Source organism: Methanobacterium bryantii (assembly GCF_002287175.1).
In the GTDB taxonomy this organism is placed as follows: Archaea; Methanobacteriota; Methanobacteria; order Methanobacteriales; family Methanobacteriaceae; genus Methanobacterium_D; species Methanobacterium_D bryantii.
Window position 1 is genome coordinate 634,386 of sequence record NZ_LMVM01000001.1, and the last position, 57,671, is coordinate 692,056.

Consider the following 57,671-nt stretch of genomic DNA (forward strand, 5'->3'; position numbering starts at 1 on the left):
AAATAGTTTACAATTTAAAGGAGATGAGCTTATAAAACACATAAAAAAATTCAGTGTCTTGTTAATATCTACGATGGTTTTTGTTTTAGTTTTTTGTAGTGCTGCAGCGGCACATCCAGGACACGGTACAGTGTATCCTGAAGAAGTTACTTCTGATCAAACATCAGATCAGAGCACGAGTAGTGGAACAACAGGTACCAGTGGTACAAGTACAAACACTAAAAAGAGTACGGGAAGTGCAAGCAGTACAGGAAGTACATCAGGCGCGAGCAGTACAAATACTGGAAAGTCAGTACAATCTGGAACATCTTCAAGTAACGCTGATTCTGATGATTCTGGAGATCAGTCTGTGGATGATACATCTGAACCGAGTAAAGTTGATAATACAACTTCTGATTCCAACACGTCTGATACAAATACAACTTCCAAAAATTCAAACAACTCGCCGTGGAACACTGCTGCTATTGCAGTATTTATGGTAGTAGGATTGGGAGCTGTTGGGCTCTTTTTAAAGGGCAGTTTATTCAAATAGTGTTTACTTGCATACTAAACATTTAAATTTAAAAAAAGGAGGTTTTATTCTGCATTTACCTGATGGACTTATACCGTTATGGCAGGCTGCGATTTACTGGATTTTAACCATTATTATACTGGCAGTGTATATATTCAAACTTTCCAGAACGGAGGAAAAGGAAAAGAAAATTGTGGCAACGGCTATATTTGCAGCCGCTACATTTGTAGCATCATCATTATCGATACCATCACCATTTGGAGTACCTGTGCATTTTTTCCTGATACCTCTGGTGGTGATTTTGCTTGGTCCTCTAAGCGGTGTTGCAGTGGAATTTTTATGCCTTATTGTACAGTTTTTCTTTTTGGGAATGGGAGGCATAACTTCTTTAGGTGCTAATACTGTGACTATGGGAATAGTACTGAGCTTTTCAACGTATCTTTTCTATAAACTAACTTTAGATCTTGATAAGAGGTTAAGTGTTTTTGCAGGCACATTAATGGGAATAGCCATGGCTACAATAGCCCAGGCCTTGATGCTGGTCTCAGCAGGAGTTGCAACATTAGACATGTTAATGGCTACGTTGATTCCATTCTATTTGTTTGTAGCGGTTATTGAAGGGATTGCGAACGTATTCATCGTATCGGCACTATCAGGCGTTAAACCTGAACTTTTAACATTGAATAAGGGTGAGGAGATCTTAAAATGAAAATAAAAGTTATATGTCTATTGATTTTGATAATGGGGACCGTAGTATCTGTCAGTGCCCATGGGGTGGATGTTACACCTCAATCAACCATTGTAATTGCTGATAATTCAAGCGGGGTACTGGCCAAGAAAGTGGTGGATGAAATGGGAGTGAATGCCAGTGTCTACAGATTTACATCTGATGATGAAGTTGCCCATCAACTTGAACACGCACTATCTAATCCAAATAAAAGAATTCTGGCAGTGGCCTATCAGGGCACGGTTAGTGAATTTATAGCCAATAACTCCAATGTGTCAAATAGGGTATTTGTATGCTCCGCCGACGAGATGGATATTAAAAATGGTTTAACTCTGTTAACTTCAAATAACAGTAGTGGAGGATTTGCAACGCCGTTTGCAGCAGGTATTTTAATTGGTGTTATGGGGGGCCTTGCAGGGGGCGCTTTCTGGATGAAAAGGAAGATTTCATGAAAATTTAATTTATTCTTTTTATTTTTAAAGCTAAGGGTATTTTTAGGTGGTTTTATATGTTCTGAGTTTTTGGCAAATATTTTGAGGTTTTATTTCATCTTCTTCAAATTTTGCAGTGACATAAACTTAATTATATAACTTTTTCCATGTGCACGGTCCCTAATTCATTTTTCATGTCTCTGGTAATTCTATATCCCTTTGAGAGCCAGAAATCCAGTGAACCATCCACTATCTTTTGTGTATGGAGGTACAGGTTTTTATAACCTTTATCTTTGCAGAACTTTTCTGCGGTACTTACTAACTTGGAGCCAACACCGTTTCTTCTCCATCTTTTATCTATAAAAACTCTCCAAATGCTTGCAGTACTTTTTGAATTATAAATCCCATTAAATATATTATAATTTTTGTCATAAGCTCTTATTCCAAGAGTTCCTATTAAATTTCCTGTATTTTTATGGGTTGCAAGTAAAAATACGCTTTTATCAGGTTTAATGTAATAGTCTTCTATGTTTATGATATCATGGTGGTATTCTGGAACGTACCCGTAGCCAAATTCTTCATTTATTATTTTAAAAATGAAATTTTCTACACCGTAATGTTTTATGTCTTCTGTTTTCAGCTGTTTTATATTGAAATAAGTAATATGAACCTCTCCTTTGCTGCATGTTGCATTGTTTAATACTTTTTGAATGAAAAAGTCCAGTTAAGTAATACACATTACTATATCTATATTAACTGACAATATAATATACAACAAGGATATTTAAACCTATTGTCAACTGGAGAATATCTAATGGAAACACCAGTAATTGAAACAAAAAATCTAAATTATGATTACCCTTATGGAACACATGCAGTTAAGGATATCAACATTAAAATCAAAAAAGGGGAAAAAGTTGCTTTTATTGGTTCAAATGGTGCAGGTAAAGCTACTATCTTTTTACAATTTAACGGTATTTTAAAACCTGTATCCAGAAAGATTAATATTTCTGGAGAAAAAATGGAATATAAAAAGGAAGTTTTAACCAGAATAAGGCAGGAAGTAGGTATTGTTTTTCAAAATCATCATGATCAGCTTTTTGACTCTACTGTGGTAGAAGATGTCGCATTTGGACCTATGAATCTAGTTTTATCAAAAGAAGAAGTTAAAAAAAGAGTTGACGATGCCATATAATATATAGAAATGGAAGAATATAAAAAGAAAGCGCCACATCACCTGAGCGGAGGTCAAAAAAGAGAGTCGCAATTGCAGGTATCCTGGCCATGGAGCCAAAGATACTGGTACTATATGAGCCTACAACAGGATTGGGCCCTTATGGTGCTTCAAATATTAAAAACACTCAATAAACTAAACAAGGAACGAATGACAATTCTTTTAACCAGTCGCGATGTGGATTTATGAATGCATCATGGGGAGATAGCAGGGGAAGGTTCACCAGAGGAGATATTTTCCAGCCCAGAACTGGTAAAAAAGACATTTAAGACAGCCACAGGTTGCAGACTTCTTATATAATTTAAAAAAGGAAGGAATAGATATCAAAGTTAAATTAACCGTGAAGGAGGCCCGTGATGAGTTGTTACATTTACTGGGATAAGATTTTAAAAATTTCCCAAACTTTAAGTAAATTTAATGACTTTGAGTCAAAAAAGTTACCTTTAGATAAAATTTTACATTTGCTTGGGGAAATAGAAGAAATTGCTCACGATAAAAATATTGGATTTGATGATGCAAAGCACATATTAAGCGATAAAAAGATGGGTCCCGCCCTGGATGTAATTAGAGAATTCTACATTGATGTAGCGGAAAGGTTAGAAGTTGAAAAAGCACAGGACATACTTCAGTCCCATGACCCCTGGAAAACATTAGAATCGTTTTATTTCTTTGATCGCTATCAAAAACTAATTCAAAATGAACATGGACTTATTCCTTTTGTACCTGACGAAAAAATAGTGTTTATTGGGGGCGGACCACTTCCCCTAACTTTGATAATGCTCCACAAATTTTATGGGATACATGGTATAAGCATAGAAATTATTCCTGAAATTGCTGCACTTTCAAAGGAAATAATAAAAAAACTGCGTTTAGACCAGCATATAGATGTGGTAGTTGGAGACGAAACACAGCTCAACAATTTGGATTATGATGTGGTGATGGTGGCTGCACTGGCCGAACCCAAAGAGCGAGTTTTTGAGAATGTAAAAAAACAGATAGATCCATCTATTCCTGTTATCTACAGAACTTATATGGGTATGAGGGCTATTTTATATGCTCCAGTTACAGAAGATGTACTTAGGGGATTTAAAATAGAAAACATGGCTTTACCTACAGGTAAGGTGAATAACACATCGGTGCTCATTAAAAAAGAAGTTTAAAACGTCAAATCCTTAATACAACTTTTTTACAGACCTTAGATCCTATTCTATGAAACTCTAATTTTTTATTTTGAATTTTAGTCTGAAGAAGTTTCTATTAAATAAGTTAGGATACATTAAAACACGATTATTTCATAGAGTAATACTAGACTAATTATTGTAATACTTTTGCCCTGTTTTAAGCCGTTTTAGTAATATTCTTTATATTGCAGTTTGGATATATACTAAAGTGTGTATTAAAACAGGGATGCATTTGAATTTCTATGAAATAAAAAAAAGGCAATAACAATAAATTTAATTAAAATGATTTAAAAATATACGGTGTTTTAAAGGTATAACTTTAAAAAACAGTGAAATGAGAAATGTAAACTGGTTTTAGGAAAAAATAAATCGTGAAGGTGTTTAAATGAGCTGTTACAAATACTGGGGAAACATAGTGAATATATGCAAATCACTTGAAAAGTACGATGGCTGTAAAATAGGGGAATATCCTTTAGAAGAGGTTATACCTATCTTAGATGCTGTTGAAATCATTGCACATGATGAAAGTATTGATTTTGACTCAGCAAAACACATACTGGAAAATGAAAGGATGAACCAGGCCCTCAATACTATAAGGAAGTTCTATGTTGATGTTGGAACCAACCTGGAAATAGATAAGGCAAAAGAGATACTGGAAGCTGAAGATCCATGGGCCAAACTTTCATCGTTCCACTTCTATCGCAGGTATGAAAAGCTTGTAAACAACGAAGAAAACCTTGCAAAGTTCTCAAAAGGGGATAAACTCGTTTTTATAGGTGGTGGGCCTCTTCCTTTAACAATTATAATGTTCAATAAGTTTTTCGGCGTTAAAGGTACCAGTATTGAAGTAGTTCCGGAAATAGCGGATCTTTCAAGGAAAGTTCTTGAAAAACTTGGACTTAGCTCTCAGATAAATGTTGTTGATGGGAATGAAACTGTACTTTCCCACATGGACTATGATGGTGTTATGGTTGCGGCATTTGCAGAACCTAAAATGAGGGTTTTTGAACATGTTCACGAATCAGTTGAACCTGAAACCAAGATTCTTTACAGGACTTACAGTGGTATGAGGGCCATTCTTTACACGCCTATAAAACATGAGGATTTAGATGGTTTCACGGAGCTTGGAAGGGTTTTTCCAACAGGTAAAGTAAACAATACATCGGTACTTATTAAGAAGATAACATAAATTTATTTTTAAAGTTCTGTAAAAATTATCATATATTTATGAAATTATTTTTAAACTTCATGCAGTTACCTAAACATCACACTTGAACCATGAAATGTTATCTAATTTATTCAAACTTTTTACAAGGCTTTTTTAATTATCTTCTTAAGTGGTAAAATGGATTTGGAATACTTAAAAGATCTGAAAAAATGTGAATTGTGCAGCTGGAACTGTCAGGGTAAACAGGCTCGAAGGCGAGCGAGGAATATGCAGGGCCAGCATTCCTGAGGTAGCATATACAAGCCTCACTCCTATGCTGAAAAGTTATAGTTTAACACTACGGGGATGTTCTTTTAAATGTATGTACTGCAACGCTTACTGCATCTCGCAGTATCCTGATTCGGGATGGATGTACAGGGGTTATGTGCAACCAGAAAGTATGGTTCAAGAAGCCTTAAAATCTTTTAAAACTTCTTTTGCTCGAAGTAGGGACATAACTAAACTTAATTTTACTGGAGGAGAACTTTCTATTCACATACTCTATTTAGAAGCAGTAACGTCGAGAATGAAAGAAGAAATCCCTGAACTGAAAATTGGGATGGCTACAAATGGATTTTCCACACTTAAAACCATGAAACGACTGGTAAAAATATCGTCCAGTATCAATTTTGAAATAAAAGCATTTGACGATGAAATACACCATGCAATTACAGGTGCCACAGTGGGCCCAGTTTTAAAAAATGTTGAATGGTTAATGAGAAAGCATCCTGAAAAAATTAGAGTATTGAGAACTGTGGTTATACCCAGTATTAATGATTCTCAAGTCCTTAAAATAGCTCAATTTATTCAAGATATAAATCCCGATGTCCAGTATAGATTAGTTGGGTTTAGACCACATTTTATGTTTTACTATCATCGGGGCACCTCTAAAGAATTCATGCAGGAACTGGTTAAATCATGTAAGAAACTGGGAATGAAAAAAATAGATTACTCAGGTTATTATCCTTCTGAAAATGGTTTCAAGAAGCACGATAATAAAAAAGGAATAAAGCGAGCTTATAGCTATTTGAATGCTGCAGGATGCTACTAATGGCCTAGAAATTGTGGAATGTGCGTCGAAAAAAAACCATTGCCCGGCTGTAGTTAGGAACCTGGACCAATCTGCCTAAAGAATGAAATTTTAGAAACAGGCTGCAGAGCAGTATCTAGGCAATGTTACCATATCATGGTTTCGCCTGAAGATTATATTAAAATGATAAATGAAGGCTTTAATTATAAAGCATACAATAGCCTAAAAATAAATTGAACTTTGATAAAAATATAATACTTTTAAAAGTTGCTTAGGTTTAGGTTATTATTAATCAAGAATTTTTAGATGGAACTGGAGTGTTCCATATATATTCTTAATTTAAATTAGAAATAAGAAAAATGTTTAAAACTATCTCTTAACATTCTTTTTCTTATTTCCAGTAGATGTATTACAGGCCATTCTTGTACCTTTACCCTTTGCATATATTCCATATACTTTGTTTTTTTTGGTTGTATTTCTAGCAACTTGAGCTTTAGCACCTGTAGAATAAATTCCACTTCCTTTATTGCAAGAAGCTGTGTTATAGAATAAAGATGCGGATTTACCTGCAGAATAAATACCATTCTGGTAGTTGCTGTTTGCTGTATTTTTATAGATGTATGCTGAAGATCCTGTAGAATATATTCCACTACCCCTGTTAGAGTAAGCATTGTTTGAGAATATGGTAGAAGATGAACCCAAAGAACAGATTCCATGAATTTTATTGGAATAAATTTTATTGCCGTAAATAAAAACCTTTGATCCTTTAGAATGCACTCCATATTTATTGCTGTAGATAGTATTAGAATCTATCAAAGCGTTATAACCATAAGAATTGATGCCGCAGTTGGAATTGGATGAAAGTTTATTTTTAATGATTTTAACAGTGGATCCTGTTGAATATATTCCATTAATGGAGTTTTTAGTCATGTTGCAGCAGTAAATAGTCGTCTGGTAAGATGAAGACATGATACCATTTTGCTTGTTTGAATTAGATGTGGAATTTCTTATTAAAGCATTTGATCCTGTAGAATAAATTCCGTTTAAAAGGTTGTAGTTTGTTTTGGCATAAATTATATTGACTTTAGATCCAGATGAGAGGATTCCATTATTCTTATTGGAATTTGCTGTGATACTCACTAGATTAGCACCCGAACCTGTAGAATGAACTCCATTTTTTAAATTAGAAGATGCGATAACATCTGATATGATGGCATTGCTGCCTGCAGAATGTATGCCATTCCATGTATTGTTGCCTGCACTGACCACTGTGTAAAGGTACAGATTGCTGCATGTGGAATATATCCCGTTTTTAGTATTATTATTGGCAGTAACATACCATACACTGGCATTATTTCCAGCAAGATAAATACCATTCCATTTATTGGAGTTAGCACCTAAAACAAGACTCATTTGAAGGTTATTCCCTGTCGAGTAAATACCATTCTGGCTGTTGCTGGATGCATCATAAATAAAGTACAGTGTAGCGTTGTTTCCAGAGGTGCGTATTCCATTATTTTTATTGCCTGCGGCATAGCTGTAGCTTATTTGGGCATTATTTCCTGTAGAATAGATTCCATTTAGGGTATTGTAACTTAGTGTTGAGGAGGATACTGTGTTATTAGCACCCGATAGGTAGATACCATGTAATGTATTATATTTAGATTCAATGCAACTGAATTTGTTTCCGATGCCTGTGGAGTTAACACCTGAGTAACTATTTAACCATGCATAAGAATTGTTAACCATATTATTGTTTCCAGTTACATACATACCGTTCATATCATTGTAATGAGTATATGACTGGGATATGGTGGCATTATTTCCTTTAGAATAAATTCCATGTTCTTTATTGTAATTAGCATCGTTTAAAGTGAGATTTGCATGATATCCTCCTGAATAAATGCCTGATTTCTTGTTGTACTTGGACGAACTGTTGTAAATTGTAACATTATCTCCAGAAGAGCTAATTCCATGGGCATTATTCCATGTTACATTAGTGGCATTGAGATTAGCGTTATTTCCCTTGGAATTTATTCCATTTTTGCCGCAAAAAGAAATAACACTGCTTTTTATGGTGGCTTTATTCCCGGAAGAGATTATTCCGTCATTGCTGCTGGAGTAAATGCTATTGTTTTCCATATAAACATTATTTCCAGTTGAATTTATTCCATTTAATCCATAATAAATCTTATTGTTCGTTATGGCTGCATTACTTCCAGATGAACTTATCCCGTCTTTTCTGCTGGAATTAATGTAATTGTTTTCTATATGTGCATTATTTCCCGCAGAATTCACGGCAGAAAGCGTACTCCCGTTAATTGTATTATTGGAAACAGTAACATTGTCTCCTGAAATCTTAATGCCGTCTCTGGCAGAAGAGACAATGCTATTATTGTTTATAATTGCATTATTTCCATTTACTTTTAAAGAACCATTGATATTAAACCCAGAAACATGGGTACCATTAGCTGTACTTAAAATTTGGATAATATCACTGCTTCCATCACTAAAAAGGCTCACATTACCTCTGGCCAAAATAGATACTTGCTTATCAAGGATTATTGCTACATTTTTATATATGCCGTCCATAAATGTGAATGTATCCCCTTTTTTAAGCGTATAATCAACACCATTCAGGTTGAAGATGCTTGAAATCCCTGTAGAAGTAAATATACTAGTATAACTAGTATTATTCACATTATAATTTGCTGCAGAAACTGTACCTGTCATGCACAGGATGGCGAAAGCCATTATTGCAGTTAAAATTATTTTTTGTTTAAATAACATTGTTATCGCCCCTGATTTTATATAAATATCCGAAGTTCTCTTTAAAAAATTGATAAAAAGTCACGTTTTTATATTAAAATTATTAGTAGCTCTCAGTTATATTTAAATTTTTCTAAAATAGAGTAATACTCTAAATAATAATTTATTAGGATATTAAAACGAAAAATATTAATTAAATTAATATATTTAGTTATATAATGCTATTATCAAGTTATTTTATTTATTTATTTTATAATTGTTATCGAAAAATTTAACTGAATCAGATTCCTGAAAAAATGAATATTTATGCGCTTGATTTTAACATGAAATGCATTTAATTAAATATGCATATGGTGCTGGTTTTTTAATTTTAAAAAGTATGCTGCTTATGTTTTTAAATATTCATCAAAACATGGAATACACATAACACTGCCCTTTTTTATCCGCGCCCTGTGTACTGCAACGAGTTCTCCACATATATCACATTTAACAGACTGGAACATCTGGATCTTATCGGGGATTTCAATTTCTGTGGTTTTTATATTGAACAATTCATCATAGGGCATGTCCAGAATTTTTTGAGTTATTTCATTTTTTTGATTTTCAAATTCCATTTTATCTTTGCTGCTGGCTGATCCAGAAAATATTTTGTCCCGGAGCATGTCAAATTCAGGATACATTTCGTCTATATTTTTATTTAAAGATAAACGCACTGCATCTCCAGTATTTTTATTTATGAATGTGTATACATGTTTTCCGTGGTCTTTAAATATTAAATTACCTTTTCCAAAGGTACAGCCGGTAATAACCTGCACTGCATCTATGCTGCAGCTGTCATTTTCTACGATTGTCAAAAGCTTTTCATCGGTTATATTGAGTTGTTTAATGGCTATTTTTCCTGCCATGTATCCTATAGCTGTTCCTGGGCAAATATGGCCATGGAATTTGACAACATCTAAAAATTTTCTATTTTTAGTGTTCAGGAAAATTTCTGATTTTCCTTCAACATCTAAAAATTTTCTATTTTTAGGGCCTTTGAAAACTTTGTTTTCGGGGTGCAAATCGTAGATTTGCAGGTTTTTATTTTTGGGGAGATAAAATGTATTACTTAGTTTATCTTCCGAAAAATGACATATTTTCTTTGATTTTTCCATTTTATCACCTGTCCTCAATTTCACGTGATTTTTATTTCCAAATAGTTTTAAGAACATATGGGCTGCAATAAGTAATAGTTAAATTATTTTTAATTATTTATTGCTTTTAAAGACTTCCTGCTTATTGTTGCAATTGGTTCTCGATTTTTTCCTATTTTGGATTAATAATAATCTTAGAGAGTGTGCACTGCATGTATGAATTTCTTTAAGCCATTTATTGTATTTTATTTCATTTTCCATGTTTTATGCCTATTTAAACTTTATTTTGAATAATTACTGTTCAAATCGGTTTATCCTTATTTCATGATTTAGGAATAAGATGAATACAGTCCTAAAAATATTCCATTTTTATCTTATAAAACTTGGTATGATGTGATATTATGTAAAAATAAGTGGTAAAATCCATATTATGTTTTATTAACATTTGAATATAGATAATATCGTGTGTATTCTGGGCGCCTCTATTTTAAACTTTCTAAACATTACATTACCACTAATAATCATTAAATTTTAACCTATATAAATATTAGCTTTTTATTAAATAGTATTAATATTTCAATTAAATTTAAATGAAAATTATTACGATATCTCTATGGATTTCTGGGCTAATTGTAAAAATATTTTATTTTATATTCGTAATTTCTATAAATTAATAAGAAATAAAGTTTTTCATCTTTTAGAGTAATAAATATACTTATTTATTACTAAAAAGCAAGTATTGGGGTTAAAAGTAATAATAAAAATAAAATAGAAAGTGTTAAATATATTGAAAACCAATTTTCTGTCTGTGATGGCAAAACCACTGTAAAGTATTATTTAAACACGAATTCGTTGGCATAATTATTAATTAATCCCTCTTTGCCATCACTTTTTCTTCTTAAATATAACTTAACCTTCAATTGAGGTGTTAAAATGGAATCTGGTAAAACAATTGAATCAAATAATATTAAAGAACAACTTATGAAACTTGGAAGAGGATCTGGAGATAAAGATACATGCATTGCATGGGTAAAATTTCCCTATAGCAAAAGCAACCTGAAAATAATAAAAGAATCATTAAAGGAACTAAATTGGAATAAAAAAGATTATAGGTTAACATATGATGAAAACATTATTTTTATAGATAAAGAACTGCTTTAGAAAGAGTATATTAAAAATTTTTAAATTAAGTATATATTTTTTAGTTAGGTATTACAATTTTGATTAAATTAGCCTTGAAAGTAATAATACGAAGTAAATAGAAAGTATTATATAGAAAAAGCACTAATTCTTCTTTGTAGTGGTAAACGCATTGATTAAGTATTACAATTAGTTAGAAATAGCTTCTTTAATTATTACTTTGCTATTTTAGCATGAATCCTCACACTAAAATATTTTCTTAGGTATTTAAGAGATTGAATATATCAAAAACTTTTAACCAATGAGGTATAAGGCATTTAAATCTTATTTTAAAATTTAATGTCCTATACCTTTTGAGGGATTATAATGAATTACAAGGATGATGTTGAATTATTAAAAATGAAAAAAATAATAACATTAGATTTAGTAATTAAAAAATTAATAGAATTAGATTTTGACTTTGAAAAAAAAGCTACCTGTGTTGCGTGGGTAACTTTTCCATACAGTGAAGAGAATTTAAAAACAGTAGAAACTGCTTTAAGAAAGCTTAATTGGACGGCTGAAGAATACATATTAAACCATGATGAAGATTTTATTTTTGTTGAAAAAGATATAACTCATTAAACTGTTTTTTAGGGCATGCTTCTGACATTTAGCTTTGATAGTAATGGGTTTGTAATTTTATTAAGTTATAGATAATGATATGTCTTGTGGATTTAAATAGCCCCTTAATTCCATACGCCCAGAACTCCTGATTAAAGGAAAGTTCAACATGTAAGTTAATCTTTTTGTGTAAATTTTTTCATATAATCATGTATGTCTTTTGATTCTAAGAAATCTATAAGAATGGGGTCTTCCTTAATATTCATATAGATTGTATAAATTTTATAGTAAATGAGTACATCACGGAGGAATTATCACTATGATAACTGTAGAAGATGCTATGGCTAAAGATGTAGTTAAATTTAAAGATGTTGATACAATAGCTTATGTTACAGAAGTTTTAAGGGGAAAAAATATAAGTGGGGCCCCAATAGTTGATGAAGATAATAAGGTAATTGGTATCGTAAGTGAAGGGGATATAATGAGACTTATTGAAGTTCATTCTCCTAACCTTAACCTGCTTTTACCAGCCCCATTTGATTTAATTGAACTTCCTGTAAGAATGGAAGTTGGATATGAAGAGATAGCAAACGATGTAAGAAAGGCAGCATCTGTTTTAGTCGGCGAAATAATGACCAAAAAAGTCAGAACCACAAAAAAAGACGCTTCAATTTCTGATGCAGCAGCATTAATGGATAAACATAACGTCAACAGGCTCCCTGTAGTTGATGAAAATAACAAATTAGTAGGTATTGTAACAAGGGGAGATATCATAGGTGCTTTGGTGAGGAAGGAATGAGTAAGCGAATTGCTATTTATGGTAAAGGTGGAATTGGAAAATCCACTATTGTTTCCAATATAGCTGCAGCCTATTCTAAAGATTATAACGTGCTTGTAATTGGATGTGACCCTAAAGCTGATACAACAAGGACTCTTATAGGTAAAAGATTGCCTACTATCCTTGATATTGTAAAAAAAAAGAAGAACGCATCCATTGAAGAGGTTTTATTTGAAGGATATGGAAATGTTAAATGTGTGGAAAGTGGAGGTCCTGAACCTGGAGTTGGATGTGCTGGAAGAGGCGTTATAGTTGCAATGGGGCTTCTAGACAAACTGGGAACATTTTCTGATGATATAGATATTATTATCTATGACGTGCTTGGAGACGTGGTCTGCGGTGGATTTGCAGTACCTCTTAGGGAAGATTTCGCTGACGAAGTTTATATAGTGACTTCTGGGGAGTATATGGCATTATATGCTGCCAATAATATCTGCAGGGGTATTAAAAAGCTTAAAAGTAACCTTGGAGGCATCATCTGCAACTGCCGAGGAATTGAAAATGAGGTTCAGATTGTAAGTGAATTTGCGGGTAAAGTTGGAAGCAAGGTTATAGGTGTTATTCCTCGCAGTGAAATGGTTCAAAAGAGCGAAATCGACGCAAAGACCGTTATTGAGAAATTTGGAGAATCTGAACAGGCTGATCTTTATAGGAAGCTTGCAAAATCTATATGCTCCAATGAAGATTTTGTTATTCCAGAACCTATGGGTGTAGATGAGTTTGATGAATTCTTTAGAGGATTTCAATAATTCCGTCACAAATCCTCAAAAACCCTGTTTTTTGCGGTTTGGAAATTACAAATCTACAAATATTTGTAGATTTGTAAACTTGCGAAAAAGTCGCAAGAATTATAAATTTCCTTAACTCAAATTTTTTTTTATTTTTGAAGGGTTTTCACAATCTTTGATTGTGATACCCAGAAATCATAGATTTCACTGATTTATTTTTTTAAAATTGAAATGTGGCACTTGTAATTGTAAGTGTCTAAGATCAGGTATTTGGGTAAAATATTAATATTGATCTGTGATATTCTAATTTCATTTTTGTGGATATGTGCAAAAGCATTTATGTGCATTATTTCTCTAAATTTTTAATATTGTACCAAAAAGATGGTATGAATCGACTTTATGTGAGTAAAAATGATATGATTTTTAAAATAATCACAGGATTAAACGATAAATATATATAGGATAGTTTAAATAGGATATATTGACAAAACAAAAATGAGGTGAATGTTTATGGCAGAATTACCATTAGCTCCAGTCGGAAGAATCATAAAAAATGCTGGTGCTCAAAGAGTAAGCGAAGATGCAACAGAAGCTTTAGCAAAAGCTTTAGAAGCTAAAGGCGAAGAAATAGCAGCAGAAGCTGTTAAACTCGCAAAACACGCTGGAAGAAAAACAGTTAAAGCATCAGACATAGAATTAGCTGTTAAAAATTTATAAATTTTTTTAATGTAGCCAAATCTTGGCAGGGTATGCCTTAAACACTGTTAGTGTTTAAAGCCGGTGAATTCAGGTTCAGCGGCTGCAGAAGTTTTATAAACTTCTGTAAGGCTCTACTTTTTATTTTTCACTTAAATCTATTCAAATTAACATGCTGCTGTAAAATACTCATACTTTTTTTAAACTGTTTTAATTTTAAGCTCATTAAACCTAAAATTAACTTTTTCAAAAATTAGGATTAGCAGTTATAAAAAGAGTTATTGATTGTCATGTAGACGTATTTGGATTGAATCAGAACTGATAACAGTTCAATATTTCTATCTTCAAATGAAAAAAATGAATTTTAAATTATAAGATTGATTTAATCTTAAAATTGATTGTTTTAAATAACTTTATTTTGTAATAAGTATCTATAAGTCATTAGCTGTTTTTTCCTGGTTTAAAATCATCCTCGTTGTAGTTACACTCTTTGCACGGGAAAGAATTTCGCTGTGACCATCAGACTTAATTTTTGCCTTAATTTCTTCAAGTAATTCTTTTAATTCAGCGGGCTTGCATGAATATGCTTTGTTTAATAAATCTTCTGAGTTTTCTTTTGTTTTATTATTATATTTCTTAAATTTCATTTGTCTAACCTTTTAAAATTCTAAGATTTTAGAGTATACATGTTTATATTAGTTAGTAGTGTCTAATTTGATTTTAAATGTCAATTGAGTTATCTATAGTAATTTTTGTTCTTTCTGGACTTAATTATCGTTTTATAGGAATTTATCAATAGTTAAGATATTTGTAGATTTTTAAATCCCTACATTTTGAATATTTTTGTTAAATCTAATGATTTAATAAAACTCAATAAGCCTTAAAAAGTGTTTAATTAGTTATAGTCATTAATTTTTACATTATACTAATATACATTACAGTTTTAGCTATTTAACCAAAATATATTAATATATTTCGGAAATAGTGATTAATATATCATGGGAAATAGTATTTAAATAATAATATTTTTGGGAAATAAAAACATTTTAAGATCTTTTTTTTGGATATTTAGAGAAAATTAAGTTGTATAAATGAAATAGCAATTTATTTTGGGGGAATATACTTAATTACATTCTTTAAAAACTTAATCACCTATAAAATCCCTGTTTTAGTAATGCAAAAAAACAATAATAAAAATATACATAGTATTACATGGTGGAAGTATGGTGAAGATACCTGAGTTAAAAAGAGGAATAGCAGATAATACAACAGAACTTATAGGTAACACTCCTTTGGTAAGGTTAAACAAAATTAATGAAGGGGCAGATGCAGAAATTATAGCGAAATTAGAATCTTTCAACCCTTTAAGCAGCGTAAAAGATAGGATAGGGGTTGCAATGGTTGAATATGGGGAGGAACAGGGTTTAATTAATAAAGATACTGTACTGGTAGAACCTACAAGTGGGAATACAGGTATAGCTCTTGCATTTGTTGCAGCGGCAAAGGGTTATAAATTGATTCTTACAATGCCTGATACAATGTCAATAGAGCGGCGGAAGCTGCTTGCACTTTTTGGGGCTGAAATTGTACTCACCCATGGTGCAGGTGGAATGAAAGGTGCAGTAGCAAAAGCTGAAGAACTTGCAGAAAACACACCCAATGCTGTTATGCTGCAGCAGTTTAAAAACCCTGCAAACCCTAAAATTCACAGGGAAACAACTGCACATGAACTATTAAGAGATACTGGCGGTAAAGTTGATATCGTAGTGGCAGGTGTAGGCACTGGTGGAACAATAACTGGTATTGCAGAAGTTTTAAAGGAAAAAAATCCTGATTTTAAAGCAGTTGCAGTTGAACCTGTTAATTCCCCAGTTCTATCTGGTGGGCAACCAGGGCCTCACAAAATACAGGGAATTGGTGCGGGTTTTGTTCCTGATGTGCTTAGAAAAGATTTGATTGATGAAATTATAAAAGTTGAAGATGACGATGCTGCAAAAACTATGTTGATGCTGGCAAGAAAAGAAGGAATCTTTGCGGGTATATCATCGGGAGCCGCAACATGGGCCGCCCTTAAACTGGCTAAAAGAGAGGAAAATAAAGGTAAAAGAATTGTTGTAATACTTCCAGATACTGGAGAAAGGTATTTGAGCATGGAATGGGTATTTGAAGAAGTATTCAACGAATATGAAACTGAAGAATTTACAAATTAAGGTTAAATTCTCCTCGGGTTTTATCAGAATTTGATCAGGGCTTGACTACAGCACTGTCAAATTTGACTTCTTCAACTACTTTCTAGCCTAACTCTTTTTTATCAAAACCTTAATAAATCAAGTATTTTATTCTCAACATGTCTATTTTGACCTTTATATGGAAAATTATGGGGATAAAGTACTGGGTTGAAATTTAATTCAATAATGCTGTGGTTGTTTTTATCTGGCTTTGCTTTTATATCATGGATGATCATGTCCACCCCACAGATCTTCGCGCCTACTGCCTTTGTTGAGTTTACGGCGATGATCTTGTAATGTTCCAGCACATCATCCGTAAAATCGATGCTGTCACCACCTGTACTGATATTGGAATTTTCCCTGAGATATACAATTTCTCCACTATTTGGAACATAAGATATGTTTTTCATTTGAGAAGCCAGGTAATTCTCTTCAACTGGACCTATGCTGATTTTCTCAAGTGGAGTTAAATACCCTTTACCCCTCATAGGATTCATATTTTTTTCAAAAACCAGTTCTTTAATGTTTTGTGTTCCATCACCTACAACATTTGCCGGAACTCGGTGCATCACTGCCGCAACTTCATCGTCAATTACTAGAAATCTATATTCTTTCCCTGGTATGAATTCTTCAATCATAACAGAGTTATCATAGCTTAATGCATGTGTAACTGCTTTTATATATTCTTCTTTAGACTTTAAACATTTTAATATTAGAACACCGTCTCCAAAATTAGTGGATTTAGGTTTTATCACAATATCTTTATGTATAAAGTTGGAATATTTATCTAGAGCTTTATTTATATTGTCCACGGTTACACTGGAAGGCACATTAATGTTATGCTCCTTAAGAACCAACTTTGTTATTTCTTTGTTTTCCATGATCAAGGGGGCTATATATGTATCTACAGAGGTTTTTGTAGCCTGCTTAACGTATTCAACGTTATTTCCTTTTTTTAAGCGAATGAAGTTATCATCAGGGTCAAGTACTTCTACTTCAACTCCCCTTTTTAAAGCTTCATTTATAACAATTTGAGTTGAAAGTTCTAGTCTTTCATAGTTTGTTTGCATAAGCCGCCTCTTTTGATATTGTTGTTATTTAAATTAGTCATGATGGTATTGTTTTGTAAATTATTTTTAGCCCATCTTGTTCCAAATTCTAAAAAATTTTCATTATTTTCTTTCATTTCCATGTTTATCATTTCAGAGGGTAATAATGACATATCAAGAAGCTTTTGATGCTCTTTTTCTACACTTAGAATATATTTATTGTCTCCAGTGCCCATGTAAATTAAATCTGCTATAGTTTTAAGCCTTTTAAATATCTCGTCTCCCCATGATTTCAGACTGATCTCTTTTTTATCATATTTTTGGAGCATTAAATCTTTTTTCCTTCCAAAAAGTGATACTAGCTGGTGGTTTAAGTTCATTTTGGTATGTTCATCTTCAGTGAGGGGGGAACTTTCTTCAAACAGGCAGAAGAGCATGAAAACTTGAAGGAAGTTCATTTGTTCAATGCTTAAACCCATCTTTTCAAATGGATTTAAATCTAAAATTCTTACTTCCACATATTTCACACCTCTTTTTTCCAGCGCATCTAGCGGTGTTTCCCCTTCTTCAACAGCCTGTTTCAGTCGAATTGAAGAGTAAAATTCATTTTCTTTTTGCAAAACATTCTCATTGAGCTGTATTTGAGAGCCGTTCCGGTAAATGCCTATTTTTGAATATTTCTCATCCTTAGTTGACATCATCTTACGAAGCTTTGTAGAGTACTCTTCCAGGCTGTTGAAGTACATCTTCTCATTTTTAAGACTGTTTGAATAGCCAAATCTGCTTACACGTAGAGATGTTGCGTATTGGTTGAAATTTTCAATGATGCCTGCACAGCTGGGGCAGCATTTTTGAATTATCTCAAGTTCCCTGTTTATAACGGAATGGTAAGTGGGATGACAGAATGGTGAAGCACCAAAAAGGTAAATTAACACCCATCTGTATCGTAAAAAGTTTCTTGCAAGTCCAAAATGTATTTCATCGATAAATGAACGCTTATCCTTTCTATTTCCGAATTTTTTGTATAAATAATCAATCATGCAATCGCTAAAAGAAAAATTGTAGTGAATTCCAGATATCATCTGCATTTTTTTACCATATCTCACTGCCAGCCCTTTTCTATATATCTCCATATTTTTTCCATTCTCAGAACCAGGGAAACGTGCAATGGGAATGTGATCTTCATCTGGAAGTTTAGGGGGCATGCTGAACGGCCATAGGAGCTCGTCACCTATGCCACTTTCAACTTCATGGCTTATGGTGCTTAATTCGTTATAAACTTCTTCAGCTGAATTGAATGTTGCAGTTATCATTTCAATTTGACTTTCAGAAAAGTCAGTGGTAATACGTGGATTTTTGGTTTTGTCCCCAAATAATGGGGGGTGGGGTGTTAAAGCAAGATATCCTGAGGAATAAACCCTCTGACACTCTTTTTCCAGGCCAAAATTACCTTCTACCAATAATTTCCCTTTATTATCCTTTAAAAAAGACTTTGATATTTCTGAAAAATTCCAGTTCATAAAATCCTCTTTTTAATCAGTAATTAATTATTCATGGTTTAAAAACAGCACAACGTCATTATCTACTGTTACTATTTATAATTCGGTAAATGTTCATAGATTTCTTAAGTATAGGTTGCTACATTAAATAAAATTAATAAAATTGTTTGAATATGTAAATTAAGACTTTTTTACATTTATATTTTTTTGATGGTGTTATAGGGGGTTTCAAAATTTTTGGAAACCTAAGTTTTATGATCTATATATTTCGTTAATTTCCATTAAGTCAGTATATTAGTATGTCGCCATTGCCACAGCTGAAAAATTTATGATAAATGGTTAAAATTATGTTATATCGATGCTGATTTACTTCGTTAAATCTAGCTATAACGAAGCACACGAAAATTTTTAATTTTTAGAACATTCAAACACAAAGTGTTTGATGCGTAAAAATTACATTTTTGACAGTTTGAAAAATTCGTAGAATTTTAAAAAATGCAAAGCATGCAAACCTTCATTTTTTGCATCAAAAAAGAAGTTTTTGACAGCTTTTTCTAACTCCCAATCTTTCAGTTTTTGAGGTATTTGTGACGTGCAAAAATCTGTGATCTTTGACCGTAAGTTAAAAATTTATATATCTTCGATATTTTTATGTAATTTTGTTTGTATTAAGTTTAATTACAAGTTAAATATTAAGATCAGTAAAATATAGCAAATATAATGCTGTACATATACCCCTAAAGGTGTAAATATGTTAAACTTTTTATTTTATAGTACTCCAGATTCACTCGTTTAATTAAATACATTAAAAATATAAATTAACTGGATTTTGTATGTGAATAATTAAATTATTATATAATAATTACATTCATTCAGTTTCAGAAATAAGATGTGTGCCTGGACACTAAATTGGTATATTTAGCGCCCATGAACTTAAGTGTATTACTTAATTTAGTTGAGTTTATGAAGCAGGAATAACGGAGGGGGATTATTGGCCCATGCTAATTGTATAAATGTTGCAGTTTAAAAACTATAATATACATAAGTAATCCTTATGAATTCTTTTTAAAATACTAGAAAATTACATTTAATTAAACTAAATTTGAGATTATTCCTAACTTTTTTAAATGAATTTAACTTTTTTTTATTCTAAATTTTTTCTGCTGATATCATAATTATATAATTTAAGATATAGTGCTCAAAAATTGTATTGATTGACTTTATGTGAGTAAAAATGATATGATTTTTAAAATAATCCTAAAATTAAACGATAAATTTATATAAAATTACTAAGAGATAATATAATAATAAAATAAAAAATGAGGTGATAGGTATGACTGAATTACCAGTTGCTCCAGTTGGAAGAATCATAAAAAATGCAGGTGCTCAAAGAGTAAGTGATGATGCAAGGGACGAGTTAACAAAAGTATTGGAAGAAATGGGTGAAGAAATAGCTGCAGAAGCTGTTAAACTTGCAAAACACGCAGGACGAAAAACAGTTAAAGCATCAGACATTGAACTAGTCGTTAAAAAATTATAGGCACTTTTTCTTTTTTAAACTCAATAATTCTTTCTTTTTTTCTAAAAAATATTATAACTTATAAAAATTCTGGATCTTGTTCAGCAATGCAGAATCCACAGACTGCACCAGGATTGTCATTTTGATTTTCTTTTACGGGGCATAAATAAACCCCATTTTCATATTTAACCTTAAATTTCCCTGGAAATAAAGTTCCAGAAGGATGAACAGACTTTTCTAAAATAAAAGTTGTATAGAGGGACATTATTTTATATATCTTGAAAAAATCAGGATCAAAACCTTCGCCTGTTTCTACATGGGTTTTGCTCATTTAGAAGTTTCACAGCTTCTTGAAGGTCAGCATAATTCACTTGCTCTCTATATTCTTTTTGGTCATCTTTTAAAACTTTAAGCCTTGTAATAAATGCTTCATTGTAAGATTTAAGGTATTCTTCCCTGCACATATTTAGCATCTTCACTTAAAAATATAGAAGCCTTCATTATATCCATTATGCATATTTTTGATACTTCTTTTTTAAAATATGCATCAATTCATTCTTATTTAATTTTTAAATGTATCTATATCTTTTAACATATAAACCATTTATTTATCAGTTTTTTTAAGACATTCTGGACAGATATAAACATCTTTATCTGTTGAAAAAATCTTGATTTTTTCACAAGTAAAATCAGAGATTTTACGTGTTTTAAACACTTTATCACAAACTTCACATATGGCTTCTTTAAAGCCCTCTTTATGTGGTTTAATACTTGCACAACATGAGAATGGTCCAATGTTGCGATTACCTTCCATCACTGGTTTATTTTTTTTGTCAGTCATTTAAATTACCTGCAAATTTATAAAAGGGATTTAACCGCAGCAGCTTCCCCCACCTAAACCAAGACCTAAATTATTTAAAAATGCCGCATATCCTTTATCCACGAGTTGAGCCTGATCTACAAGTCCATAAACTTCTATTTTTCCGGATGAAAGTAAATCTATGAATTTTGAGGAAGTATTGTCTTTTAATATTTGTGCAATATCTTTTTCATCGAGTATAAAAAGTAAATCTGCAACAGGACTTTCTAATTTCTGCAGGCTCTTTAAATCTTTTATATCTGTCTTTAAACTATTGTTTTCTTTTTCTATAGTTACTAATTTCTCTTTATTTTCGGTCATGGATATTGCAATAGCAGCACTATTAGTTAAATCATCAAATAAAGCAGAATTTTGTCTAGCCCAGTTGTCCCATATTCCAACTTTAAATTTTTTAGCTTGTTTTTCCTTTAATTTGGCATTCATTTTGTCAAATTTATTTTTAACGTGTTCATATCCTTTTTCTTCAAATGGACAAGCTTCTATGCAGTATGTACAGCCTTGACTGCAGCCTATACAATTTTTCTTTATAAGTTTAACTTCTTTCCCGCCGCAGCAGAGTTCTTTTTCTATTAACGCTTCGTGAGGACATGCTTTAACACATTTGCTACATTTATCACAGTATTCAGGTATCCATGCATTTTTATTATCCTCTTTTACCGGTAAATTAGCAATGCTTACAAATATTGCAGAAACTTTAAGTCTTGGACCAAGCTCCGGAGTTATTAAAAGGCCGCTTTTTCCTATATAACCTAAGCCTGCCTTTTGCCCAAGTGCAGAGAAATTAACGATCCCGCCCATTGGATGGGCAATTTCAGTGGCATATCCATTTTTTCTAAGATAATCTGAGAGCTTAGCTGTTAAAATAGCGGCCTTAACATATGCGATATCATTAAGATCCTTTGCATCTGCTCCAGGAGCGGTTTCAAGGATTTCATCACTCATTTCCATAGTGAAAACTATAGTAAATGGGTATTGAATGAATTTATCCTTAATCATTAAGTCAGGAGTCATTTGAGTATATTTTACGCTGCTGATACCTAAAGAATGAGCGTAATCTTCAAATTTTTGTATAAAATCATCAGCAGCTGTGAATTTAGGCTTATCTGGATTTTTTTCGCGTGATAAATCAGGTAACTCAATAGCTCCACAGCAACCTCCTCCTTCTGGTGCTACTGTACTTTCTGCCCCGCATCCACATCCACTATCCTCCTCAAGCTCTTGTGTAGTTTCTTCACTACACCTGCATTTTTCAGCTTCTTTTGAGGCATGTGAGTTGTTTAAAGTAGATTCATCTCCACATCCACAGTCACAATCTTCAGGCTCATCTCGTGTTTCTGCAGGTGGTTCATCGCCGCAGCCGCAGCCACACCCATTATCTTCTTCTATCTTCTCTTCAATTTCTTCGTCTAATTTATGGTCTTCACATCCACATTTAGTATAATTCATGATTTTCCCTCATTTTTATAAGTTTTACAAATTATTTTACTTCTTAAAATATTTTCTCTGGAACATCAATGCCACGTTTACAAGGCTTATAAGTACTGGAACTTCTATTAACGGCCCGATTACCGTAGCAAATGCAACTCCAGATCCTATACCAAAAACTGCTACTGCAACAGCTATTGCAAGTTCAAAATTATTGCTTGCTGCTGTAAATGATATTGTAGTTGTTTTTGAGTAATCTGCCCCAATCCTGTGGCCTAAGTAAAATGTTACAAAAAACATTATTACAAAATACAATAGCAGTGGAATAGCGATACGAACAACATCTAAAGGTATTTGAACGATAAAGTTACCTTTTAAGCTGAACATCACTACTATAGTAAAGAGTAGTGCTATTAATGTGATGGGACTGATTTTAGGGATAAATTGGTCTTGATACCAATTTCTGCCTTTTTTCCCGATTAAAATGAATCTTGTGGTTATTCCTGCTAAAAATGGAATTCCAAGATAAATAAATACACTTTGAGCTATCTGACCTATACTAACATTTACAATACTTCCATGTATTCCCAAGATTGGGAGAAGTAATGTAAGGAATACATAAGCATAAACGCTGTAAAATAATACCTGAAATACGCTGTTGAATGCTACAAGGCCTGCTGCATATTCTGTATTTCCTCTTGCAAGCTCATTCCAAACTATAACCATTGCGATACAGGGTGCTATTCCAATTAAGATTAAACCAGTTACATATTCGGGATATGCACTTAAAAAGACTATTGCTAATATGAACATCAGAATAGGTGCTATAATCCAATTCTGGAAAATAGCCAAACCTAATATTTTTTTATTTTTAAATACATCTCCCAGTTCTTCATATTTTACTTTTGCAAGTGGAGGGTACATCATTAAAATTAATCCAATGGCTATAGGTATGCTTGTTGTTCCAACCGAAAACTTGCCTATAAATGATTCTACCCCTGGAATGAAATACCCTAATGATACTCCTAAAACCATTGCCAAGAAAATCCAAAGAGTTAAATATCTATCCAGAAAACTGAGTCTGGTAACTCCACAAAGTTGGCTTGTAACTTGATCTGTAGTGTTTTTACCCATAATCATCTTCTTTAGATTATTTACATGAAAACTCCTTATTTGGCCCGCAGCATTCTCCCCTCTCTTCAGATAAATTGCAGCGTTCAGGTATCATATAGGAATAGTATAAATCTTCTAACCATTCTTTTAATTCATCCCTTATCTTTTTAAATAATTCTAATTTTTCTCCATCTGTTCCATCAAACGCTGATGGATCTTCAAACCCCTCAAACACAAGTGTTTGGGGCGCCAAAATTCTTGAATTTTGAGCGGGATGTTTAAAGTATTTTCTACCCCCAGCAAAGAAAGGACATGCATTATATGGATTTCCACAAACAGTTATAATATAATCAAATTCCTGGCCCTCAAATTCATTTAAGCTTTTAGATCTATGGCCTGAAATATCAATTCCAATTTCTCCCATACATTTTATTGCAAGCGGATCTACTTTTTGAGGGTCGCTTCCAGCACTGTAAACATCAAAATCATCACCATGTAAATGCCTGAACAGCCCTTCTGCCATTTGAGAACGGGCCGCATTATGTATACACATGAATAAAACTCTTTCTTTTGCCATTTAAACCACCTTAGATGTTTTTTCTGACTAGTTAATCAAACATATACAATTTTACAGCGTTTTGAGGAATGGATATATAACGCTGATTTTTTTGTATTTTCCCACCTGTTAACATCTAATAATCTTAAATTTACGAAATTTACTTTTTTTAATCTATAAGTTCCTTAATTTTCTTTTTCATTACTAAAACACATTTTTCCCCATTTTCATCAAGTCTAACGGGATCAGTAGGCTTCATATTCTCTGAATTTAATTCTTCCTGGGCATTAATAATTTTTGCAACCTTAACTCCTTTCTGTTCAAGTATTTTATCAACACAAGAACCTTCGCATCCATTAACTGCAATAATGGGATATTTTCTTATTAATTGCTTGAAACCTTCTCTATCTGCAGATGTTGCACCCATACAAATAGATATGAGGTCATCTCGTTCTTTAACTGTATCAACGCTTGCTGCTCTTGTAATTAGCCCATATGGACTCATTCCACTGCATGGAGCTAATGCATATTTTTTTTCATTTGCCATGTTTATCACCTAAATTAGTTCTATTAATTCTTTAACCATATCTGCAATTTTTGGACTTGTAAGGCTGTAGTGGATCCACACGCCTTCTTTTCGCCCTTTAATGAAACCTAAATTTTTTAAAATATTCAAATGGTGAGATACACTTGACTGTGGTTTATCCAGTGCACATATTATCTCACAAACGCACAATTCACCATCTGATAATAAGTACAATATTTTAAGCCGGGTGGGGTCTGATAAAGCTTTAAGTTTACCAGAATATTCCTCAAAATGATCTTCAGAGGGTAATGATTCTGTAAGTTTATTAATCCTTTTTATTTGATCTTTATTAGGCCTAGCGTCGCCTGAAATTTGACAAGTTTTCATAAAACCTCCTCTTTTAATTGCTGAACCAGTAATCTGTAACAATTTAAATTTTTTATTAAATCAATATATCTATATATGTTGATATATTGATAGATGTTGAAAATAGTATATAAAATTAACGGAATATCGGTTGAAAAATTAGAATTCAATAAATAAAATTTCATTCATGTCCTGGAGGTTGTGTGAATAATTTAATTACGTTCATGTCCATTTCATGTGCATGCTTCATATTTCATTAACGTGTTTACTGGTTATTTAAATTGAACTTATTTTAAAAAATTCCATTTATTTAATTAAAAATTACAAATAATTCAATAATATTTGCACAACACTCTGAGCGTTAGTAAAAAAAATAAGTTTTTGAAAATTAAAGTTAATATAATAAAGATTAACAACATTTTATAGAATCATTTAGCTGGATCTAGGGTTTGGCTCGAGGAGAATAGCCATAAATGGAGTTTTCAGTATAAACTAAAAAATAGAAAAATTCTAAATTCAGTAAGTTTATAATAATAAATTAACTGTTTATTGGTGGGAATTCCCTTGGATAAATATTATCTTACAGTAAGAAGAGTTCTAATCTTTATTCTGGTACTCAATATAATTGTTGCTTTAGCTAAAGTTCTTTATGGTTGGTATTCTAATTCTTTAAGCATGCTTTCTGATGGTTTTCATTCTTTTTTTGACGGTGCATCTAATGTAGTTGGGATTATTGGAATTACATTGGCATCGAAACCTGCAGATAAAGACCATAAATATGGACATTGGAAAATAGAAACGTTTGCTTCTATAATAATCGCATTATTCCTATTTTTAGTATGTTTTGAAGTTGTTCAATCTGCTGTAACTCGGTTCTTTAACCCTTCAGCACCTGAAATAACATCAATCAGTTTTTTTGTAATGGGAATAACTATTCTAATTAACGCTGGTGTTTCATTTTATGAATACAAAAAAGGACGTGAAATAGACAGTAAAATTCTTATTGCAGATTCAATGCATACAAGAAGTGATATATATGCATCTACAGCAGTTATATTGGGATTTTTTGCAATTATTGCAGGTTATATATGGGTAGATCCACTTATAGCTTTATTAATAGCAGTATTAATAGCTAAAACAGGGATTGGAATAATAAAGGAAAGTTCTGAAGTTCTGCTGGATAAATCAGTTATAGATGAGGGGGTTGTTGAAAAAATTGTAAAATCTGTGCCTGATGTTATTGAATGCCATGCAATAAGAACTCGGGGAAAAAAGTCCCAAACATATATAGATCTACATATCACAGTTGATCCTCGTTATTCTATTGAAGAAGCACATCATATAGGTAATAAAGTAGAATTAAAACTTAAAAAATCCATCCCTGGAGTAAAAGAAGTTTTAATACATTTAGAACCGGAGACAGATTAAATTTAGTTGTGATTATTGTTTTCATTGTTAATAAGTTTAATTCATGTTAAATCCTGTTAAAAGTAAAAAAATAATATAAATAATTATCATTAATAATGCTCTTAAACGAGTTAATCCACTTTTACTCCTTAAATACAAGCTAAAAATAGAAATTAGAATTATAAAAAATATGGAAACTATTTGAAACTCACTATAATCTGGGATTGAAATTGGATTTATAATTGATACTGTTCCCAAAATCAAAGTAGAATTGGATAAAGTACTTCCCATCAAATCTCCTACTGCCAGAATTTTGTAGCCGTGTAACAACGAAATTGTCTCGAATGTGAGTTCAGGAAGAGATGTTCCAAAGGAAATCAATATGATTCCTATTAAAAAAACAGGGATTCCAATATCAGATGCTATTATGGAGGTATAATCAACTAAATATTTTGCACTGATTAAAAGTGCCATTAAACCTAATGAAAAGAAAATTAAGTTTTTTATGAACTGTTTCTTGCTTACTACATCTTCCTCTTCTTCAAAATCTGACCGCTTAAAAACCAGAGTGAAATAAGTTATAAAAATGATAATTAAAATTATGCCATCAATACGGGATAAAATTCCGTCTGAAGCTAATATTATTGGTAAGAGGGCTATAAAAAAGGGATAAGTGAGTTCTTTTTTAATTTTATTACTCTTAAAATTAATTTCTCCAGCTATTAATGTGGCTGTGCCTATAACTAAAGACAAATTGACTACATTAGATCCTAAAACTGTTCCTAAAGAAAGTTCAGGTATTTTCTCTATAGCAGATGTTATACTAATTACTAATTCAGGTACACTGGTTGCAATGGCCATTATTATAAATCCTGCCGCAAAATGACCTAATTTAAGATATAATGAAATTTTAGATATTGATCTTGTCGTTAGAGCACCGCTTAAAATTAAGATAATTAAAAGAAATGCAAAAATCATATAATCAATATTCATAATATTATATCTGTTTAATATGATATTTAGTAAGGCACATCTTAAAAGTGATTTTTTTCTAAATTAAAATTAATATTTTTAAAGTAAGTCAGACGCTCTTCAATGAAGTAAATTGAAGCATACATGAAAATGACATTGTTATAGTCTTCCAGAATTGTGGAATTTCAGGTGCAAACAGTGCCAGAATGAAATCAACTATTATGAGACTAATTAGCAGAAATATTTAAAATTGACTCAGTATGATGAAAATTGAGCAGAATACAATAAATGGATATCTATTAAAAGTCAATTCCGAAAACAAGTAATTTGAATTGAATCAATGTGCTGAAATTATGAATGATTTATAAAAATTGACAATACAATTTTTACAGAGTGTATGGAAGGGGAAGGTTATAGCTGGAAATTGATTGGTTGAAAGGAAGTAATGTCTAATGCATGTAATGTATGGTTCATTTATGCCTGTGTTTTAGGATATATCTAAAAATTATTTAATATATAAATCGTAAAATTCTGAACTTGCTATATCTTCTAATATGCGCTTATAATAATTTTCAAATAGTTTTCTTTCTTCTTTAATATATTCTGGATTGTTTAAATCACCATCTTGAGGATTTAATTCAAGAATCACTACAATGTTATCTATTTTAATTATAGAATCAACATAGGCATATTCTTTATATTCTAACAATTTATGGTTGATAATTGGCTCCCATTCCTTTGGGGAGTTTTCATCAACGAATCCTAATTTATAGGGGTCCTCTTTGATAGTTTTTACATATTCTAACATAAATATCACCAGAGATATCCAGTCTAACAGGTCTCTGATATTCAATAAGAAGGTACATAAGAATTATATCCAATATAATGTTTTAAAGTAGCTATAAAACTTGAATACCCGCATGTTGGGCATTTATGTTTCTTTTTGAATTTGATCTTTTCCAGACTTAATATTGTTATCTGGCCTTTTTTAGGAATATTATAAGTTGTTCCACATTTTTTGCAGGTTACAGTCCAGTTATCTATATCTACCATGATTACACCTCTAAATTTTTAGTTTATTATATTTCCACATCATTTGAAAATAAATGGGGAGGGGAGTGTATAAAGATCCCCAAAAATTATGTAGGAGGCGGATTTTTTATATTTTTTATACTCCCTCGATTTTTTTAATTATTTGATTGGCTTTAATTTTTTAACTGCCGTATCTCACGTATTCTATTTAACAAACAGTATTTAAGTAATTATTCCAGAGTTTTTCCCAAATTATTACAGATTATGCCCAAATCTAATGTTATCCTGAAAGTGAAATGTAAAGGGATAACTTTTAAAATAAGTTTTGAGATAATACACAGGCACTAAAGTGAAGAGTAATTGATTTCATAATTTGGATACTAGTTATAATGTGTTGTTTATTCTTATTTGACGGTGTATATTTTGATTTTTAGATAGATATAATTAAGTTAGTCTATGATTTAGATTTTAAATTTCGCTCATGCCCAGAATGTTGTGTAACTAATATCGCTTCATTTTCATGTGATTATTGGTTAAGTAAATTGTATTTTTTTTAAGATAAATCCCATATAATCAATTAAAAATTACAATTTAACATAAAGTATAACTCATACACAGGATCATGGACATGAGCGTTAAATTTATTATTTTCAACTTGTCAAATTTTAAGTTTCATGACCATTATTAAAATAAAATTTAATAATGATCTTGAATGGTAAAAATAATAAGTTATTCATCTCCTTTTCAACATAACTAGTCCTTTTTACCCTTAATTTGTTTCTCATTTAAACATTACATAATTATTTATTTTAGATTTAAATTATTATATTAAATTAGCATAATTGTTAATTTAGTTATTATAATTTTACTTGCGTTCTATTTTATTATAGAAATTTTTATATCGCTCTTTTGGTAATATTATAAAATAAAATAATGCTTATAATTTATATTCATTTTTAAATATTTTTTAATAGATTTAGGATAGATCATATGAGAATAAATCTTATGCTGCAGAATAAAAAATATCAAATTGCAGTAATAGGATTGCTTATTGGGTTTTCACTTTTTTTAATATATTATTTTCATTATATGCTTGGAATTAGTGTAGTTTTCACTCATTTTTTCTATATTCCAATTATTTTGGCTGCTATTTGGTGGAAAAAGAAGGGTTTAATTGTTCCCCTTTTATTATCACTGGCTCTAATTTTGAGCCATATTTTCTCTGGAGAAATTAGTCTTCCGGTAACTGAAGATTACCTTCGATCTGTAATGTTTATCTTTGTGGGTGTTATTGTTGTGATTTTAAGTAATGAAATTGAAAAATCAAGAGAAAGTCTAAGTGAAAGTGAAGAAAAGTATCGTTCAGTAGTTGAATCAGCAGTAGCAGCAATTATAACTTTGAATAGTGATGGAAATATTATTTCATGGAATAAAGGAGCGCATAATATTTTTGGATACACTGAAAACGAAATTATAGGCAAATCTGCAACTATTTTGATGCCTGAAAAATATAGGGAAAAATTTTATAGCGGATTACGCAAATCAAATGAAAAGTATAATTCTTTTAATAAAGAGGGAATGGATGCATTAAGAAAGAATAGAAATGAATTTCCTTTTGATATGTCTGTTGCTACCTGGAATTCTAGAGGAGAAAACTATTTCACTGCAATTATTTATGATATTACTGAACGTAAAAGAGCAGAGAAACAACTAAAAGAATCTCTAAATGAGAAAGAAATTCTTTTAAAAGAGATTCATCATAGAGTAAAGAATAATCTAATGGTTATTTCAAGTTTACTTAGTTTGCAATCAAGATATATCAAAGATAAAACTACTCTTAATATTTTCAAGGAAAGTCAGAGCAGAGCTAGATCAATGGCTTTAATCCATGAAAAGCTTTATAATTCAAATGATCTTAAACGAATTAACTTTGGCGAATACATAAGAACATTAACTACAGATTTGTTCTACACATATGTAGCTGATCCAAATCTCATTAAATTGAATATGGATGTCGAAGATATAATGCTTGACATTAACACGGCAGTTCCTCTTGGTTTAATAGTTAATGAGCTTGTATCAAATTCTATGAAACATGCTTTTCCAATAGCATATGGCTCTGAATTGAGAGAAAATATAAGTACCAACCCCAATGAAATTAATGTTAATTTTAAGTCAGAAGATGATGATTTCATACTTATTGTTAAAGATAATGGAGTTGGATTTCCAGAGGGATTAGATTTTAAAAACTTGGATTCCCTGGGATTGAGATTAGTAAATAGTCTTACTGATCAAATTCGAGGCAATATTCAGCTTAAAGTAGATGATGGGACTGAATTTAAAATTATATTTAAAGAAAATGAATATTAGATCATTTTAGTGTAATCGTAGGCACCAACAAAAATAAATATCCAAAATTATTTAGATATTTTTTTATAGTATCTGAAAAATATTAATGCTAATTTTTACTATTTATTAGATTTTTTGGACATAATCATAAGATGCATATGTTTTTTCTTTTTATTTTTCAAATGCTTTAGTTCAAGATGTTTAAAATACAATTTTAATCTATAAATTCTTTTTTTCAGTAGCAAAGATGAGTGACCTTTTATAGAATCCCTTAGCTGGATCTAGAATTTGGTCTTGAAGAATAGGCCCTAGCGGGAGATTAGGCCTTTAGAGAAATAGATGTGATTAGTTCCTTAGGAGAGCTTTGCAGTATTTCAACCCTGATAAAAAGGACGGTAGTTCTATTGGGGGTGCCATAAGTGAATCCAATAATAGGCCCCTATCAAATGAATTCAATAAAATGGTAGGATCATTATTAAATCTATTCAGGACATTAAATCGGTTATATCCTGTTTTTCCGGGTTAAAAGTAATGAATTTTCGAAATGATGGAATAAAGAATAGGTTGATAGAAACCAGGAAACTTGCTGTAAAACAAACTAAAAATATTGTTTTTATAGGGAAAAGTTCTGCTAAAAAGCCCCCTGTGACCATAGCAAGAGGTGTAAGTGACATTATCAACATTTCTACAATACCTATGAATTTGCCCATCATGTTGTCGGGGACAATAGATTGAAGTGATGACATAATAAAAACAGCAATTACAGATTCTGCAATACCTGCAAGGAATAGCAGAGTGATCATTACATAAAATTCATTTGTTAAAGCAAAGGCTATGAAGCATAGATTAGATAAACAAAGACATATGAACATTAATGGGGCCTTCTTTGAAGATTCCAAATTTACCACTGAAAGGATTATCATACTTAAAAGCATGCCCATGGTGAAGCTGGCCATAGATATTCCGTATTTTGCAGGTCCTAAGCCTGGAGAAGTCTGAAAAAGGGGTATGAGAAGTACGATAGTCATGTGTTCTAGAAAACTGGTGATTGAAAATATTAGTAAAATAGAGGAAAGTCCTTTCAAATTTTTAATGAATGTGATGGATTCCTTAAGATCTGATATGAAATTTTGGGATGTAATCTCGGATTCTATATTTTTTGGGATTTTAGCAAAATTTGTAAGAATTCCTGATATTATAAATGATAAACCGTTGAATAAGAACATTAGTGGAGCGCCTATTATAACGTAAGCAATACCTCCAATTGAATTTCCCATAATATCTGCACCAGTATTGGCTATGCCAAAAAGAGAATTTACATTAGTTAATTTCTCTTTAGGAACCATTTTTGGTAGTATAGAAATTGCTGCAGGATTAAAGAATGCCCCACAAACTCCAAGAATAATACCTGCTATAAAAACTTCCCACAACTGTAATATCTGGAAATAGGCAGCAATGGCTACAATTATAATGGTTATCCCTCTGATAATATCCATAGATACCATTAATTTTTTTCTGTTAGATCGATCAGCAATTACTCCCGCAAAAGGAGATAACAAAACACTCGGTACAAGTGACACTGCCATCAAAGTACCCATAATTGCAGTAGAGCCTGTAAATGCCAGTACCCAAAATCCAAGTCCAATTTCATAGATCATATTACCTATTACAGATATAAATTCCCCTTGTAAAAGTAAAAAAAGACTTAATGATAAAAATTTCGGTTTATTAAGCGATTTTTTTCCTAAATATTCGTTATCATACATATTTGCAGAGTCTTCGCTTCTCATGTTATTCTCCTGACTTATTTGATTCTACAAATAGTATGCATATCAAATAGAGGTATCCAATATATGCGATGTATAATATATACTTTTCAAAATGTCTATCCATAGCAGGGGCCAAATAGTTTAGAAAAATGGGAGATTGAATTCTTAAAAGAGATCTAGAGGAGTAATGCAACCCTGAAGAAAAGCACGGTAATTCTATTATGGCACCATCAAACGAATTCAATAAAAAGGCGCCTATCAAATAGTTTCAATAAAAGAGACCAATAAATGAATTCTATTAATGGCTTCTTTTTTTACGAAATCAAATCAAATGGGTTCATTAACGATTTCACTAACGTGGCGATTCCATTAAGTATAGCTGCGAACTTTAAACCCGTATCGGGCGTCATACGCGTATATCACGAAGACAACTTCCCTTCGAGGAGCCTGATTATCGTAATATACAGGCATATGACGAAGTTGAAAAAAGCTGTCAAAATTTTTAATTTTTTCACGTCAAAAATTCATAGAATTTTTGACAGTTCGTATATCTAAAACCATCCCTCGCACCCCCACCCACCTCCGGAGAAGACTGCGTCTAAGGACTGCAATTACCGCTTCGTGAATTATTTAAAATATTATTTAATAATCTTTGTCTGATTCACCAAGGGAGGTATCACTTAACGTAGTAAGGATCTGTATCCGGATCATGATATCCTGTATGTGTATAATCCATACTATGGCCTTTTTCTTCCGCTAAATGCTCCTGAGTCTTAGCATTATCTACTTTTGTATCTCCCCAATGTTTAATAGCATCAGCTTGCCAGTTATCATCACTAGAACTAGAACTACTTGATCTTTTAATTGTGTATCCAGTTCCGTTACAAGCTGGACATACACCAGTACCCCAACACATTGTACATGGTATATCAGCCCCCCAAACGCCATCTCCTCCGCAATTACAGCAAACGCCAGTTCCTCCACACAATTCACAAACTACTTTTTCCTCAGAACTTGATTGTTGATCAATTCCAGCATCATCAGTACTTGAATTTGATTGTTGATTAGTTCCAGATGAATTAGATGTCACTCCGGGATCATGAAATATATTTCCTGCTGCTATTCCTAGTCCAGCAACTAAAACGAAACAGATCACAATAAGAAATTTAACAGGAGAACCTGTATTTTCTTTGGTTATTTTTGAATCATCATTTAGATTAATTCCACATTTTTTACAGAATTTAGCATCTTTCTTATTTTCTGCGCCGCATTTTCGACAAAACATTCAAACACCTTCTTACTCAAACTTTTTTTCATATTTCATCATTACTTCAATAATTTTTAGGGTATAATCTAATGAAGCAATTAAGATATTACTAAAATCTTATAAATCCTCATTTAGAGATATATTAATCTTTTTTGGCATTAGTAATTTCATTCGAGTATGTAAAATAGAAAAATTGTTGTAAAAAAAAATTTTAGAGTCATTACTAGTCATATCACGTTATAAATGTTATTAATAATATTAAATAACCAAAAACTAAAATTTTTGTTATTAACGCCTCTTCCTATTCCAATGAATTATCCCCTAATTTATTTTATAAATTTAGTTTTCATATATATAATTTTCTAAGTTTTATTTAGTCCATAGTAACTTTTTTATGGTTGAATTTGTCTTATAATCCATTTTAATTATAATTAAAGCTAAAAATACATCTATTATTTAATAATTTTAGTATATTGGTCATATATGCTCTATTTTATTGATATTTGGTCTTTAATCCGATTATTTATGAATAATTAGTTCTATAAACTTCATATGCGTTTATTGTTTCAAATGAAAGAAATAATTGCAACTGAATTTTAGTCCTATTTTTTTAGTAACGCAAAATATGATACAAATTAAATTTAATAAAGAAATCGAAGGGCGAAATATCGTCTCTGATATTCATAGTTTACCCTTTAAATTAAAATTCGCCCTTCAACTCATTGTTTGTTGGTGTTTTCAATACTAGAAAAAAAGTATTTTTCTCTATTTTTTTATTCTTTTTATTCAGGTAAATGGATACGCCGGGACATTAAATGGTGGCACTCAACGTCAGGGAAGGTTAGTATATGGATAATTTAATACTAATTTTTGACTTATTTATAATTTCATTTTAGTGAATTTGTGCCAGAAAGTACAATCGTAAATGTTGAATATAAAGATGTGTGAAATAGGTGGTTAAATTTAAATTGACTTGATTTTAAGCAAAATATATTTAAACCATCCCAAAATTCTTTTTTAACGTGAATTAATTTTCTATTGTTTCAAAAGCTAATTTTAATTTCTTAAATGAATACAAACATGCATTTTCTGCAGCTTTTTTCTTTTCAAAATAGAATAAATGTGAACTGCACTTGCAGTCAGAACAGCCGAATTTGTCAGTGGATGTTCCTTTCTTTGAAATTTCCATGGCAACATCACACTCCCATTTTTCTGGGCTTCTTTCCAGTATTACTTCTTTTACATCTGAATTTGGGGAGTTTAAAAGGTAGTCGATATGCCAGAACAACTTTTTTTCTTTGGATAGATGTCTTCGTACCCTGCTGTCTATAGAATTAAGTGCAGATCCTACATACACATAGTATCCCTTTTTAAAGTCCATTTCACCAAGTTTTCCTACTTTAATTGTTGAATCTTGGCTTAATTGGATTATGAGACAGTATGTTGCCATTTTAACACCTTAGTTATGCTTAAAATTAGTTTTAATTATGACTTATATAAATTAAGGTTATGCTTTAATTTTGCTTATATAATCTTTTACATCTTTTATCTGTTCAAGATAATCATCGATTATATATAATACATTTTCATAGGGCCCAAGTTCACGATCACATTTTTTATCAATTGATTTTCGTTTAGATGAAACTTTAGTTCTTTTAATTGACCCTAAAAGAGAAGATTTATTGTAATCATAATTTAAATATTTCAATTTAACTGCCCTCATATCTGCTGAAACTTGCCGCCTTATTTCCAGCAAATTTTCTTCTATTCGTTCTATACCAATTAAAGTCATTCTGGCTTCAAGAATAGAAGATGTTTTTAATTCAAAGCTTTCTATATCCAAGTTTGAAACCATTCTTTCATATTCTTTGGCTTTCAGTATTTTTTTTTCAATCTTGGGCATGTTAAATTATTTGAAATAACTAATATAAATATGCTAACAGTTTAATACTTATTTATTATTTTAAAAAAATGATTTTTAACAGGAGTATCCTTTCATAATATTGGATATTAAAAAAAATGATCTATCCTGCCATTAAAAATTATTGAAATTGATATTAATTCTTCTTAAATTGAATGTATACATCAAAATTGTAAACTTTATGTCCAAATAGTTTTAATTAAGTATCAGTTAATTAGTGAATGAATTTGTATTTTTGAGGCCGCAGTTAATTTTTTACTGGTTAATTAATATTAACCTTTACATATGTAAATCTATAACCCTGAGAACAAAGAATTCATTTGGTTAATTTTCATTCAATCATTTAAAAATCCAATAAATTAAAAAAAGTATATATTACTAATTGAGTCTAACTTAAGATTAAATAAAATAAGTAAAGTTTACAAATTATATTGAAATTTAAAGCATATCTGTGAGGGAAGTTTAGGAATAAGATCAATTGAATATTAAGATAAATCTTAAATTCTATTAAAAGTATTATTTACTATTCATCAATGCAATTTTACTGGTCACTACTGTTTTGGCCCTTAGAAGAATACTGTCTGCATGATCTCTATTCTGGATTTCATATTCTATTTTTTGAAGTAAAAACCCTAAATTATTGGGTTTGCATTTATATGCATCATCTAAAAATTTACTAGATACTTCCCTATCAATAATTTCATCCATTTAGTTTCACCTCTACGACTATATTAGACAACTTTGTTGGTTGTACTAATATTTGTCATAAGGATTATTTAGATTTTTCCTATTATAGGATGAATTATTGCTATGTGAATATTTTGGCAGGTAAATTTTAGATCATTTAACAGGATTTAAGCTTTAATTTATACATTGTTAAGTTTTATGACTTTTTTTGGAAATATATCAGGTTTAAAAGCTAAAATAAGTAATATCTATTTAATTTAGAAATTAGCTTATTTTTTCTAAATTTGCTTAATATTTACTGGCCTGTTAAATGATCTGATTTTAAATTTCAGGAAATATTCATCTTCTGGTAAAATTTAAAAGCGTAACTGGTTGTTTAAATGATAACAATAAAAATTATTATAAAACTGGCAAAGACATCCAGATTCCATGTAAAATGCGCCTGAAATTTGTCACGGTCCTTAGCTAACATTTCATTAGATTCTTTATCTGTATAAAATGTTTTTGGAGATAGATAAATCATAGCCTAAAAAACTTTTAAAATCTCTCAAAAATTCATAGAATTTTGGGGAGCCCTCAAACGCTAAGCGTTTGGGGCAGAAAAACATAGTTTCTCATGTGCAAAAAACTTTGTTTTTTGCTAACTTCGATTTTTCGTTGCATCGGTAAAAAACTGCATAAAATTAATCTTCCTGAAAGCTAAATTTTGTACTTTTAATTATAATTTAATTAAAATTAATATATTTAATTATTTATAGTCTTTAATCAATATTAACTAACTGATTTGTTTTAGTAGAATAATTAAATTTAAAAGAATGATAATTGGAGAAATGATATGGAATACACTTTTTATGCTAAAGGACATAAAAATGTCACTTCTGCCCATAGATCAACATTTGAAGTTACTATGGATGAAGAAATAGGAATAAGGGCTGATTGTATTGTAGGGGTTTCATCTAAAACTAAGCTTGTAGATCTTCCTTCAGAACTTAGAAAAGCCATAAAAGATGAAAATACACGGATTAAAGTTCAACTTGAAACAGAAAATGTAAAGGATGAAATTAACGGGTATGGACATCCAGAACTTACTCTGGATCATCCAACAGATATGGTATGTAGAAAAAGTGAGTTTAAATGCAGCCGTACTTTGATGATAAAATCAGACAAAGCTGCAGTTGACCTTAAAAGGGAGCTTGTAGAGGATTTAAAGGAAGGAAAAGATTTAAAGGTAACAATATTGGTAGAATAATAAAAGTTAAACTATCTTGAATAATTAAACAGATAATTTAAAGTGATTTTTATGAATATAATGGGTGCAGTACTGGGTGGAGTAATAGGCGCAATAATAGGCGTAATTTTAGCAATAGCTATAATCAAAGCTAAAAACAGGTGATCGATTTGGATCATATATACGAAAAGGTTAAATCATTCATAGAAGACAACGGCGATGAATATTATCTCTGCGAGATAGAGGATATTCTGGGGGTCGATGAAGAAACCCTTTTAGAAGTGCTCAAGCAGCTTAAAAATGATAATATAGTAACTGAAGAGCATTTTTTTGAAACGGGCTGTGTAAATAATAGAGTATGTACAGACTGCTTTGAACCTATGGAACATGAAGATACAGAGCTTAAAGAAACTCCTGAAGGGGATATTCAGCATATTCATGTTTACAGGTGTCATAAATGCTTTAAAAAGGAATATTACTAACTTTAATTTATATTTTTTCTTAATTTAAAAATTATAGTAAAAAATAGTTATTTTAGTTTTTTTATGGAAAATATATATTAAAAGTAGAATTCAACTTATTTACTGATCTTAACAGCTCTTAAACATTTATGTTTGGAGTATCAAAACTTTAGTTTTGATAGCTCAAAATTTTTTTTATTTTTGAGCGAGGCAGTCGAAAATCGGAGATTTTCGTGCCCCAAAAAATCTTTGATTTTGTGAGGGATTTTTTCTCTGAAAATGTTGAAGTGCAGGGGACGGGATTCGAACCCGCGAAGAGACTCACTCACTAGGCCCTCAACCTAGCGCCTTTGACCGCTCGACCACCCCTGCTTGTTCATGTTGAACTAACAAGAGAACATATCATCTTATTTATGTTTCACTATATAAATGTTTCGATTCTACGTTGCTGATTTCATCTTATTTTGTATATTTTCAAAGCGTTTATGGTGCCGTTGGTTATTTCTTTGTATTTTTTTAATAAATCCTCGTTGGTATTTGAGTTTCCCCAGAAAAAAATTTAAGTGAATTAAAATTGAACTTTATTTTCTGACTAATAAAAATGTTTAAAAAATGGAACATAAATTCCTTAATGCTTGAGAGTGTTGTTCAACTATTATTGAATTATTATGTAATTTTTGATTAAATAAATGGATTAAAACAAGTTCAAACTTAAATTAACCTGGGAACAACTTTGTTTTTTTCAATATAACATATGAAGTATACCATGCACATAATATGGACATGAATGTTCCTAAAAAGTTATTTAAAATATATAATTAATATGGTTATGTAAGGTAGTGCTATGAAAGCTGTAACTGAAACCCGTGATGGAATAGTAGTAGATATAGAAGTTTCTCCTAAATCAAAGACGTTTGAAATAATTGGTTACAATAAGTGGCGAGAAAAAATAGAAATTAGAATAAAATCAGTTCCGCAGAAGGGTAAGGCTAATAAAGAAATAGTAAATGAATTTTCACGTCTTACAGGGTCGCAAGTTGAAATTATTTCAGGACTGAAAAGCCATCATAAGACTCTCAGAGTTTATAATCTCTCTAAATCTGAATTTTTACATATTCTAAAGGATAAATATAATTTATAGTACTGTATCTTATCAAAATTATAGTTTCGTAAACGTCAAAATCATTTTGATAGTAATCTAGAACATCTGATTATTACACTATAAAATAGGGGTTAGGTAAAACAAATATTATATATCTAAAAAGTTGAGTTATTTTTATATCATTAACAATTTAATTTCATATTAAAAACAAAAATTATCTAATTTATTTCACTTTACTATTATGCCCTTTAAATCAGTTAAAACAATATATTAAATGTAATATTCAAGTGACAATATAAAATAGTGGCAATTATTTAAAAACAGGTTATAAAACATGACAGGTAAAAATACAAATTATTTAATCGTAGCTGTAGTTTTTATTATGGCTGTATATGCGTTCTATACAAAATACTATTTTAACGCATCAGGATGGTTTTTATTAGGGTTAACTCTGATTTTAATCACGTATTTCTCTAAAATTAGTGCAGATAAAAAGTATTATATGATGGCACTTCCATTGCCGATTTTAGCCTTAATTTGTTTTGCACTTGAGTTTATCTACTGAAGTGCTAAGTGCTTTTTAGAGTAAAAAAATATAAAATTTTGAGTTAGATATAAACTAGTTTTTTTAAACCATTTAAGAAGATATTAAAGGATAATAGAATATGTCCTATTTTAACTGTAATTATATTTTCTGCAGGTTACCTTCCTATTTTAGTTGAAGAGAGATATTTAGGGGTATTATATATTTTATTAATTTTAATGATGGGGTCATTTGCTTAATTAATTGTTTAAACATGGCTTTTTCACTGCCTGGAAAAGTATAGTTTTGCGGGTTTTGCACTTTCATTTATATGGATGCCTGCGTCGTTTTTGAGTGAAAATATTAATTCAGATAAGGAAATATATAACATGGCGAATCTTATTGAAGATCAATACAATATTCATGGGAATATAGCAGTTAATCATGACAATAAGAAAATACATAGAACCTATTTGTTGTATTATTTGGGAACTAACTATTTAAGGCAAACGAATATCATTAGCTCCCAGTTACAATAAAATTGAAAAATATAATGTTGACTTTTATATAGTATGGGATATAATAACTCTGTTTTTAGGATATACTGAAGTTACAAATGATAAAATAAATGTTTTAAAGATATATTCCATAAATAATAAAGTACCAGTGGAAAATTAAATCTATAAAAAAACCAAAAAAGTTTATAAGTCATTTGAATGTAAGTATAATATGTATAACTAAAGAATTTAAACTTTTAACATGTAATTAATAGGTGAACAGTTATGAAAGCGGTGATACCTGCTGCTGGACTTGGTACAAGGTTTTTACCTGCCACAAAAGCACAACCAAAAGAAATGCTCCCAGTGTTTAATAAACCAACAATACAATACGTAGTTGAAGAAGCTGTAGCTTCAGGAATAGATGATATATTAATAATAACAGGAAAAGGTAAACGATCCATTGAAGATCATTTTGACAGAGCTTTTGAATTAGAATACTTCCTTAAAAATGGTGGAAAAACTGATTATCTCAAGGAAGTAGAGTATATATCTGAGCTCGCTGATATTTATTATGTAAGACAAAAAAAGCAGAAGGGACTTGGAGATGCAATAGCATGTGCAAGAAAACACGTCGACGGCGATCCTTTTGCAGTTTTGCTTGGAGATACCATAGCTCAATCTAAAGTTCCCTGTACAAAGCAGCTTATGAATGTTTATGATAAGTACGAATCTTCAGTGATTGCTATAGAAGAAGTTCCTGATGAAAAAGTAGAAAGATATGGTATAATTAAGGGATCTAAAATTGATGATTCTCTTTATAAAATTGAAGACCTGGTTGAAAAACCTAAATTAGCGGATGCACCTTCCAATTTAGGAATTATAGGAAGATATTTACTCACTCCGGATATTTTTGATCATATTGATGAAGTTGAACCCGGCGTCGGTGGCGAAATCCAGCTTACAGATGCTTTAAGGCATTTAGATGAAAGCTACGGTTGTATATTCAATGGTAAACTCCATGATATTGGGAATACAGTGGACTGGCTTAAAAGCTCAATTGAAATTGCAATGGAAGATGAGGATGTTAAAAAGGAATTACTGGAGCATTTAAGCAATCTTCTAAAATAATCGATGTTTTTAATTATTTTTATTAATTTAACATCTCTTTTTTTATTGATTATAAACAAATTATATAAGCAATACCATCAAAAATTGAACAGTATACTGAATTATTTATGATTTAAAAATTGTGGAAAGATATTAAACTAAGTGATTTTATGAAGATTTCGATTGTTATCCCCGCATTAAATGAAGAAGGAATCGTTGGTAAAACAGTTAAATCGGTTCCAGTTGAAAAATTAAAGAGCAATGGTCTTGATGTTGAGATAGTAGTGGTAGATAATGCATCAACTGATAACACTGCTTCAGAAGCACGTGAAGCTGGAGCAAGAGTGGTATATGGAGAAAAGAGAGGATATGGTAATGCTTATTTAAAAGGATTTTCTGAAGCAGAAGGGGATATAGTTGTAATGGGGGATGCAGACGGTACATATCCTTTTGAAATGACATATGAATTCATTCAACCTATCTTGAAGGGAGAAGCTGATTTTGTAATGGGCTCCAGGCTCAATGGAGATATAAAAGAGGGCGCCATGCCGGCACTTCACAGATATATAGGTAACCCTTTTCTTACATGGGTTTTAAATGTTCTATTTAAAGCTGGAATTTCTGATGCTCATTGTGGAATGAGGGCCATAAAAAAAGATGTTCTTGATGATTTAAACCTTAAAAGCAGTGGAATGGAATTTGCTTCAGAGATGGTAATTGAAGCCGCTAGAAAAAATGTTAGAATGACTGAAATTCCAATTACTTACTATCCTAGAGAAGGTGAATCAAAGTTAAGTTCTTTTGCAGATGGTTGGAGACACTTAAGGTTTATGATGCTTTACAGGCCTACACCGTTTCTTTTAGGTCCTGGTTTAGTAGTATTGATTGTAGGTATAGCTTTAACTCTTGGAGTTCTTTTTGGATTCCAGTCCCGGCGGCACACTTTAATTTTAGGCAGTTTACTGCTTATTATCGGATATCAAATGCTTCTGGCGTGGATACAATTTGGAGCATTTGGAATAGTCAATGGAATCACTGGAACTTCTAGAACAATAAAGAAATTCGTTAATTACCATTCACTTGGAAGAGAACTATTTTTAGGGATTCTTCTTTTAGTCTGTGGGGTACTTGTAGGGTTTAAGGTACTCTTCAGCTGGCAGGCAGTTGGATTTGGAGCTCTCTCTGAGATTCAGTTTGCTACACTGGCTCTGATATTATCCATATTGGGAATTCAGACTATATTCTCCGGAATGTTCTTGAGCTTGCTGCTGTTAAACAGCGACTATGGCGATTAATTGAGGTTTAGATGAATTTACAATTCATCTGCCAAAATTATGCATTACTTGAAAATCTAAAAAAATCAAGGATTTTCACATTTTTAGATTAATCATCAAAGATTTTAAGTTGAAATCTTTATGTTTTCCTGAACTCAAAAATGATAAATTTTTGAGGTTGAGAAAAACCGAAGCTTACGAAAATCGTAGATTTTCGTGCCTTCAAAAACCGAAGGTTTTTGATGCACCGAACACTGTCAAAAATCAAAGATTTTTGATGCATCGAAAATGCTACGCATTTTCGAATGTTTCATGTTTGAGTGCTCCAAAAATTCTACGAATTTTTGAGAGGTTTTTCGAACATTAAATTTTTAAAAAAAAATTTAAAGTTGAAGGAAATCTCTAAGGAGATTTCCTGAATTCAAAAACAAAGTTTTGAAGGTTTGTGAATTGAAAATGAAAATTGCCTTTATTTATGATGCTGTTTATCCTTTTATTACTGGAGGGGCGGAAAAAAGAGTCTATGAACTGGCAAAACGGCTTGTTCAAAGGGGCCATGATGTCCACTGGTATGGTGTCGGCTGGTGGTGGCCTGAAAAAGGGCAAAAAGATATTGAAATGGAAGGAATTCACTTACATGGTGTTTGCAAACCTATGGATCTATATAATTGCGAAAGAAGATCTATAAATGAAGCTGTCTATTTTGCAGTGCGTCTCCTTCCAAAACTTGGAATGGAAAAGTTTGATGTTATTGACTGCCAGGGATTTCCTTTCTTTTCATGCTTCACAGCCAAGTTAAATTCTTTATTTGGAGGTTCTCCACTTATAATTACATTACATGAAGTATGGAATGATTACTGGTATGAATATCTTGGAAAAGCAGGATTTTTTGGCAAATTAGTTGAAAAAGTAATGGTTAATCTTACAGGTAGGATTATAACAGTTTCCAAGAAAACAAAATTTGATTTAAATGCAATTAAATCCTCTGAAAAATCATTAGTTATTCCTAATGGTATTGATTTTAATTATATCTCTAAAATATGTCCTGCAGGTGAAAAATCAGATGTTATATTTGCAGGCAGGCTAATCAAAGAAAAAAATGTAGAGATATTAATTAAGGCTATCTCTAATGTAAAAGAGAAAATTCCGGATATAAAATGCTGTATAATAGGCGACGGTCCAGAAAGGGCAAAACTCGAGAAACTGGTACAAGAACTTAGTATACAGGATAATGTTGAATTTAAGGATTTTATGAAAGATTATGATAACTTAATTTCTTACATGAAGTCTTCTGAAGTTTTTGTTCTGCCTTCAACAAGGGAAGGATTTGGAATAGTTGTAATTGAAGCGAATGCATGTGGACTTCCGGTTGTAGTGGTAGACCACAAAATGAATGCTGCATCTGACCTTATAATTAATAATAAGAATGGAATTGTATCTGGTTTTTCTAAAGATGATATTGCAGAGAATATAATTAACATGATTAACAAAAAGAAAGAAATGCAGGATGGTTGTATTCAAACTTCAAAGGAATATGATTGGGATAAAATAGTAGATACTCTGGAAGAATTTTATAAATGTTAATATTAAGACTAAATAATGCTTTTTTGATTAATTTAATGTTGAAGTGAATAAAATGAAGATAGTTCAAACGCCTGTTAGGTTTTACCCGTTTATAGGCGGTGTGGAAAATTATGTATATTATTTATCAAAGGAACTGGTTAAATTAGGTCATGATATCACTGTTATTTGTGCAAACGAACCTGTTTCAAAAAAACAAGAATCTGTTGGGGGCATCGAAATAAAAAGGCTTTCTTATTTTGGTAAAATTGCAAATACGAATATAACGCCCCAATTGCCCTTTGCACTGTCAAAAGAAGAATTTGATGTTATTCATACCCATGTACCTACTCCGTGGAGTGCTGATTGGAGTAATGTAATCTCTAAATTTAAAAAAAAGCCTTTAGTTGTTACTTATCATAATGATATAATTGGGAATGGTATTGCAAATTATATTGCTGGATTTTATAATTCCACTGCTTTAAAATCGTTGCTGGGCAAAGCAGATAAAATAATAATTACTCAACCTAATTACATGTATTCATCTCCTTATCTAGGAAATTATAGGGATAAGATTGAAGTTATACCCAATGGAGTTGATGTGGATAAATTCAAACCTATCAATATAAAGAAAGAAGAAAACAGCATATTTTTCCTGAGCCTTTTAGACGAATTTCACAAATATAAGGGTCTGGACTATTTATTAAATGCATTAAAAATAGTAAAACTTGAAATAGAAGACGTAAAATTAATAGTTGGTGGAAAAGGTAAGTTACTGGATTATTACCGCAACATGGTAAATGAAATGGGCTTAGGGGACAATGTTGAATTCCATGGTTTTATTCCAGATGAAAAAATTGCAGAATATTACAGTAAATGCTGTGTTTTTATACTGCCTTCAATCTCATCAAAACAGGAAGGCTTTGGTATCGTTGCCCTTGAGGCGCTTGCATGTGAAACTCCAGTGATAAGCACAGAAATTGTTGGTGTAGCAGATGATGTCAAAGAAAGTAATTCTGGGATTATCGTACCTCCTAAAGATGTAGATAAACTAGCAGATGCAATACTTAAAATATTATCTAATAAAGAGTCCTCCTTCAAAATGGGAATTAATGGAAGAAAACTTGTAGAAGAAAAGTATACATGGGCAGGTATTGCTAAAATGGCTGAAAAAGTTTATAGGGAGTTAATATGAAGATCTGTCTTATATCTAACTTGTATCCTCCGTGTATATTGGGCGGAGCAGAGGTAGTAGTAGAAAAGGTTGCTGAGAATCTGGCAATAAAAGGTCATGAAGTGGTAGTCATTACCACCAGTTATGATGAAGAAACTGTGGAAACTGTAAATAGTGTTAAGGTCTACAGGGTAAATCCATTAAACGTTTATAAAGTGTGTGACCACCCTAAAAAACATTCTTTTATGAAACCAATATGGCATACAATTGATTTATGGAATATTCAGGCTTATAAAATATTGAAATCGATTTTAGAACGTGAAAACCCCGATATTGTACATATCCATAATTTTAAAGGATTTTCTTTATCAGCGTTTCAAGTGGTTAAAAAATTAAATTTACCTCTAGTTTTCACAGCGCATGACTATTCATTGATATGTATGAGAGCAAATCTTTTAAATAGCTCTGGAAACATTTGTGATACTCCCTCCGCGTTATGTAGTGTATATAACAAAATTCAAAAAAATCTGGTGGATAATAAGCCGGATGTGGTCATTGCACCTTCAAAATTTGTAATTAATAAGTTAAAATCAGAGGGCTTATTTGAAAATATTGAAACTGTTAAAGTTCCATTGGGAATTGGAATAGAGGATAAAAAAGAAGATAAGGACTATGTTACCATTGATATTTTATATGTCGGTGCTTTAAGTGAACATAAAGGAGTTCATATATTAATAAATGCTTTTAAAAATTTAAAATATGAAAATATAACTCTCCATATTGTAGGAAAAGGCAATGATGAATATAAATTTAAGCAAATTGCAAAGGGAGATAAAAGGATCGTTTTCCATGGTTTTAAAACTGGCAGCGACCTTATAAATTTTTATAAAAATGCGAATATTAATGTTGTTCCGTCAATATGGTATGATAACTCTCCAATGGTGATTTATGAAAGTTTAATGTGTGGAACACCTGTAATAGGAAGTAGAATAGGTGGGATACCTGAATTAATTGAAAATGGATATAATGGATTTCTTTTTGAGGCAGGAAATGCAGGTGAACTTGAGAAGATACTGGAATCTGTTATCGAGAATCCCTCTAAATTAAAAGAATTGGAAAATGGAGCTTTGAAATCTGTACAAAAATACTCGATGGAAAACCATATAAATAAACTCATAGAAATATATGAATCCTTAATTTTAGCTAACTAAATATATCTAATCTTATGGTGTGTTTTAACTGAAGGTGTTAAATCATATAGTTATGTCTTTATAATAAGGAGAAATCGAATGCTTGGTGAAATTAAAAACATAAGTTCTAAAAGATGGTTAATAATTGTAATATCAACCCTTTTTTTGATAGATATAATAATATTAACAAGTATTAGTTTCTTAAGAGAAGCATTACCCTTCTTATTTTTTACAATTGTCCCTGGAATCTTAGTTATTCAGATATTCAGGTTAAATAAACTGAATTTTCTTAAAAGATCTGTTTTAGCAGTTGGAATGAGTGTTTCTTTATTGATATTTACAGGGTTATTTTTAAATTGTATGTATCCAATTTTACCAGAACCTTTATCATTAGAACATGTTCTTATTTCGCTCAATTTTCTGGTAATAATACTGGCACTTCTCTCTTATTACAGAAATAAGGAAGATTTTCAATTATTTAATTTAAATATTGATTTTAAGGATAAACTGGTTTCTCCATTTATTTTTGCAGTTGTATTTCCATTTATGGCCATATTCGGTACTTATTTAATGAATATTTCTAATAATAATAATATCATTTTAATTGCAATGCTGCTTTTGATCCCTGTTTATATTGTTGTACTTATTTATCTCAGGGATAGAGTAGATAACAGCGTGTATCCTTTCGCGCTTTTTATGGTTAGCCTTAGTTTGCTTTTAATGAGGGGCCTAACTTCAAGCCATATAACTGGAAGAGATGTCCATATTGAGTTCTATGTTTTTCAACTTGCCCTTAAAAATTATTACTGGAATCTGCTAGCTTATAACAACCCTTATAATGCCTGTTTAAGTATTACAATACTTCCAGTCATTTATAAAGTTCTATCAAACATAAACAGCGAATATATCTTTAAATTGTTTTTTGGAATTATAGGCTCATTTATTCCTCTTTCACTTTACATAATATTTCAAAAGTATCTTGATAACAAATATGCCTTTTGTGCATCCCTTCTTTTTGTATTTCAAACTTATTTTATTCTAATTTTAGATACTGTAAGGCAAGAAATTGCATTTTTATTCTTTTTCCTGGCAGTATGGGCATTTTTTGGCTCTGATTTCAATAAATCAATTAAAAAAGCATTTTTTATATTATTCATTATTTCAGCAATGGTTTCACATTACACCACTGCATATATAGCTCTGGTTTTAATATTCCCAATATTACTTTTACCGTTTTTAAAGAGCTTGTTTGAAGTTTTAAAAGATAGAATTAAATCTAAAAAAGATGCAGCAAATCAAAGATTTGTATCCTTCCAGAATTTTGATGTAATTATCATTATTCTGATTTTAACTGCTATATGGTACATTTTTGCTGCCAAAGTTCAGTTTGAAGCAGGAAGCGCGGTTATAGGAAGTACAGTAAGTAGTTTGCAGTTAAATGCGGGTGGTTCTTCCATTCGAAATAGCGCTGTTTTAAGTATTTTAGGTATAGGAATTCAGTCTTTACCTAATTTTATAAGTGTAATTGTAAATAACCTAATTTTTGTCATGATTGGTGTAGGTTTAATATTTATAATTAAAAATTACAGTGAATTTAAAAAGAAATTTGGAAACGGCTATCTATTAGGAGCTATAATTTCGGTCCTGCTCTTAGTATTGTTTGTTATTTTACCATATGTTTCAAATGCATATGGCCCTCAAAGGTTATTCTTACAATTAGCCGTATTTTTAGCGCCTATTTTTATTATAGGTTGCATTAAATTTGCTAAACTTATTAAAAAACCAAAATATGGTATAGTTATAATTTTAGTACTTTTAATATCACTTTTCACTTGTGGCACCTACCTGCAGTACCATTTTTATGGTATTCCCTATTCACCATTTTATGAACATAATGGAGAGCTCAGGGATGAATATTATGTCTATGATCAGGAAGTAGTTGCAGCGTCCTGGCTAAATCAGTATAGGGTGACAGATCTAGGGATACAAGCTGATGCGACAGGATACATGAGATTAATGCTTGGATTTGGAGGAACCCCTATTTTAAATAAAAAAGCAGGTGGATATGTTTATCTTAATTATGTTAATATCAATAAGCATATTATCTATTTATCCTCTACTAATCCTAGAAATATCAGTGATTTCGCATTTTTAGCAGGAAAAAGTAAAATTTATGATAATGGAGGGGCAGAAATTTGGAAATAAATAACAATTTAAAGGATATAAAGATTCTTTTTATCCATAATACTGTAATGTGGTATAGAAAACCATTTTTCAAAAAATTGAGTGAAATTTATAATATTAAATTTATTTTCACCCACATGCAGGCCTCCAAAGAGATATATAATGTTGAAATACCTGATGAAATTGAAGGCATGAACGATGTAAATTACACTGTCCTTAAAAATCATTTTAATATAGCTTTTGGTGCAATAAAGGAATCGTTTGGAGATTATGATATATTAGTGGGAGGAAGCTGGGATACGCTTTCTGAATTATTTGAAACTACCTTTTATTTTATGGTTGCAAAACTTAGAAGAAAAAAATTTGTAATATGGAGAGAAGACTGGGCATGGGGAGTTGAATCATTTAAAAAATCCATGATAACTCCTTTAATTAAATTAATTATTAGAAATTCTGATGCTGTCATTGTGCCAGGCACTAAACACATGGAATATTTTATTTCACTTGGATCTTCTCCATCGAAAACATTTTTGATGCCTAATGTTAGTAATATGGAATGTAAAAGTGATTATTTAGAAAAAAAGGAATTTTTAAAAGAAAAACTAAAATTAAAAAATAAAAAAGTAGTTTTATATGTAGGTAGGCTGGTTAAAAGAAAAGGAGTTGAATATTTAATTAAATCATTTAAAAAGCTCCATAAACAAAGAAAAGATATTGTTCTAGTAATAGTGGGGGATGGTAATTGCAGGTCTCAACTTGAATCTATTTCCCTGGGTATTGATGATATCTATTTCACAGGTCAAATAGGAAATGAAGATTTGCCTGCTTATTATGCACTTTGTGATGTGTGTGTGGTGCCGTCTATAACTTATGAAATGGGGGATCCATGGGTTTTCATTTTAAATGAAGCAATGTACTTCGGAAAACCTGTAATTGCAACAGATGCAGTAGGGGCTGCGTTTGATATGATAAAAAATGGGGAAAATGGATTTATAGTACCTGAAAGAGATGTAGAATCTTTATATAAAACTATTGCTGGTGTTTTATCTGATCCAGATTTAAAAGAAAAAATGGGATATAAATCAAAACAGATAATCGAAGAAAGATTTAGATATTGGAATATGGTTAAAGGCTTTCAAAATGCTGTAAATTATGTGATAAATAAATAAATTGATTCTTTTAATTAAAAGCATTTAAGATTTCTGTAAAAAATTGTAATTAATGTTAACTATGTTAAAGATAAGATCTAAAATTTAGAACAGTGAGGACAAAAATGAACATATTAATAACTTTTCCGGGAGATTTAACTAGACCACAGGGAGGAGGCGCTAATAGGAGCTATAATCTAGCAAAACAGCTTCAAAATGCAGGGCATAATATAACTGTTTTACAGCCGCAGGATAATAAAGAAAATACTGGCGAATTTGAAATCTTTAACTACACTGGAAACATATTAGGGAGAGATCTCTCGGTTTTCGCTGATTTAAATCCATTTTTTATCTTTAAAATTATTAAGTTACTTTTAAAAAAAGATACAGACCTCGTCCATGTTGAATTACCGTGGGGTGCAACTGCTGTAAATATAATAAATAAACTATTTGGAAAAAAAGCGAAGGTTGTTTACAGTTCCCATAATTATGAGGCGGGAATGCAAAAAGATCTTAGGGATTATCACAGGAATTTAAAGGAATCTGGTTTTTTTAAAGTGATGATATTTAATTTGATATATCCTTATACAAAGTTAATTGAAAGGTGCGCAGTTAAGTTATCAGATATTGTAGTCTGCGTGAGTAATTCAGACAAAGAATCCATGGTTAGTAATTATAAATCAAGCAAGGATAAAATTAAAGTAATCCATAATGGGACTGATTTTACTAAAATTTTGAAATCCTCTAGAAATAAAGAGATTTTTGGGCTGGATAAAAATAAAATATCAATTGTTTTCCATGGATCCTATGAACATCTCCCTAACTATGAAGCAATTAATTTAATAAAGGATAAAATTTATCCTGAATTTAGAAAACAATTGGATAAAGTTGAATTTGTTATTGCAGGTGTTGGTGTTCCTGTATCCTCTAAAAATGAAGGACTAAAACTCATTGGTTTTGTAGAAGATATATATTCTCTCCTTAAAAGTTCGGATATAGCTATAGTTCCTATTTTACATGGTGCAGGGACTAAATTGAAGATACTTGATTATATGGGCGTAGGTTTACCTATTGTAAGCACAGATAAAGGTATGGAAGGTATAAATGCCGTTAACTATGAGCATGCAGTCATTGTTGAGGATATAAATACTCATTTTATTGAAGCTATAAATTATTTAATAGAAAATAAAGAAGAAAGAAAAAGAATAGGTAGTAATGGTAAACAAATGGCAGAAAAAGAGTATGGTTGGGACAGTATTGGACAAAAACTGAACGATCTGTATGATAAAATAGTTTAGGCATTTACAACTTTATATTTATAGTGAGGTAATTAAATGAAAAAAGGTAAAGCAATGGTTTTTCTAGAACCTGGTCAAGCAGCTAGAACAAAATTAACGGTTTCAGTAGAAAAAAATATCAGATCTTTTGAAGTCAAACTGTTTATTTTGCCTTTTTTAAATAAAATCAAAAAGAATTATGATATTGACATATTTTTACAGGATTCAGGAACATTTAAAATATTAAGTGATATTGGGTTTAGTTGTAATTTGATGGGTAAAGATCTTTTGAATCCAGACCAGAAGGAACTTTCAAAAAAAAAGAGTGTTTATATCGCGCAAAATTGGTATAAATTGGATAAAAATGAAGAATTAAGTTTCAATGGTGTTAATATAGGTGAAGCTACAGAAACTGAGACTATAGATATAGTAAGGACTCTTTTTGAAAAAGTGCAGGTTTTTGAGTCTATAATTTCTAAAGAAGAAGTAGATAAAATATTTTTTGAAAATCCATACTCTCCTGATGGAAAGGCTTTGGGGATAATATGTGAAGGTTTAGGGCTGAAATCTGATTCTATATATTCATTTTATGGTAAAACTAAGAGAAAAGTCATGGATAGAGTTAAATATGGAGGATATAGCAGAAATAACATAGAAACAATTAATTTTTATTCTGTTGATAATTTAAATGAAAATTCTCCCAATATTTTATTTGACACGCCTTATGCTAACCATCTGGATATTGTATTTCCTGTAATGGAACTCCTTTTGAAAAAGGGTTATAATGTCTATTTACTGGCTAAAGATGAAGATATAAATAGGTATAAATCTAAACATTCATTTTCAAAAATTAAACTTCCAAAAATAAAGTGTAATAAATTAAATGGAACGTTAAAACAATATATTTCACGAGTAGAAAGTTCAAAAATCTTTGATTACAATGGAATAAATTTATGGCCTTTATTAAGAGATGATCTTTATCTTTCAAACAAAAATAAATTAAATGTACTGGGGCACCTGAAAAATTTTAAAGACATTCTTAATGATATAAAGCCTGATTTAATAGTTGTAGGGGATGATCGAGGACCTTCTTCTGTAAGAGCTGATTTACTCTATGCTAAACATGAGTGTGTTCCTATAGTTGAAATTCAACATGGCGTATATAGAATTGACAAAGCTATGGCAGCTCCCATCTCAAATAAAATATTTGTATGGGGTGAATCAACAAAACCCGCCCTCCTTGAAGCCGGTGCATCTGGTGACCAGATGGAAGTTACAGGATCTCCCAAATATGATCCACTGATACATAAGTTAAAAAATCATTTAAAACCTGTAGATAACGATAATATTAAAACCCTGCTGTTTGCAACTCAACCTCTGCCTGGTAATTTGAACTCCAGGATAATAAATGAAATTGCTTTAATGTTAGAAAAAACAGATAATATAAGGTTAATTGTTAAACCCCATCCTAGTGAGAATACTGATTATTATAAATCAATTACAAAACAGTTTTCACAAAAAATCAGCGTTAAAGACAGCGCTGATAATATAATTGATTTGCTGCTGGATGCAGATATTCTTATAAATCTATTCTCTACTGTTGGCCTGGAAGCCGCTATTTTAGGAAAACCAATGGTTTGTGTGAATTTATATAACCAAAAAATAGTTTACATTGAAAGTGGAGTTGCACTAGAGGTTAAAAACTTAAAAGATCTTAAATCAAAAATTAATGATAGCTTATACAATGATAAAATACGAGATGAACTTGCAGAGAATCGTAAGAGATTTGTTTATAATTATGCATATCTTCAAGACGGAAAAGCATCAGAGCGAATCTGTGATGCTATAATCAAAATGATTGAAGATTAAAACTCAAATAAAGATTTTTTAGGAAGTTACAGATCATTAATATAAATAAAATTCAGATTTAAAAATAATGAATATACATATTGGAATAATAGAATCTTATTCACGGTGAGCTTTTGAAAGAATACAAACTTTTTGTACAGAGAATTGGTTTAGTGGGCGTAACAAATATATTTATAAGTTTAAGCACACTTATCCTGCTACCTATTTTGGCCAAAAATTTAACGATTCAAAATTTAGGTATATGGAACCTGTTCAATACTTATCTCTCTTTTATACCTTTATTTATAAATTTAGGCCTGCCTTATACAATGGTCAGATATTTACCGGTTAAAACAGAAAAAGAAGATATAAAAGAAGGATTTTACTCAATTATATTCATGACCTTATTTGTAGGTTTAATTGCATTGGGAATACTCCTATTATTTTCAAATCAGATTGCATTGGTTCTCTTTGATGGCAACACCAGTGTTTCTATATTGCTGGCGGTAGGTACTGTGATAAGTGTTATGAGTGTTTCTTTCTTTACCTTTTTTAGAACATTCCAACAAATGAAAGTATATTCAATACTTCAGCTGGCACAGACTTATCTTGGAGTTGCCATGGTAGCATTCTTTGTATATTCAGGATATCAAGCTACAGGGGCAGTGCTTGGATATGTTATTTCACAGTTTATCGTATTTTTAATTGTAATGGCATTTGTAATCCATGAAATTGGATTTAAATTCCCTAAATTTGAAAATTTAAGGGAATACATATCGTTTGGGTTACCTACTGTTCCAGGTAATTTTTCAAGCTGGCTTGTGGATTTAAGTGATCGTACTATAATAGGCATTTTCCTGGGGACTGCATTTGTTGGTTACTATTCTCCAGGTTACACTTTAGGTAACATAATAATGATGTTTTCAGCCCCATTTACTCTTCTTTTACCTTCTTTACTATCCTCTTATTATGATAATAATAAGATAGATGAAGTAAGAAAACATATGGACTATTCTATTAAATATTTCCTGTTGATAGCAATACCTGCTGTTTTTGGTTTATCTATTTTATCAAAACCATTGCTTAATGTATTAGCTACACAGGCAATAGCTCAAAATGGTTATGTAATAACTCCATTCGTTGCTTTGGGCGCACTTATTTACGGTGTTCAAGGAATAATTACTCAAATTTTGTTACTGGAAAAGAAAACAAAGGTTATAGGCTCCAGGTGGATAGCGGCAGGTGTTCTTAATGTTGTTTTAAATATAATACTGGTGCCGTTTTTCGGTATAATAGCAGCAGGAATTACGACATTGATCGCTTACGTATTCGTTTGTTTAATCACATCTTTTTATTCACTGAAATTCATTAAACTGAACTTTGACTTTATATTTATATTAAAAAGCATATCTGCATCTGTATTGATGTCATTTGTCCTTCTGTTTATAAATCCAGTATCTTTTATTGGGATAGTGGTTACTGTTGGGGTATGTTCAGTGGTTTATCTGCTGGTCATCCTTCTGTTAAAAGGTATTTCCCCTGATGAACTTGACTTTTTCAAAAAAATGGTAAAAAATTAAATTTAGATTAGTTCGCTTAAAAATAAGTAATTTAAAAGAATGCTCATGTCCAGATCATGTGCATAATTTTAGGGCATGTTAAATTGTATTGCTCAATTTAAGTTGAGTTTGTTTAAAAAATTCCAATTTATTTGGTAGTAACGTTTGTATAATATTCCAGCATGAGCGTAAATAAAGTATAGAAGTAACGTTTGCACAATATTCCAGACTTGAGTAAAGAAATGTTATTATGTTCTGTAAATAGTTAGTCCGTGAATTTGATCTTGTCAAATTTCAATATTTCATCTTCTTTAATGTCCTCTAAAGCTTTACCTCCAATTAAATGGCCCATCATCCATGGGGGAATACCAGTACCTGGTCTTTTCCATGTTATGTCCTTTTTTTCAATTATTTTGCCCTTTGGAATGGATTTTTTAGCAACTAAACTTCTTCGGGCGTATTTACGTGAGTTTTCTTCACTTTCTAAATAATTTTTATTAAACTGCCCTAATATTTCCCTATTAAGTTCAATTTTTTCTACAAAACTTTTTAGATCATTATAATCCATGGCATGGTAATGATCATTTCCAGGCAGTTTTTTATTCCAGGTATAATGTTTCTCAAGGACCATAGCGCCTAAATGCCATGCGGTAGTTAAAACATCATTTGTGTATTCTGGTAAAGTATGGTCTGAATAACCAATAACAAAATCCGAGAAAATTTCCTTCATATGGTTAATCATTCCAAGATTAGCGTCTTTATAATCAGTAGGGTAGTTTAGAACACAGTGAAGTAAAACTATCTGACTATTTCCTTTATTTTTGATCCATTCTACAGCCCTCCATATTTCAGATATGGTTGAAGCCCCAGTAGATAAGAGTATAGGTTTACCCTTTAGAGCAATATATTCTAAAAATGGCTTATTTGTAATATCTGCTGAAGCTATTTTATAGGAAGGCATCAATGGTTCTAAAAAATCTGTACTTTCAATATCAAAGGGTGTAGCTAAAAAATCAACGTCATATTCTTTACAGTAGTCTGCTAATTCTTCAAATTCAGATTTCCAGAATGTATCGTGTTTTTTAAATAGTTCATACTGGGATTTTGTTTTTTCCTTTTCTGTATCCCAGTATGCAGGAGAATATTTAGAAGCCAGTGTTTCTGCTTTGTAAGCCTGGAACTTAACAGCATCTCCTCCTGCATTTGCAACTTCTTCAATCATTTGTTTTGCTTTATCTAGATCACCTTCATGGTTAACTCCAACTTCGGAGATAATATAAGGCTTTTTAAAGATATCAGTAGGGTTAATTTTGATTTTTTTCATGTTTCCACTTCCAGTAATTTGAAGAAATCTCATCGATAATTTTAGTCAGTCCATTTTTTATTACTGCAGATGACTTGAGCTGCTTATGGTACATTTTCCCTCTTAAATTGGCATCGTATGAAATGGCCTTTATAGAATTTAGTATATCTTCATCAGTAACGGTACATGATATTCCTAAGTATTTAATTCCTTTATTATAACGTGCAAATAAATGAAGTGTTTCTCTATCATTTTGTGCAATACTTATGGTGGGGATACCCATGGATGTCAGTTCATAGATAGTTCTGCCGTTGGATGTTACTGCAATATCAGCTTTTTTCATTAATTCAGGCATATTATCAACTTGTTGATGGATTTCAATACGTGAATCTATTTGATATAGATCGATATTATGTTTGTAGCCCCCTCCTAAAATAACGATTATTTTCTCTAAAGGAGTTTGATTAAATATTTCAGAACTTAAATTTAATAACTTTGAAGTCATATTGCATTGATCTACACCGCCGAAAGTTGTAAGCAATGTTTTTGGAACCTTTTTAAATTTAATAGGTTCATTTAAAAGGAATTTTTCGTTTAAACATTCATATTCGTATCCAAATCTATGGTTTGGATTAGGATTGGTTTTTTCATATAATGCATTAAATACCAAGTGGGCGTTATCTGATCCATCTCCTAAATCCTCAAAATTAACTACAAAAAATCCAGAGTCCTTTAACTTATTAATGTAATCAAACTTGGTATCTAAAATATCATTAATTATTATATTTGGATTTATATCAGCTAATAAGTTAAATAGTGAATCTTTTTTGGTATTTATAACATTATATCCTCTTTCTTTAATTAAATTAATTGATGTTTTACCACTATCTGTCATTATAAATAGTATATCATGGCCTAAAAGTCCATCGGCAAGTGTTAAAGTCCTGTAAACATGGCCCATCCCTATATCATTATTTCCATTAACAATAAATGTAATTTTCAAACGTTTTATGGCAGTCTCTGCAATTAAAAAATCCATTTCTGTATCAATGTCCAGCCCTTCTGTTTCTTCTAAAATAAAGATATCAATATTTTTACCAAATCTTGAATTTTTTTTGACAAATTCTCTTCTGGTTATTAGAAAAGCTCCTGCCTCTTTATATTTTTTAGGAAGCCACTGTCTGTTTAGTCTAGTTTCGTAATCTGGAGATAACTTATCGTTATCTTTTTTCCAGTAAAGGTGTGTAGCATCAACTACAGGCAGGAGAGTATCTATGTTTTCATCCATAAACTTTTCAATAGCTTTATCTAAAGATACTGGTGACATTAATGGTGAAGTTGGTTGAAGTGTTATTACAATGTCATATTCCTTTTTATTGTTAAGTTCTGTATATTCTAAAGCATCATATATTACTGGATCTAAAGTGGTAATATCATCTG

At 31.1% G+C, this 57,671-nt stretch carries 52 protein-coding genes, 1 tRNA gene and 1 pseudogene (1 of these 54 only partly in view); 29 read left to right on the top strand and 25 right to left on the bottom strand.

Going from position 1 to position 57,671, the window contains the following annotated elements:
* Window positions 1-58 precede the first annotated feature (58 nt).
* The 3 genes from ASJ80_RS02910 to ASJ80_RS02920 are packed head-to-tail and all read left to right on the top strand — an operon-like array spanning window position 59 to window position 1,690.
* Window positions 59-532, top strand: a complete 474-nt coding sequence (locus ASJ80_RS02910; RefSeq protein WP_069582656.1) for a hypothetical protein — start codon at window positions 59-61, stop codon at window positions 530-532.
* Between the two features lie 49 nt (window positions 533-581).
* Entirely contained in the window at window positions 582-1,220 is a 639-nt protein-coding gene (locus ASJ80_RS02915) for an energy-coupling factor ABC transporter permease (RefSeq protein ID WP_069582699.1), read from the top strand.
* The gene (locus ASJ80_RS02920) at window positions 1,217-1,690 is read left to right on the top strand and encodes a hypothetical protein (protein WP_069582655.1); all 474 of its coding nucleotides are present in this window, start codon (window positions 1,217-1,219) and stop codon (window positions 1,688-1,690) included. The genes ASJ80_RS02915 and ASJ80_RS02920 overlap by 4 nt, the downstream gene beginning before the upstream one ends.
* A 130-nt stretch (window positions 1,691-1,820) precedes the next feature.
* Here ASJ80_RS02920 and ASJ80_RS02925 read toward each other — a convergent pair whose 3' ends face one another.
* The gene (locus ASJ80_RS02925; RefSeq protein WP_338036860.1) at window positions 1,821-2,393 is read right to left on the bottom strand and encodes a GNAT family N-acetyltransferase; all 573 of its coding nucleotides are present in this window, start codon (window positions 2,391-2,393) and stop codon (window positions 1,821-1,823) included.
* Window positions 2,394-2,483: 90 nt separating this feature from the next.
* Between ASJ80_RS02925 and ASJ80_RS17835 the strand changes: the two are divergent.
* From ASJ80_RS17835 to ASJ80_RS02945, 4 genes and pseudogenes are all read left to right on the top strand, one after another.
* Window positions 2,484-3,285, top strand: a pseudogene (locus tag ASJ80_RS17835) (ATP-binding cassette domain-containing protein).
* Complete coding sequence (locus tag ASJ80_RS02935; protein ID WP_069582654.1) at window positions 3,260-4,063, top strand: nicotianamine synthase family protein; 804 nt, start codon at window positions 3,260-3,262, stop codon at window positions 4,061-4,063. The pseudogene ASJ80_RS17835 and the gene ASJ80_RS02935 overlap by 26 nt, the downstream one beginning before the upstream one ends.
* 406 nt (window positions 4,064-4,469) lie before the next feature.
* The gene (locus tag ASJ80_RS02940) at window positions 4,470-5,273 is read left to right on the top strand and encodes a nicotianamine synthase family protein (RefSeq protein ID WP_069582653.1); all 804 of its coding nucleotides are present in this window, start codon (window positions 4,470-4,472) and stop codon (window positions 5,271-5,273) included.
* 190 nt (window positions 5,274-5,463) lie between these two features.
* Window positions 5,464-6,342 carry a radical SAM protein gene (locus ASJ80_RS02945; protein WP_069582652.1) on the top strand — a complete coding sequence of 293 codons (879 nt, stop codon included), beginning with the start codon at window positions 5,464-5,466 and terminating at the stop codon, window positions 6,340-6,342.
* 348 nt (window positions 6,343-6,690) lie between these two features.
* Here the strand turns inward: ASJ80_RS02945 and ASJ80_RS02950 are convergent, their stop codons facing one another.
* Both ASJ80_RS02950 and ASJ80_RS02955 read right to left on the bottom strand, forming a co-directional pair.
* Window positions 6,691-9,111, bottom strand: a complete 2,421-nt coding sequence (locus ASJ80_RS02950) for a beta strand repeat-containing protein (protein ID WP_069582651.1) — start codon at window positions 9,109-9,111, stop codon at window positions 6,691-6,693.
* Between the two features lie 365 nt (window positions 9,112-9,476).
* A complete protein-coding gene (locus tag ASJ80_RS02955; protein WP_083240844.1) occupies window positions 9,477-10,244 on the bottom strand; it encodes an FmdE family protein in 768 nt (255 codons plus the stop codon).
* Window positions 10,245-11,156: 912 nt separating this feature from the next.
* Here ASJ80_RS02955 and ASJ80_RS02960 point away from each other — a divergent pair.
* The 5 genes from ASJ80_RS02960 (at window position 11,157) to ASJ80_RS02980 (ending at window position 14,249) form a co-directional block, all read left to right on the top strand.
* Window positions 11,157-11,384, top strand: coding sequence for a hypothetical protein (locus ASJ80_RS02960; protein ID WP_069582650.1), 228 nt, complete (start codon window positions 11,157-11,159; stop codon window positions 11,382-11,384).
* Window positions 11,385-11,729: 345 nt separating this feature from the next.
* A complete protein-coding gene (locus ASJ80_RS02965) occupies window positions 11,730-11,987 on the top strand; it encodes a hypothetical protein (RefSeq protein WP_069582649.1) in 258 nt (85 codons plus the stop codon).
* 298 nt (window positions 11,988-12,285) lie between these two features.
* Window positions 12,286-12,765 carry a CBS domain-containing protein gene (locus ASJ80_RS02970; RefSeq protein ID WP_069582648.1) on the top strand — a complete coding sequence of 160 codons (480 nt, stop codon included), beginning with the start codon at window positions 12,286-12,288 and terminating at the stop codon, window positions 12,763-12,765.
* Window positions 12,762-13,553: a Ni-sirohydrochlorin a,c-diamide reductive cyclase ATP-dependent reductase subunit gene (cfbC, locus tag ASJ80_RS02975; protein WP_069582647.1), complete on the top strand. Its 792-nt coding sequence runs from the start codon at window positions 12,762-12,764 to the stop codon at window positions 13,551-13,553. The genes ASJ80_RS02970 and cfbC overlap by 4 nt, the downstream gene beginning before the upstream one ends.
* Window positions 13,554-14,042: 489 nt before the next feature.
* On the top strand, window positions 14,043-14,249 hold the full coding sequence (locus tag ASJ80_RS02980) for a histone family protein (RefSeq protein WP_048082423.1): 207 nt from the start codon (window positions 14,043-14,045) through the stop codon (window positions 14,247-14,249).
* Window positions 14,250-14,659: 410 nt separating this feature from the next.
* Here ASJ80_RS02980 and ASJ80_RS02985 read toward each other — a convergent pair whose 3' ends face one another.
* A complete protein-coding gene (locus ASJ80_RS02985) occupies window positions 14,660-14,875 on the bottom strand; it encodes a hypothetical protein (RefSeq protein ID WP_069582646.1) in 216 nt (71 codons plus the stop codon).
* Window positions 14,876-15,451: 576 nt separating this feature from the next.
* Between ASJ80_RS02985 and cysK the strand changes: the two genes are divergently transcribed.
* Window positions 15,452-16,438: a cysteine synthase A gene (cysK, locus tag ASJ80_RS02990; RefSeq protein ID WP_069582645.1), complete on the top strand. Its 987-nt coding sequence runs from the start codon at window positions 15,452-15,454 to the stop codon at window positions 16,436-16,438.
* 101 nt (window positions 16,439-16,539) lie between these two features.
* Here cysK and gshAB read toward each other — a convergent pair whose 3' ends face one another.
* Window positions 16,540-17,526 (bottom strand): bifunctional glutamate--cysteine ligase GshA/glutathione synthetase GshB, encoded by a 987-nt coding sequence (gene gshAB / locus ASJ80_RS02995; RefSeq protein WP_069582644.1) that lies wholly within the window; start codon window positions 17,524-17,526, stop codon window positions 16,540-16,542.
* Window positions 17,502-19,025 carry a glutamate--cysteine ligase gene (locus tag ASJ80_RS03000; protein WP_069582642.1) on the bottom strand — a complete coding sequence of 508 codons (1,524 nt, stop codon included), beginning with the start codon at window positions 19,023-19,025 and terminating at the stop codon, window positions 17,502-17,504. The genes gshAB and ASJ80_RS03000 overlap by 25 nt, the downstream gene beginning before the upstream one ends.
* Before the next feature lie 1,312 nt (window positions 19,026-20,337).
* On the opposite strand from ASJ80_RS03000, the gene ASJ80_RS03005 reads away from it, so the two are divergent.
* Entirely contained in the window at window positions 20,338-20,544 is a 207-nt protein-coding gene (locus tag ASJ80_RS03005; RefSeq protein WP_048082428.1) for a histone family protein, read from the top strand.
* Between the two features lie 58 nt (window positions 20,545-20,602).
* Here the strand turns inward: ASJ80_RS03005 and ASJ80_RS03010 are convergent, their stop codons facing one another.
* The 8 genes from ASJ80_RS03010 to ASJ80_RS03040 all read right to left on the bottom strand — a co-directional run bounded on the left by ASJ80_RS03010 (window position 20,603) and on the right by ASJ80_RS03040 (window position 25,410).
* Window positions 20,603-20,854, bottom strand: coding sequence for a DUF2115 family protein (locus ASJ80_RS03010; protein ID WP_069582640.1), 252 nt, complete (start codon window positions 20,852-20,854; stop codon window positions 20,603-20,605).
* On the bottom strand, window positions 20,817-20,987 hold the full coding sequence (locus ASJ80_RS16800; RefSeq protein WP_176720174.1) for a hypothetical protein: 171 nt from the start codon (window positions 20,985-20,987) through the stop codon (window positions 20,817-20,819). The genes ASJ80_RS03010 and ASJ80_RS16800 overlap by 38 nt, the downstream gene beginning before the upstream one ends.
* A gap of 140 nt (window positions 20,988-21,127) precedes the next feature.
* On the bottom strand, window positions 21,128-21,364 hold the full coding sequence (locus ASJ80_RS03015) for a hypothetical protein (protein WP_069582638.1): 237 nt from the start codon (window positions 21,362-21,364) through the stop codon (window positions 21,128-21,130).
* A 30-nt stretch (window positions 21,365-21,394) separates the two neighbouring features.
* Complete coding sequence (locus ASJ80_RS03020) at window positions 21,395-22,849, bottom strand: 4Fe-4S binding protein (protein WP_069582636.1); 1,455 nt, start codon at window positions 22,847-22,849, stop codon at window positions 21,395-21,397.
* Between the two features lie 36 nt (window positions 22,850-22,885).
* A complete protein-coding gene (arsB, locus tag ASJ80_RS03025) occupies window positions 22,886-23,962 on the bottom strand; it encodes an ACR3 family arsenite efflux transporter (RefSeq protein ID WP_069582634.1) in 1,077 nt (358 codons plus the stop codon).
* A gap of 16 nt (window positions 23,963-23,978) precedes the next feature.
* Window positions 23,979-24,518, bottom strand: coding sequence for an arsenate reductase ArsC (locus ASJ80_RS03030; RefSeq protein ID WP_069582629.1), 540 nt, complete (start codon window positions 24,516-24,518; stop codon window positions 23,979-23,981).
* Window positions 24,519-24,666: 148 nt separating this feature from the next.
* Window positions 24,667-25,044: a putative zinc-binding protein gene (locus tag ASJ80_RS03035; protein ID WP_069582627.1), complete on the bottom strand. Its 378-nt coding sequence runs from the start codon at window positions 25,042-25,044 to the stop codon at window positions 24,667-24,669.
* 9 nt (window positions 25,045-25,053) lie between these two features.
* On the bottom strand, window positions 25,054-25,410 hold the full coding sequence (locus ASJ80_RS03040; protein WP_069582625.1) for an ArsR/SmtB family transcription factor: 357 nt from the start codon (window positions 25,408-25,410) through the stop codon (window positions 25,054-25,056).
* A gap of 543 nt (window positions 25,411-25,953) precedes the next feature.
* Here ASJ80_RS03040 and ASJ80_RS03045 point away from each other — a divergent pair.
* On the top strand, window positions 25,954-26,817 hold the full coding sequence (locus tag ASJ80_RS03045) for a cation diffusion facilitator family transporter (RefSeq protein WP_069582623.1): 864 nt from the start codon (window positions 25,954-25,956) through the stop codon (window positions 26,815-26,817).
* 36 nt (window positions 26,818-26,853) lie between these two features.
* On the opposite strand, the gene ASJ80_RS03050 is transcribed toward ASJ80_RS03045, so the two are convergent.
* The 3 genes from ASJ80_RS03050 to ASJ80_RS03060 all read right to left on the bottom strand — a co-directional run bounded on the left by ASJ80_RS03050 (window position 26,854) and on the right by ASJ80_RS03060 (window position 28,821).
* Complete coding sequence (locus tag ASJ80_RS03050) at window positions 26,854-27,789, bottom strand: sodium:calcium antiporter (RefSeq protein ID WP_069582621.1); 936 nt, start codon at window positions 27,787-27,789, stop codon at window positions 26,854-26,856.
* 484 nt (window positions 27,790-28,273) lie between these two features.
* Window positions 28,274-28,576, bottom strand: coding sequence for a hypothetical protein (locus ASJ80_RS03055; RefSeq protein WP_069582619.1), 303 nt, complete (start codon window positions 28,574-28,576; stop codon window positions 28,274-28,276).
* A gap of 41 nt (window positions 28,577-28,617) precedes the next feature.
* Window positions 28,618-28,821: a hypothetical protein gene (locus ASJ80_RS03060; protein ID WP_069582617.1), complete on the bottom strand. Its 204-nt coding sequence runs from the start codon at window positions 28,819-28,821 to the stop codon at window positions 28,618-28,620.
* 969 nt (window positions 28,822-29,790) lie between these two features.
* On the opposite strand from ASJ80_RS03060, the gene ASJ80_RS03065 reads away from it, so the two are divergent.
* Complete coding sequence (locus tag ASJ80_RS03065) at window positions 29,791-31,170, top strand: sensor histidine kinase (protein ID WP_069582615.1); 1,380 nt, start codon at window positions 29,791-29,793, stop codon at window positions 31,168-31,170.
* Window positions 31,171-31,634: 464 nt separating this feature from the next.
* Here ASJ80_RS03065 and ASJ80_RS03070 read toward each other — a convergent pair whose 3' ends face one another.
* The 5 genes from ASJ80_RS03070 to ASJ80_RS03090 form a co-directional block, all read right to left on the bottom strand.
* The gene (locus ASJ80_RS03070; RefSeq protein WP_069582613.1) at window positions 31,635-32,939 is read right to left on the bottom strand and encodes an MFS transporter; all 1,305 of its coding nucleotides are present in this window, start codon (window positions 32,937-32,939) and stop codon (window positions 31,635-31,637) included.
* A 655-nt stretch (window positions 32,940-33,594) separates the two neighbouring features.
* Complete coding sequence (locus ASJ80_RS03075; RefSeq protein ID WP_069582611.1) at window positions 33,595-34,203, bottom strand: zinc-ribbon domain-containing protein; 609 nt, start codon at window positions 34,201-34,203, stop codon at window positions 33,595-33,597.
* 1,009 nt (window positions 34,204-35,212) lie between these two features.
* Window positions 35,213-35,635 (bottom strand): GIY-YIG nuclease family protein, encoded by a 423-nt coding sequence (locus ASJ80_RS03080; RefSeq protein WP_069582609.1) that lies wholly within the window; start codon window positions 35,633-35,635, stop codon window positions 35,213-35,215.
* A gap of 57 nt (window positions 35,636-35,692) precedes the next feature.
* On the bottom strand, window positions 35,693-36,088 hold the full coding sequence (locus tag ASJ80_RS03085) for a hypothetical protein (protein ID WP_069582605.1): 396 nt from the start codon (window positions 36,086-36,088) through the stop codon (window positions 35,693-35,695).
* A gap of 534 nt (window positions 36,089-36,622) precedes the next feature.
* Window positions 36,623-36,814 carry a hypothetical protein gene (locus tag ASJ80_RS03090; RefSeq protein ID WP_069582603.1) on the bottom strand — a complete coding sequence of 64 codons (192 nt, stop codon included), beginning with the start codon at window positions 36,812-36,814 and terminating at the stop codon, window positions 36,623-36,625.
* 814 nt (window positions 36,815-37,628) lie between these two features.
* Between ASJ80_RS03090 and ASJ80_RS03095 the strand changes: the two genes are divergently transcribed.
* Window positions 37,629-38,042 carry a DUF371 domain-containing protein gene (locus tag ASJ80_RS03095; RefSeq protein WP_069582601.1) on the top strand — a complete coding sequence of 138 codons (414 nt, stop codon included), beginning with the start codon at window positions 37,629-37,631 and terminating at the stop codon, window positions 38,040-38,042.
* A 149-nt stretch (window positions 38,043-38,191) separates the two neighbouring features.
* Window positions 38,192-38,503, top strand: a complete 312-nt coding sequence (locus tag ASJ80_RS03100) for a helix-turn-helix domain-containing protein (RefSeq protein WP_069582599.1) — start codon at window positions 38,192-38,194, stop codon at window positions 38,501-38,503.
* A gap of 267 nt (window positions 38,504-38,770) precedes the next feature.
* On the opposite strand, the gene ASJ80_RS03105 is transcribed toward ASJ80_RS03100, so the two are convergent.
* Window positions 38,771-38,854 (bottom strand) — tRNA-Leu (locus tag ASJ80_RS03105).
* 472 nt (window positions 38,855-39,326) lie between these two features.
* Here ASJ80_RS03105 and ASJ80_RS03110 point away from each other — a divergent pair.
* The 11 genes from ASJ80_RS03110 to ASJ80_RS03165 all read left to right on the top strand — a co-directional run bounded on the left by ASJ80_RS03110 (window position 39,327) and on the right by ASJ80_RS03165 (window position 54,949).
* Complete coding sequence (locus ASJ80_RS03110; protein ID WP_069582596.1) at window positions 39,327-39,623, top strand: DUF167 family protein; 297 nt, start codon at window positions 39,327-39,329, stop codon at window positions 39,621-39,623.
* Window positions 39,624-40,889: 1,266 nt separating this feature from the next.
* Entirely contained in the window at window positions 40,890-41,735 is an 846-nt protein-coding gene (galU, locus tag ASJ80_RS03120) for a UTP--glucose-1-phosphate uridylyltransferase GalU (RefSeq protein WP_069582592.1), read from the top strand.
* Between the two features lie 149 nt (window positions 41,736-41,884).
* Window positions 41,885-43,009, top strand: coding sequence for a glycosyltransferase family 2 protein (locus ASJ80_RS03125; RefSeq protein WP_069582590.1), 1,125 nt, complete (start codon window positions 41,885-41,887; stop codon window positions 43,007-43,009).
* Between the two features lie 435 nt (window positions 43,010-43,444).
* Window positions 43,445-44,572, top strand: a complete 1,128-nt coding sequence (locus ASJ80_RS03130; protein ID WP_069582588.1) for a glycosyltransferase family 4 protein — start codon at window positions 43,445-43,447, stop codon at window positions 44,570-44,572.
* Window positions 44,573-44,624: 52 nt separating this feature from the next.
* The gene (locus ASJ80_RS03135; protein WP_069582586.1) at window positions 44,625-45,743 is read left to right on the top strand and encodes a glycosyltransferase family 4 protein; all 1,119 of its coding nucleotides are present in this window, start codon (window positions 44,625-44,627) and stop codon (window positions 45,741-45,743) included.
* Entirely contained in the window at window positions 45,740-46,933 is a 1,194-nt protein-coding gene (locus ASJ80_RS03140) for a glycosyltransferase family 4 protein (protein WP_069582584.1), read from the top strand. The genes ASJ80_RS03135 and ASJ80_RS03140 overlap by 4 nt, the downstream gene beginning before the upstream one ends.
* 78 nt (window positions 46,934-47,011) lie before the next feature.
* On the top strand, window positions 47,012-49,117 hold the full coding sequence (locus ASJ80_RS03145) for a DUF2206 domain-containing protein (protein WP_069582582.1): 2,106 nt from the start codon (window positions 47,012-47,014) through the stop codon (window positions 49,115-49,117).
* A complete protein-coding gene (locus ASJ80_RS03150; RefSeq protein WP_069582580.1) occupies window positions 49,108-50,265 on the top strand; it encodes a glycosyltransferase family 4 protein in 1,158 nt (385 codons plus the stop codon). The genes ASJ80_RS03145 and ASJ80_RS03150 overlap by 10 nt, the downstream gene beginning before the upstream one ends.
* A 104-nt stretch (window positions 50,266-50,369) precedes the next feature.
* Window positions 50,370-51,542: a glycosyltransferase family 4 protein gene (locus tag ASJ80_RS03155; RefSeq protein WP_069582578.1), complete on the top strand. Its 1,173-nt coding sequence runs from the start codon at window positions 50,370-50,372 to the stop codon at window positions 51,540-51,542.
* Window positions 51,543-51,578: 36 nt separating this feature from the next.
* Window positions 51,579-53,390 carry a CDP-glycerol glycerophosphotransferase family protein gene (locus ASJ80_RS03160; protein ID WP_069582576.1) on the top strand — a complete coding sequence of 604 codons (1,812 nt, stop codon included), beginning with the start codon at window positions 51,579-51,581 and terminating at the stop codon, window positions 53,388-53,390.
* Window positions 53,391-53,503: 113 nt separating this feature from the next.
* Entirely contained in the window at window positions 53,504-54,949 is a 1,446-nt protein-coding gene (locus ASJ80_RS03165) for an oligosaccharide flippase family protein (protein WP_069582574.1), read from the top strand.
* Window positions 54,950-55,193: 244 nt separating this feature from the next.
* Here ASJ80_RS03165 and ASJ80_RS03170 read toward each other — a convergent pair whose 3' ends face one another.
* Complete coding sequence (locus ASJ80_RS03170) at window positions 55,194-56,252, bottom strand: N-acetylneuraminate synthase family protein (protein WP_069582572.1); 1,059 nt, start codon at window positions 56,250-56,252, stop codon at window positions 55,194-55,196.
* Window positions 56,233-57,671, bottom strand: the 3' portion of a protein-coding gene (locus tag ASJ80_RS03175; protein ID WP_069582570.1) for a cytidylyltransferase domain-containing protein. It continues 220 nt past the right edge of the window; only the last 1,439 of its 1,659 coding nucleotides appear in the window; its start codon lies beyond the right edge, outside the window — the gene reads right to left on this strand; the stop codon is at window positions 56,233-56,235. The genes ASJ80_RS03170 and ASJ80_RS03175 overlap by 20 nt, the downstream gene beginning before the upstream one ends.

Excerpts from the sequence above, each read along its gene's own strand:
- ASJ80_RS02920 (WP_069582655.1), top strand. The coding sequence starts at position 1,217 with ATGAAAATAAAAGTTATATGTCTATTGATTTTGATAATGGGGACCGTA.
- ASJ80_RS02935 (WP_069582654.1), top strand. The coding sequence starts at position 3,260 with ATGAGTTGTTACATTTACTGGGATAAGATTTTAAAAATTTCCCAAACT.
- ASJ80_RS02940 (WP_069582653.1), top strand. The coding sequence starts at position 4,470 with ATGAGCTGTTACAAATACTGGGGAAACATAGTGAATATATGCAAATCA.
- ASJ80_RS02950 (WP_069582651.1), bottom strand. The coding sequence starts at position 9,111 with ATGTTATTTAAACAAAAAATAATTTTAACTGCAATAATGGCTTTCGCC.
- ASJ80_RS02955 (WP_083240844.1), bottom strand. The coding sequence starts at position 10,244 with ATGGAAAAATCAAAGAAAATATGTCATTTTTCGGAAGATAAACTAAGT.
- ASJ80_RS02960 (WP_069582650.1), top strand. The coding sequence starts at position 11,157 with ATGGAATCTGGTAAAACAATTGAATCAAATAATATTAAAGAACAACTT.
- ASJ80_RS02965 (WP_069582649.1), top strand. The coding sequence starts at position 11,730 with ATGAATTACAAGGATGATGTTGAATTATTAAAAATGAAAAAAATAATA.
- ASJ80_RS02970 (WP_069582648.1), top strand. The coding sequence starts at position 12,286 with ATGATAACTGTAGAAGATGCTATGGCTAAAGATGTAGTTAAATTTAAA.
- cfbC (WP_069582647.1), top strand. The coding sequence starts at position 12,762 with ATGAGTAAGCGAATTGCTATTTATGGTAAAGGTGGAATTGGAAAATCC.
- ASJ80_RS02980 (WP_048082423.1), top strand. The coding sequence starts at position 14,043 with ATGGCAGAATTACCATTAGCTCCAGTCGGAAGAATCATAAAAAATGCT.
- ASJ80_RS02985 (WP_069582646.1), bottom strand. The coding sequence starts at position 14,875 with ATGAAATTTAAGAAATATAATAATAAAACAAAAGAAAACTCAGAAGAT.
- cysK (WP_069582645.1), top strand. The coding sequence starts at position 15,452 with ATGGTGAAGATACCTGAGTTAAAAAGAGGAATAGCAGATAATACAACA.
- gshAB (WP_069582644.1), bottom strand. The coding sequence starts at position 17,526 with ATGCAAACAAACTATGAAAGACTAGAACTTTCAACTCAAATTGTTATA.
- ASJ80_RS03000 (WP_069582642.1), bottom strand. The coding sequence starts at position 19,025 with ATGAACTGGAATTTTTCAGAAATATCAAAGTCTTTTTTAAAGGATAAT.
- ASJ80_RS03005 (WP_048082428.1), top strand. The coding sequence starts at position 20,338 with ATGACTGAATTACCAGTTGCTCCAGTTGGAAGAATCATAAAAAATGCA.
- ASJ80_RS03010 (WP_069582640.1), bottom strand. The coding sequence starts at position 20,854 with ATGAGCAAAACCCATGTAGAAACAGGCGAAGGTTTTGATCCTGATTTT.
- ASJ80_RS16800 (WP_176720174.1), bottom strand. The coding sequence starts at position 20,987 with ATGTGCAGGGAAGAATACCTTAAATCTTACAATGAAGCATTTATTACA.
- ASJ80_RS03015 (WP_069582638.1), bottom strand. The coding sequence starts at position 21,364 with ATGACTGACAAAAAAAATAAACCAGTGATGGAAGGTAATCGCAACATT.
- ASJ80_RS03020 (WP_069582636.1), bottom strand. The coding sequence starts at position 22,849 with ATGAATTATACTAAATGTGGATGTGAAGACCATAAATTAGACGAAGAA.
- arsB (WP_069582634.1), bottom strand. The coding sequence starts at position 23,962 with ATGGGTAAAAACACTACAGATCAAGTTACAAGCCAACTTTGTGGAGTT.
- ASJ80_RS03030 (WP_069582629.1), bottom strand. The coding sequence starts at position 24,518 with ATGGCAAAAGAAAGAGTTTTATTCATGTGTATACATAATGCGGCCCGT.
- ASJ80_RS03035 (WP_069582627.1), bottom strand. The coding sequence starts at position 25,044 with ATGGCAAATGAAAAAAAATATGCATTAGCTCCATGCAGTGGAATGAGT.
- ASJ80_RS03040 (WP_069582625.1), bottom strand. The coding sequence starts at position 25,410 with ATGAAAACTTGTCAAATTTCAGGCGACGCTAGGCCTAATAAAGATCAA.
- ASJ80_RS03050 (WP_069582621.1), bottom strand. The coding sequence starts at position 27,789 with ATGAATATTGATTATATGATTTTTGCATTTCTTTTAATTATCTTAATT.
- ASJ80_RS03055 (WP_069582619.1), bottom strand. The coding sequence starts at position 28,576 with ATGTTAGAATATGTAAAAACTATCAAAGAGGACCCCTATAAATTAGGA.
- ASJ80_RS03060 (WP_069582617.1), bottom strand. The coding sequence starts at position 28,821 with ATGGTAGATATAGATAACTGGACTGTAACCTGCAAAAAATGTGGAACA.
- ASJ80_RS03065 (WP_069582615.1), top strand. The coding sequence starts at position 29,791 with ATGAGAATAAATCTTATGCTGCAGAATAAAAAATATCAAATTGCAGTA.
- ASJ80_RS03070 (WP_069582613.1), bottom strand. The coding sequence starts at position 32,939 with ATGAGAAGCGAAGACTCTGCAAATATGTATGATAACGAATATTTAGGA.
- ASJ80_RS03075 (WP_069582611.1), bottom strand. The coding sequence starts at position 34,203 with ATGTTTTGTCGAAAATGCGGCGCAGAAAATAAGAAAGATGCTAAATTC.
- ASJ80_RS03080 (WP_069582609.1), bottom strand. The coding sequence starts at position 35,635 with ATGGCAACATACTGTCTCATAATCCAATTAAGCCAAGATTCAACAATT.
- ASJ80_RS03085 (WP_069582605.1), bottom strand. The coding sequence starts at position 36,088 with ATGCCCAAGATTGAAAAAAAAATACTGAAAGCCAAAGAATATGAAAGA.
- ASJ80_RS03090 (WP_069582603.1), bottom strand. The coding sequence starts at position 36,814 with ATGGATGAAATTATTGATAGGGAAGTATCTAGTAAATTTTTAGATGAT.
- ASJ80_RS03095 (WP_069582601.1), top strand. The coding sequence starts at position 37,629 with ATGGAATACACTTTTTATGCTAAAGGACATAAAAATGTCACTTCTGCC.
- ASJ80_RS03110 (WP_069582596.1), top strand. The coding sequence starts at position 39,327 with ATGAAAGCTGTAACTGAAACCCGTGATGGAATAGTAGTAGATATAGAA.
- galU (WP_069582592.1), top strand. The coding sequence starts at position 40,890 with ATGAAAGCGGTGATACCTGCTGCTGGACTTGGTACAAGGTTTTTACCT.
- ASJ80_RS03125 (WP_069582590.1), top strand. The coding sequence starts at position 41,885 with ATGAAGATTTCGATTGTTATCCCCGCATTAAATGAAGAAGGAATCGTT.
- ASJ80_RS03130 (WP_069582588.1), top strand. The coding sequence starts at position 43,445 with ATGAAAATTGCCTTTATTTATGATGCTGTTTATCCTTTTATTACTGGA.
- ASJ80_RS03135 (WP_069582586.1), top strand. The coding sequence starts at position 44,625 with ATGAAGATAGTTCAAACGCCTGTTAGGTTTTACCCGTTTATAGGCGGT.
- ASJ80_RS03140 (WP_069582584.1), top strand. The coding sequence starts at position 45,740 with ATGAAGATCTGTCTTATATCTAACTTGTATCCTCCGTGTATATTGGGC.
- ASJ80_RS03145 (WP_069582582.1), top strand. The coding sequence starts at position 47,012 with ATGCTTGGTGAAATTAAAAACATAAGTTCTAAAAGATGGTTAATAATT.
- ASJ80_RS03155 (WP_069582578.1), top strand. The coding sequence starts at position 50,370 with ATGAACATATTAATAACTTTTCCGGGAGATTTAACTAGACCACAGGGA.
- ASJ80_RS03160 (WP_069582576.1), top strand. The coding sequence starts at position 51,579 with ATGAAAAAAGGTAAAGCAATGGTTTTTCTAGAACCTGGTCAAGCAGCT.
- ASJ80_RS03170 (WP_069582572.1), bottom strand. The coding sequence starts at position 56,252 with ATGAAAAAAATCAAAATTAACCCTACTGATATCTTTAAAAAGCCTTAT.